The 56,090-nt window shown below is 59.6% G+C and carries 56 protein-coding genes and 1 pseudogene (2 of these 57 running past the window's edge); 41 read left to right on the top strand and 16 right to left on the bottom strand.

All coding sequences use genetic code 11. From position 1 onward, the window contains the following. On the top strand, nt 1-460 hold the end of the coding sequence (lpxD, locus tag GDIA_RS05255; protein WP_012553562.1) for a UDP-3-O-(3-hydroxymyristoyl)glucosamine N-acyltransferase. The gene continues 578 nt to the left of window position 1, outside the view; the window shows 460 of its 1,038 coding nt (coding positions 579-1,038); its start codon lies off the left edge, out of view; it ends in the stop codon at nt 458-460. Between the two features lie 276 nt (nt 461-736). After that, nucleotides 737-997 carry an acyltransferase family protein gene (locus GDIA_RS19885; protein WP_407635499.1) on the top strand — a complete coding sequence of 87 codons (261 nt, stop codon included), beginning with the start codon at nt 737-739 and terminating at the stop codon, nt 995-997. Nucleotides 998-1,077: 80 nt separating this feature from the next. Here GDIA_RS19885 and GDIA_RS18430 read toward each other — a convergent pair whose 3' ends face one another. The 3 genes from GDIA_RS18430 to GDIA_RS05245 all read right to left on the bottom strand — a co-directional run bounded on the left by GDIA_RS18430 (nt 1,078) and on the right by GDIA_RS05245 (nt 2,820). Continuing rightward, complete coding sequence (locus tag GDIA_RS18430) at nt 1,078-1,539, bottom strand: SAM-dependent methyltransferase (protein WP_081434705.1); 462 nt, start codon at nt 1,537-1,539, stop codon at nt 1,078-1,080. An 85-nt stretch (nt 1,540-1,624) separates the two neighbouring features. After that, nucleotides 1,625-2,257, bottom strand: coding sequence for a glutathione S-transferase family protein (locus GDIA_RS05250; RefSeq protein WP_012553561.1), 633 nt, complete (start codon nt 2,255-2,257; stop codon nt 1,625-1,627). Further along, a complete protein-coding gene (locus GDIA_RS05245) occupies nt 2,254-2,820 on the bottom strand; it encodes a hypothetical protein (protein WP_012553560.1) in 567 nt (188 codons plus the stop codon). Before GDIA_RS05245 ends, GDIA_RS05250 begins: the two co-directional genes overlap by 4 nt. A gap of 282 nt (nt 2,821-3,102) precedes the next feature. On the opposite strand from GDIA_RS05245, the gene GDIA_RS18425 reads away from it, so the two are divergent. Then, entirely contained in the window at nt 3,103-5,037 is a 1,935-nt protein-coding gene (locus tag GDIA_RS18425) for an ATP-binding protein (RefSeq protein WP_012553559.1), read from the top strand. A gap of 20 nt (nt 5,038-5,057) precedes the next feature. Here the strand turns inward: GDIA_RS18425 and GDIA_RS05240 are convergent, their stop codons facing one another. Then, the gene (locus GDIA_RS05240; RefSeq protein ID WP_012553558.1) at nt 5,058-6,794 is read right to left on the bottom strand and encodes a recombinase family protein; all 1,737 of its coding nucleotides are present in this window, start codon (nt 6,792-6,794) and stop codon (nt 5,058-5,060) included. Nucleotides 6,795-6,806: 12 nt separating this feature from the next. Then, nucleotides 6,807-7,001: a hypothetical protein gene (locus GDIA_RS18420; RefSeq protein WP_012553557.1), complete on the bottom strand. Its 195-nt coding sequence runs from the start codon at nt 6,999-7,001 to the stop codon at nt 6,807-6,809. 392 nt (nt 7,002-7,393) lie between these two features. Between GDIA_RS18420 and GDIA_RS05235 the strand changes: the two genes are divergently transcribed. Then, the gene (locus GDIA_RS05235) at nt 7,394-9,451 is read left to right on the top strand and encodes a ParB/RepB/Spo0J family partition protein (RefSeq protein ID WP_012553556.1); all 2,058 of its coding nucleotides are present in this window, start codon (nt 7,394-7,396) and stop codon (nt 9,449-9,451) included. Nucleotides 9,452-9,545: 94 nt separating this feature from the next. Here the strand turns inward: GDIA_RS05235 and GDIA_RS05230 are convergent, their stop codons facing one another. Further along, the gene (locus tag GDIA_RS05230; protein WP_012553555.1) at nt 9,546-10,268 is read right to left on the bottom strand and encodes a hypothetical protein; all 723 of its coding nucleotides are present in this window, start codon (nt 10,266-10,268) and stop codon (nt 9,546-9,548) included. 388 nt (nt 10,269-10,656) lie between these two features. Here GDIA_RS05230 and GDIA_RS05225 point away from each other — a divergent pair, with 388 nt between their 5' ends. The 3 genes from GDIA_RS05225 (at nt 10,657) to GDIA_RS05215 (ending at nt 13,842) form a co-directional block, all read left to right on the top strand. After that, nucleotides 10,657-11,064 carry a VOC family protein gene (locus GDIA_RS05225; RefSeq protein WP_012553554.1) on the top strand — a complete coding sequence of 136 codons (408 nt, stop codon included), beginning with the start codon at nt 10,657-10,659 and terminating at the stop codon, nt 11,062-11,064. A 241-nt stretch (nt 11,065-11,305) separates the two neighbouring features. Continuing rightward, nucleotides 11,306-12,592, top strand: coding sequence for an MFS transporter (locus GDIA_RS05220; RefSeq protein ID WP_012553553.1), 1,287 nt, complete (start codon nt 11,306-11,308; stop codon nt 12,590-12,592). After that, nucleotides 12,589-13,842 (top strand): arsenic transporter, encoded by a 1,254-nt coding sequence (locus GDIA_RS05215; protein WP_012553552.1) that lies wholly within the window; start codon nt 12,589-12,591, stop codon nt 13,840-13,842. Before GDIA_RS05220 ends, GDIA_RS05215 begins: the two co-directional genes overlap by 4 nt. A 216-nt stretch (nt 13,843-14,058) precedes the next feature. On the opposite strand, the gene GDIA_RS18415 is transcribed toward GDIA_RS05215, so the two are convergent. Beyond that, a complete protein-coding gene (locus tag GDIA_RS18415) occupies nt 14,059-15,435 on the bottom strand; it encodes an IS1182-like element ISGdi16 family transposase (protein WP_012553159.1) in 1,377 nt (458 codons plus the stop codon). Between the two features lie 322 nt (nt 15,436-15,757). After that, entirely contained in the window at nt 15,758-16,519 is a 762-nt protein-coding gene (locus tag GDIA_RS05205) for an SDR family NAD(P)-dependent oxidoreductase (RefSeq protein ID WP_012553551.1), read from the bottom strand. 100 nt (nt 16,520-16,619) lie between these two features. Between GDIA_RS05205 and GDIA_RS05200 the strand changes: the two genes are divergently transcribed. Beyond that, a complete protein-coding gene (locus GDIA_RS05200; RefSeq protein WP_012553550.1) occupies nt 16,620-17,519 on the top strand; it encodes a LysR family transcriptional regulator in 900 nt (299 codons plus the stop codon). A 20-nt stretch (nt 17,520-17,539) separates the two neighbouring features. Here the strand turns inward: GDIA_RS05200 and GDIA_RS05195 are convergent, their stop codons facing one another. Together GDIA_RS05195 and GDIA_RS05190 are read right to left on the bottom strand one after the other, a co-directional pair. After that, nucleotides 17,540-18,235, bottom strand: coding sequence for an NADPH-dependent F420 reductase (locus tag GDIA_RS05195; RefSeq protein ID WP_012553549.1), 696 nt, complete (start codon nt 18,233-18,235; stop codon nt 17,540-17,542). 170 nt (nt 18,236-18,405) lie between these two features. Then, nucleotides 18,406-18,987, bottom strand: a complete 582-nt coding sequence (locus tag GDIA_RS05190) for a TetR/AcrR family transcriptional regulator (protein WP_012553548.1) — start codon at nt 18,985-18,987, stop codon at nt 18,406-18,408. A gap of 121 nt (nt 18,988-19,108) precedes the next feature. Between GDIA_RS05190 and GDIA_RS05185 the strand changes: the two genes are divergently transcribed. From GDIA_RS05185 to GDIA_RS05160, 6 genes are all read left to right on the top strand, one after another. Next, on the top strand, nt 19,109-20,089 hold the full coding sequence (locus GDIA_RS05185; RefSeq protein WP_012553547.1) for an SDR family NAD(P)-dependent oxidoreductase: 981 nt from the start codon (nt 19,109-19,111) through the stop codon (nt 20,087-20,089). A gap of 111 nt (nt 20,090-20,200) precedes the next feature. Next, nucleotides 20,201-21,316 (top strand): metallophosphoesterase, encoded by a 1,116-nt coding sequence (locus GDIA_RS05180; RefSeq protein WP_012553546.1) that lies wholly within the window; start codon nt 20,201-20,203, stop codon nt 21,314-21,316. 297 nt (nt 21,317-21,613) lie between these two features. Further along, a complete protein-coding gene (locus GDIA_RS05175; protein ID WP_012553545.1) occupies nt 21,614-22,810 on the top strand; it encodes a hypothetical protein in 1,197 nt (398 codons plus the stop codon). An 83-nt stretch (nt 22,811-22,893) separates the two neighbouring features. Next, entirely contained in the window at nt 22,894-23,334 is a 441-nt protein-coding gene (locus GDIA_RS05170; RefSeq protein ID WP_012553544.1) for a hypothetical protein, read from the top strand. Further along, on the top strand, nt 23,321-24,367 hold the full coding sequence (locus GDIA_RS05165) for a DUF7146 domain-containing protein (RefSeq protein WP_012553543.1): 1,047 nt from the start codon (nt 23,321-23,323) through the stop codon (nt 24,365-24,367). The genes GDIA_RS05170 and GDIA_RS05165 overlap by 14 nt, the downstream gene beginning before the upstream one ends. A gap of 318 nt (nt 24,368-24,685) precedes the next feature. After that, nucleotides 24,686-25,615, top strand: coding sequence for a DUF2493 domain-containing protein (locus GDIA_RS05160; RefSeq protein WP_012553542.1), 930 nt, complete (start codon nt 24,686-24,688; stop codon nt 25,613-25,615). Between the two features lie 9 nt (nt 25,616-25,624). On the opposite strand, the gene GDIA_RS05155 is transcribed toward GDIA_RS05160, so the two are convergent. Continuing rightward, a complete protein-coding gene (locus GDIA_RS05155; protein ID WP_012553541.1) occupies nt 25,625-25,834 on the bottom strand; it encodes a hypothetical protein in 210 nt (69 codons plus the stop codon). 162 nt (nt 25,835-25,996) lie between these two features. On the opposite strand from GDIA_RS05155, the gene GDIA_RS05150 reads away from it, so the two are divergent. The 7 genes from GDIA_RS05150 (at nt 25,997) to GDIA_RS19505 (ending at nt 29,477) form a co-directional block, all read left to right on the top strand. Beyond that, on the top strand, nt 25,997-26,437 hold the full coding sequence (locus GDIA_RS05150; RefSeq protein ID WP_012553540.1) for a hypothetical protein: 441 nt from the start codon (nt 25,997-25,999) through the stop codon (nt 26,435-26,437). A gap of 594 nt (nt 26,438-27,031) precedes the next feature. Beyond that, nucleotides 27,032-27,358, top strand: coding sequence for a DUF736 domain-containing protein (locus tag GDIA_RS05145; RefSeq protein ID WP_012553539.1), 327 nt, complete (start codon nt 27,032-27,034; stop codon nt 27,356-27,358). A 342-nt stretch (nt 27,359-27,700) separates the two neighbouring features. Beyond that, nucleotides 27,701-27,853, top strand: coding sequence for a hypothetical protein (locus GDIA_RS19420; RefSeq protein WP_012553538.1), 153 nt, complete (start codon nt 27,701-27,703; stop codon nt 27,851-27,853). Between the two features lie 205 nt (nt 27,854-28,058). Next, a complete protein-coding gene (locus tag GDIA_RS05140; protein ID WP_457851910.1) occupies nt 28,059-28,286 on the top strand; it encodes an XRE family transcriptional regulator in 228 nt (75 codons plus the stop codon). A gap of 11 nt (nt 28,287-28,297) precedes the next feature. Next, complete coding sequence (locus tag GDIA_RS05135) at nt 28,298-28,576, top strand: DNA -binding domain-containing protein (RefSeq protein ID WP_012553536.1); 279 nt, start codon at nt 28,298-28,300, stop codon at nt 28,574-28,576. 135 nt (nt 28,577-28,711) lie between these two features. Then, nucleotides 28,712-29,011: a transcriptional regulator domain-containing protein gene (locus GDIA_RS19635; RefSeq protein ID WP_244455109.1), complete on the top strand. Its 300-nt coding sequence runs from the start codon at nt 28,712-28,714 to the stop codon at nt 29,009-29,011. 49 nt (nt 29,012-29,060) lie between these two features. After that, complete coding sequence (locus tag GDIA_RS19505) at nt 29,061-29,477, top strand: DUF2285 domain-containing protein (protein ID WP_012553534.1); 417 nt, start codon at nt 29,061-29,063, stop codon at nt 29,475-29,477. Nucleotides 29,478-29,617: 140 nt separating this feature from the next. Here GDIA_RS19505 and GDIA_RS05125 read toward each other — a convergent pair whose 3' ends face one another. Further along, nucleotides 29,618-30,214, bottom strand: a complete 597-nt coding sequence (locus GDIA_RS05125) for a hypothetical protein (RefSeq protein WP_157864147.1) — start codon at nt 30,212-30,214, stop codon at nt 29,618-29,620. Between the two features lie 377 nt (nt 30,215-30,591). Here GDIA_RS05125 and GDIA_RS05120 point away from each other — a divergent pair, with 377 nt between their 5' ends. From GDIA_RS05120 to GDIA_RS05065, 12 genes and pseudogenes are all read left to right on the top strand, one after another. After that, entirely contained in the window at nt 30,592-30,876 is a 285-nt protein-coding gene (locus GDIA_RS05120) for a helix-turn-helix transcriptional regulator (protein WP_012553533.1), read from the top strand. After that, entirely contained in the window at nt 30,876-31,931 is a 1,056-nt protein-coding gene (locus GDIA_RS05115; RefSeq protein ID WP_012553532.1) for a replication initiator protein A, read from the top strand. The genes GDIA_RS05120 and GDIA_RS05115 overlap by 1 nt, the downstream gene beginning before the upstream one ends. Beyond that, nucleotides 31,928-32,560, top strand: a pseudogene (parA, locus tag GDIA_RS05110) (ParA family partition ATPase); the annotation flags it as partial. The gene GDIA_RS05115 and the pseudogene parA, both read left to right, overlap by 4 nt. 194 nt (nt 32,561-32,754) lie before the next feature. Then, on the top strand, nt 32,755-32,997 hold the full coding sequence (locus tag GDIA_RS05105; protein ID WP_012553530.1) for a ribbon-helix-helix protein: 243 nt from the start codon (nt 32,755-32,757) through the stop codon (nt 32,995-32,997). Continuing rightward, nucleotides 32,994-33,491, top strand: a complete 498-nt coding sequence (locus GDIA_RS05100) for a DUF2840 domain-containing protein (protein WP_012553529.1) — start codon at nt 32,994-32,996, stop codon at nt 33,489-33,491. Before GDIA_RS05105 ends, GDIA_RS05100 begins: the two co-directional genes overlap by 4 nt. Further along, nucleotides 33,488-34,030, top strand: coding sequence for a S26 family signal peptidase (locus GDIA_RS05095; RefSeq protein WP_012553528.1), 543 nt, complete (start codon nt 33,488-33,490; stop codon nt 34,028-34,030). Before GDIA_RS05100 ends, GDIA_RS05095 begins: the two co-directional genes overlap by 4 nt. A 1-nt stretch (nt 34,031) precedes the next feature. Next, nucleotides 34,032-34,370, top strand: coding sequence for a DUF736 domain-containing protein (locus GDIA_RS05090; RefSeq protein WP_012553527.1), 339 nt, complete (start codon nt 34,032-34,034; stop codon nt 34,368-34,370). Next, nucleotides 34,357-35,058 carry a lytic transglycosylase domain-containing protein gene (locus GDIA_RS05085; protein ID WP_012553526.1) on the top strand — a complete coding sequence of 234 codons (702 nt, stop codon included), beginning with the start codon at nt 34,357-34,359 and terminating at the stop codon, nt 35,056-35,058. The genes GDIA_RS05090 and GDIA_RS05085 overlap by 14 nt, the downstream gene beginning before the upstream one ends. A gap of 191 nt (nt 35,059-35,249) precedes the next feature. Beyond that, a complete protein-coding gene (locus GDIA_RS05080) occupies nt 35,250-36,338 on the top strand; it encodes an IS110-like element ISGdi15 family transposase (RefSeq protein ID WP_012222184.1) in 1,089 nt (362 codons plus the stop codon). A 564-nt stretch (nt 36,339-36,902) separates the two neighbouring features. After that, nucleotides 36,903-38,657 carry a relaxase/mobilization nuclease domain-containing protein gene (locus tag GDIA_RS05075; protein WP_012553525.1) on the top strand — a complete coding sequence of 585 codons (1,755 nt, stop codon included), beginning with the start codon at nt 36,903-36,905 and terminating at the stop codon, nt 38,655-38,657. 84 nt (nt 38,658-38,741) lie between these two features. Then, complete coding sequence (locus tag GDIA_RS05070; protein ID WP_012553524.1) at nt 38,742-39,014, top strand: type II toxin-antitoxin system ParD family antitoxin; 273 nt, start codon at nt 38,742-38,744, stop codon at nt 39,012-39,014. Then, complete coding sequence (locus GDIA_RS05065) at nt 39,011-39,304, top strand: type II toxin-antitoxin system RelE/ParE family toxin (protein ID WP_012553523.1); 294 nt, start codon at nt 39,011-39,013, stop codon at nt 39,302-39,304. Before GDIA_RS05070 ends, GDIA_RS05065 begins: the two co-directional genes overlap by 4 nt. Before the next feature lie 86 nt (nt 39,305-39,390). Here the strand turns inward: GDIA_RS05065 and GDIA_RS19070 are convergent, their stop codons facing one another. Beyond that, nucleotides 39,391-39,711, bottom strand: coding sequence for a hypothetical protein (locus GDIA_RS19070; protein ID WP_157864145.1), 321 nt, complete (start codon nt 39,709-39,711; stop codon nt 39,391-39,393). Between GDIA_RS19070 and GDIA_RS05060 the strand changes: the two genes are divergently transcribed. From GDIA_RS05060 to GDIA_RS05030, 7 genes are all read left to right on the top strand, one after another. After that, nucleotides 39,710-41,692: a conjugal transfer protein TraG gene (locus GDIA_RS05060; protein ID WP_012553522.1), complete on the top strand. Its 1,983-nt coding sequence runs from the start codon at nt 39,710-39,712 to the stop codon at nt 41,690-41,692. The genes GDIA_RS19070 and GDIA_RS05060 overlap by 2 nt on opposite strands. Before the next feature lie 5 nt (nt 41,693-41,697). Continuing rightward, nucleotides 41,698-42,123 (top strand): CopG family transcriptional regulator, encoded by a 426-nt coding sequence (locus GDIA_RS05055; RefSeq protein WP_211205842.1) that lies wholly within the window; start codon nt 41,698-41,700, stop codon nt 42,121-42,123. A gap of 164 nt (nt 42,124-42,287) precedes the next feature. Further along, nucleotides 42,288-42,521, top strand: a complete 234-nt coding sequence (locus GDIA_RS18400) for a FitA-like ribbon-helix-helix domain-containing protein (protein WP_012553520.1) — start codon at nt 42,288-42,290, stop codon at nt 42,519-42,521. 2 nt (nt 42,522-42,523) lie between these two features. Further along, nucleotides 42,524-42,910 carry a type II toxin-antitoxin system VapC family toxin gene (locus tag GDIA_RS05045; RefSeq protein ID WP_012553519.1) on the top strand — a complete coding sequence of 129 codons (387 nt, stop codon included), beginning with the start codon at nt 42,524-42,526 and terminating at the stop codon, nt 42,908-42,910. Beyond that, nucleotides 42,910-46,392, top strand: coding sequence for a helicase-related protein (locus tag GDIA_RS05040; protein WP_012553518.1), 3,483 nt, complete (start codon nt 42,910-42,912; stop codon nt 46,390-46,392). The genes GDIA_RS05045 and GDIA_RS05040 overlap by 1 nt, the downstream gene beginning before the upstream one ends. A gap of 59 nt (nt 46,393-46,451) precedes the next feature. Continuing rightward, complete coding sequence (locus GDIA_RS05035) at nt 46,452-49,358, top strand: DUF1156 domain-containing protein (RefSeq protein WP_012553517.1); 2,907 nt, start codon at nt 46,452-46,454, stop codon at nt 49,356-49,358. Nucleotides 49,359-49,378: 20 nt separating this feature from the next. Further along, nucleotides 49,379-52,705 carry a DUF499 family protein gene (locus tag GDIA_RS05030; RefSeq protein ID WP_012553516.1) on the top strand — a complete coding sequence of 1,109 codons (3,327 nt, stop codon included), beginning with the start codon at nt 49,379-49,381 and terminating at the stop codon, nt 52,703-52,705. A 272-nt stretch (nt 52,706-52,977) separates the two neighbouring features. Here the strand turns inward: GDIA_RS05030 and GDIA_RS18395 are convergent, their stop codons facing one another. The 3 genes from GDIA_RS18395 to GDIA_RS05025 all read right to left on the bottom strand — a co-directional run bounded on the left by GDIA_RS18395 (nt 52,978) and on the right by GDIA_RS05025 (nt 55,205). Next, entirely contained in the window at nt 52,978-54,111 is a 1,134-nt protein-coding gene (locus GDIA_RS18395; RefSeq protein WP_012553515.1) for a hypothetical protein, read from the bottom strand. Next, the gene (locus tag GDIA_RS18390; RefSeq protein WP_012553514.1) at nt 54,108-54,629 is read right to left on the bottom strand and encodes a DUF4365 domain-containing protein; all 522 of its coding nucleotides are present in this window, start codon (nt 54,627-54,629) and stop codon (nt 54,108-54,110) included. Before GDIA_RS18390 ends, GDIA_RS18395 begins: the two co-directional genes overlap by 4 nt. A 306-nt stretch (nt 54,630-54,935) precedes the next feature. Next, a complete protein-coding gene (locus GDIA_RS05025) occupies nt 54,936-55,205 on the bottom strand; it encodes an HU family DNA-binding protein (protein ID WP_012553513.1) in 270 nt (89 codons plus the stop codon). A 213-nt stretch (nt 55,206-55,418) separates the two neighbouring features. Here GDIA_RS05025 and trbB point away from each other — a divergent pair, with 213 nt between their 5' ends. Next, nucleotides 55,419-56,090 carry the 5' portion of a P-type conjugative transfer ATPase TrbB gene (trbB, locus tag GDIA_RS05020; RefSeq protein WP_012553512.1) on the top strand. The gene runs 297 nt beyond the window's last position, so only the first 672 of its 969 coding nucleotides appear in the window; its start codon is at nt 55,419-55,421; its stop codon lies off the right edge, out of view.

The following is a 56,090-nucleotide window of genomic DNA, read 5'->3' as shown; positions in this document are numbered from 1 at the left end:
TGGCCAGGAGGGATTTGGTTTTACGATGACGGAGCATGGGTTTCTGACGACGCCGCAACTCGGTATCGTGGAGATCGGTAATGACGTGGAGATCGGCGCAAATACGACCATAGATCGCGGTGCGATGAGCAATACGGTGATCGGTGATGGCACGCGCATCGATAATCTTGTGCAGGTTGGCCACGGGGTGCGGATCGGGCGGTATTGCGCGATTTCTGGTCACGTCGGACTGTCCGGTTCTTGTGTGCTCGATGATTATGTCACGATCGGCGGCCAGGCCGGGCTTGCCGATCATGTGCATGTCGGGGCAAAAGCGCAGATTGGTGCGAAGGCTGGAGTGATGAGCGATATTGCGGCGGGAATGGCAGTCCTCGGCGCTCCAGCACAGCCAGTGAAGGAGTTCTTCCGAGAGGTCGCAATGTTGAGACGGCTCACGCGGCGTAATGGAAAGGTGGTATGAAGGCGCTCTGTTATTCAGTTTAAGGTAAGGACTCTTTTTAGCATTCAGAAGATGACTGAAGTTACCTGGCAGATGGTCGAAAAGGAAGTGTGGGCGTAGTGGTCGTAACGAGTCGCGATGCGGCGCAAGTCCTTGAGTTTTCCGGAGAGGTTCTCGATTCTGTGCCACTGTCCATAGCCACACAAATCCAGTTGAATACGAGAGATAACGGGCGTCAATCCGTTTCAGGCCAAGCCCTCAGCTTGGCCTATTTTCGTTAGCCATTCGATATGCTGCATGTCATGCACCATCACTCTAATGGGATTATTCACACGATTTGTTAAGCACAATCCTCGGCTCGTGAAGAATTTAGGACAAAATGCTTACGGGATTTATCTTGTCCATTATGTCTTCCTGATCTGGACGCAATGGGCGTTACTTCCACTCGAATGGAACGCCCTGATAAAGGCGACCATTGTCTTCATGACCGTTCTTTCGGTGAGTTGCGCTTTGACAAAAATTCTGAGGCAGAGCTCAGCCATTAGACGTGCATTGTAAACAAAAAGACCATTTCTGTAAATTTCTCATGATATTAAAGGGAGACATATATATGAATTTCTCTAGGTATTCCGTTGTGGTCACCAATATTGTGCCATCAGTTCTGATACCCATACTGGCTGGCGGACGTCTCCCCGAGGCAGGAATTCACGCATAACCGGCTTTACATCGATCACGGGTGTACCATCGATAGCGTCGAGGCCTTCGACTTCGAGGCGCGTTCCTTCAACGGTGAGGATTCTGCATACAGTCACCCCAAGTCTGTTGGGCCGGTTCTTGCCACGTTGTGCGAAAATTCCGGTTAATGGCCAATCCTGCCGCCCGCGAGGATGACGGGCACCGGTCTCGATCTTCTCTTGAGTGACTTTGTCGAAAAGAAAGATGATTTCCGCGTGACTGAAAGCGTCAAGACCGGCAAGTGCATCAGGTCCAAATTTCGCCGGGTCCAACTCTATGGTAGAGCGTGACTGCCCCCAATTATCGTCAGTCGGGTCTGTTCTGCCGCCGTGTACATATCCGATAGCTTCGATCATATATTGCATCGGTCTTTCCTTCTATTATCGCGTTGCCGCCTACCAGATGGGGGAATAGGCGGAGGAAATAGGTCGCAGAGATGGAGGCCTATAATCACGCTTGCGCTCCTGGCCGTTCGGCGACGCGCACGTACCAAGCTCGCAGGCCGATGGCTTCGTCCGGCAATTTCAGCTTCAGTCGGCTACGGGCAAAATCCAGGGTGACGAACGCGGTGATGTCGGCGATCGAGAAGGTGTCACCTGCGACATAAGGCACATTGTGCAGCCGGGCATCCAGATCGGTCATGAAGTCGGCCAGCCTCTGACGACCGCGCGCGGCAAGCTCGGGGATTTGCGCATAGCCGTGTGGTCCGACCAGAGCGCGCCCCGACAGTCCCGGCAGGCTGTTGCGCACGGCTTCCATCGCGGCAAGATAGCCGTCGATTTCTATACGCCGGTCCCACATGCCGATAATGGCGCGCTGTTCTGCCGTGTCACCCATCAGTGGAGGATCGGGATGCCGATCTTCCAGATAGCGGCAGATGACAGGTACCTCGCTGATCGTGGTGCCGTCATCTAGTTCCAGAACGGGAACGGTGCAGCAGGGGTTGAGGGCGCGGAACGTGGGGGCGAACTGCTCGCGCTTGGCAAGATCGACCGTACCGGTCGGTATCGTCAGCCCTTTCTCAGCGATGAAGAAGCGTACACGCCTTGGATTGGGGGCGGTGGGGTAATCATAAAGCTTCATGGCAATGCCGCCTGGTGCTGTTGACAGGACGAAGTTTCCGCCTGTTTCCGAATGGTCGCAAGCATGCGACGGCGGATCAGGCCGCTGACCGGGCGGATCAGATACCAATAGGGCATGAAGCGACGCGCGGCTCGGTCCGTGACACAAAGCACCCGGGTTTCCGTCACCAGACGATGGGTGCTTCTCGAAACCGGCTGGACGGTGAAGCCGAGCGTGAGCTTGCAGACGTCGTCATGGCGAGGGGCGAGAAAAGCTTCCGTCGAGGGGATGTCGCACAATCCGTAATCCGTCTGCCAGAATGTGCCGATGAGACCATAGACCAGTGCTGTGTCGCCCCGCCGCTCCAGCAGCGTGAAGTCGGAGAGGTCCAGATTCTGTTGCCGCGCGTGTCCGAACAGACGTGCGGGCATCTCTCGTAGGCGGATGGCGGCGCGGACCAGCGGATCGTTCTCGTTCCGCCAGGCGGTCACCGCGTTCATGATTCGACTGGCCGGGGCACAGATATCGATGCTGTGTCGTTCGTGGAAATTGAAGCGCGGTAGGAAACTGTCTAGTGGGTTCATAGCGCTTCTTTTCCTCGACGAGTGATGAGGTAAGGATTATATAGTTGAGGCTATGGTAGAATTCCTAGGTTACTAGGTCATCGCAAGGTTATAATAACATTTAAGTGAATATTCCCCCGCGCGGTGATGCTTTTTAAGCGTGAACGGTCTCAATGGCCTACAAGGCAAAATTTGCGTCCCGATGCAGATAATGATCTATTCCGATTGTCTACTTTGAGATGATATTCGCTGGGTGTTAGTGAAACGTATCTTGGATGAGTTTTGCGTTCGGGGGTAAAGCGATTGAAAAAAAGAACTTCAGACAATGGCGTCTTGTTTGATGATCGGTTTTTGGATCGCTATGCCGGACCAATTATTTCAGATACAAATGTTGCAATTGTGGAACTTGTTGCTAACGCTTGGGATGCTTATGCTACTCGCGTTGAGATTACATGGCCGGACCGTTCCAAAAATCAATTATTTTCCATATCTGACAATGGGAAAGGGATGACCTCCGAGCAATTCGAGCAGAGGTGGAACACACTCGACTATAATAAATATGACGTTGAAGGCAGAAAATCAAATCCACCGCTTGAGTTGAAAAACTTCGCACCGCGTGATCCTTATGGCCGAAATGGCCGTGGTAGGCATGCCGCATTTCGTTTTTCTGATCCATACCTCGTTACTTCTCGACGTGATGGAAACGAATGTACTTATGAAGTCAGGAGAGGAACACATCAGCCATTTGAAGTGAAGAAAATTAGAAGTAAAGAAATTGATGTTTCCAGTCATGGAACGGAAATCCGTGCAACATTGCCCTCTCAAGTATCTATGTCTGCCGCCGATGCGCGGGAAGTATTAGGAACTCGTTTTCTTGCGGATCCAAATTTTGAGGTATTCTTAAACGGAACGAAAATTACGTTCGAGGATATACCTCAGCATAGCATAAGGAAGATCGAGGTTGATGTGCCTCTATTTGGAACAGCAAATATAGTTGTCATAGATAGTGTAAAATCTGATAAGACAACAAAGCAGCATGGTATAGCGTGGAGAGTAAAGAAGAGGCTGGTAGGTGTTCCGGGTTGGGTTGATTTTGACCATGAACGTATACTGGATGGCCGTACTTCAGATGCGAAAAGGTATTTATTTATCGTCTTTGCCGATTTTTTGGATGATGCGGTAACTCCAGACTGGACGGCTTTTGATGCAGCATTTCCAGTATGGCAACAGACTAAACCATTGGTGCATAAAGCTATTAAAGACATCTTGTTGGAATTTACAGCGGAAAAGCGTCGAGAGGTAAAAGCTAGTGTCAAGGATGCGCACAATAAGACAGTAGCAGCGTTGCCTCCGGGGGGCCGTGAGCGTTGGACAAGATTTGTTGATGAGGTTGTAGACGCTTGTCCGTCGATTACAGCTGATGAAGTCGGTCAAGTAGCGGGTATCTTGGCTACATTGGAAGCATCGACGTCTAAATATGGGGTAATTACAAAACTTCATAGCTTTGTGTCTGATGATTTTGATGCGCTTGATGCAATTCTCAATGACTGGACTATTAGACTCGCTAAAGACGCTCTGGACGAAATTCAGACCCGTTTGAAGCTTATAGCGGAGCTAGATATCAAATTACGTGATCCCAAGATGTCTGAAGTAGGTGATTTACAGCCTTTGATTGATAAATCACTGTGGGTTTTTGGTCCTGAATATGAAAGTATTGAGTTTACCTCCAACAAGGGGATGACGGAGGTAGTTAGTAAAATATTTGGTGTGAAGCAGTCGATAAGCCAGCTTCGTCCTGACTATGTTATCGTTCCAGACGGTAGCGTTGGTTTATATGCACGTGATAGTTATGATGACGCTGGTGAAGTCATCGGATCTGGGCGGTTGGTGATCGCCGAAATCAAGCGTCCGGGAGTAGGGATCGGATCGGAACAAATTACCCAGCCATGGAACTACGTAAAGACGTTGAAAAGAGCTGGGCATGTTACTGACGCGACATCGATCACGTGCTTTGTTTTGGGTTCAAGCATTGATCCTGGAGAGCACGAAGTAGTAAAACGAGGTGAAAACGTGACCATAATCCCGATGACCTACAACGTATTCATTCGTCGTGCGCAAGCACGTATGCTCGGACTCCGTGATAAACTTGCGGATGCGCCTTTTCTTCGGGAGTTTTTGGAGGTGCCTGCGCCTGAGCAAGGCAGTTTAGATGTGGATAGTGCCGCGGCGGCAGGTTGATTATATCAAGAGGCGCTGGCTCAGATCGCAACAACTAATGAGTGTTGGTATCGGCTATACCGTGCCCCCGCAACCAACGACGCTTGCGAATGACCATTCGCCACATTTCGCCGGGATCGTAGTGTGCGGTTCCCCGCAACCAACGATACTTGCGATACGAACGCATCGAGAACGCCACTGTCCGGATGGGCCGTGGTGTTTTTCTTATGCGCCGCGAACTGCAGGATCGCCGCGAGATCACCGCGCAGGATGATTGCCAGTTCGCCTTCGGTCGGCTGGAGCGTGATCTGCGAGACGAGCGTGCGCAGGCGCTCGGCAGCCTCGGTCTTCGTCTCTTCTGCCTGAAGGCTTTCGTACAGGCTGGCAATCCGCTGCTGATAAATCTCCGCCATGTTCGGATGGAGAAGGGGAGGCGGCTCTTCGGTGTTGGCCAGACGCTCTGTCACTTCGGCCTTGCGTGCTTCCAACCGCTTCATGTCGTCGACGATTGCCTGGATTGGTCCACCAGCCTTGAGCGCGGTTAGAAGTTTTGCAAGTTCACGATCGATGCGGGGCAGTTCTGCCCGCATGGCGACAAGGTCCGCACCGTGTTCCATGCGCAGTCGGTTCACCTCGCGGGTGAACTCATTGCAGAATTCCTTGAACAGGTCCGGCTCCATGAGGTGCGTGCGCAGCCCGCTCAGCACTGATGCTTCCAGCGCGTCGCGGCGAATGTTCAGGCGGTTGTCGCAGGTGCCCTTGTTGCGTGCCGTTGAGCAGCCGAGCAGATCCTTCGAGATCATGCTGTAGCCACCGCCACAGCAGCCACAGCGGATCAGCCCGGCAAAGAGATGGCGGGGACGGCGCCGCTCACTGAGGGCTTCGTTTCCCCGTTCCGGCTGGTTGAAGGTTGTTTCGGCCTGGCGCGCCTTCACGGCGTCCCATAGATCCTGGTCGATGATCCGCAACTCCGGCACCTCCTGGATCACCCATTCGGATTCAGGATTGAGGCGCGAGACACGCTTGCCGGTATCGGGATCCTTCAGATAGCGCAGCCGGTTCCAGAGCAGACGGCCGACATACATCTCATTGTTGAGGATACCGGTGCCGCGTTCCCGATTGCCGTGAATGGTGGACGGCCCCCATTCGCGTCCCTGCGGACCCGGAACGCCGTCCCGGTTCAGTTCCATGGCGATTGTGCGCGAGGACTTGCCGCGGGTGTAATCGGTGAAGATCCGTCTGACCGTGCGGGCTTCTTCCTCGTTGATGGTGCGGTCGCCCCGGATGCGCTCGCCCTGGGCGTCGAACTGGCGCACCACATCATAGCCATAGGAATTGCCGCCGCCGGACTTGCCGTCCTCGACGCGTCCGCGCAGCCCTCGCCGGACCTTCTCGGCGAGATCCTTGAGGAACAGGGCATTCATCGTGCCCTTGAGCCCGATATGCAGGTGGGTGACATCGCCCTCGGACAGGGTGATGATCCGCACGCCGGCGAAGGTCATCCGCTTGAACAGGCCGGCGATATCTTCCTGATCGCGCGACAGCCGGTCCATGGCTTCGGCCAGTACGATGGTGAAGCGGCCACGCGTGGCATCCTGGATCAGTTCCTGTATGCCGGGGCGGAGCAGGGAGGCACCGGAGATCGCACGGTCGGTATAGCTGTCGACGATCGTCCAGCCCTGCTTCTCCGCGTGAAGCCGGCACAGGCGCAACTGATCCTCGATTGAGGCATCGCGCTGGTTCTCGGATGAGTAGCGGGCATACAGCGCGACTTTCACAATCCCATCTCCCTAGTCCTGGAGATCGCGTCGCCTCGCGGCCTCCCCTTCAGCGTTGACGAAATCCCGTGCGGCCTGACGGGCCAGAAGCCGGACCAGACTGACCAGCCGCGGATCGGCTCCACTGCGTAATGGTGTCACGTTGGCGTCCGGGGCGTCGAGAACGAGCCGCACCTTGCCCGCTATCGTATCGCGTTGGCGTGCCATCTTCCCGTCCTTTCTGCATGGACCTGTGAGTGGTTCTGACAGCACTGTGGAGGTCGAATGGAAGATGCGTGAACAGAAAAATACGTGGAAACAGGGAGATGGATCGCAGGAAGCGGGCTTCGGGATAGTCACGAACACGCGCGGCTATCATGGTCGGCACCATCACAAGATGGTGATGGCGCGACTATAATAGTCGTAGTTTGCCGTGGAACGCATCGACTCGCGGATGAACTGAGGCAGATATAGCTTCCGTAAAGCCGTGTCCGTGCGATTCCGTGGATATGATCTGGCGTCTGGTGGGGCCGGAAGAGAGGAAGAGGGAAGTGGGGTTTTCGTGACGGATTCAGGGGTGGGAGAGAGGCTTCCGCCCGTCCGTCACGGAGTGTTCCGCCATGGCGAGCGCCATCCAGAAAATCGCCCTCAATGTGTCCCGTGATATCCCTTTCAACAAACTGGTGCTGTCGCAGTCCAACGTGCGGCGTGTGAAGGCCGGCCTGTCGATCGAGGAACTGGCCCGCGATATCGAACGTCGTGGGCTGCTTCAGAGCCTGAACGTCCGGCCCATTCTTGACGATGCCGGTGTCGAGACCGGTACCTATGAGGTGCCGGCCGGCGGACGCAGGTTCCGCGCCCTTGAGCTGCTGGTGAAGCAGAAGAAGCTGGCGAAGACCGCCTCCGTACCTTGTGTCGTGCGCGAGGCCGGGTCAGCCATTCTCGCCGAGGAGGACTCCCTGGCCGAGAACGTCCAACGCGTGGCCCTGCATCCGCTGGACCAGTTTCGTGCCTTTCGCGACATGCTGGAGAAGGGCATGTCCGAGGACGAGATCGCTGCCGCGTTCTTCGTCGTGCCGACTGTGGTGAAACAGCGCCTGCGCCTGATGACCGTGTCCGACAAACTGCTCGATATTTACGAGCAGGATGGCATGAAGCTGGACCAGCTCATGGCCTTCTCGATCAGCGATGACCATGACAGGCAATTACAGGTCTGGGAGATCGTCTCCCAGAGCCACAACCGCGAGCCCTATCTGATCCGCCGCATGCTGACGGAGAAAACCGTGCGGGCATCAGATCGCCGCGTGCGCTTCGTCGGGCTGGAGGCTTATCTGGCGGCAGGTGGTTACATCATGCGTGACCTGTTCGAGGCTGACGATGGCGGCTGGCTGCAGGATCCGACCCTGCTCGACCGGTTGGTCATGAACAAGTTGCAGGAGGCGGCTGAACAGGTCCGCGCCGAAGGCTGGAAATGGGTCGAAACGGCCTTGTCCTTCCCCTGGGGGCACACACGGGACTTTGCGGAGATTGACGGGACGCCCGTCGTGCTTTCGGACGAAGAAGCGGCCCGTCTGACTGCGCTGCACAGCGAGCAGGAAGCCATTGAGGCGGAATACGCGCAGGAGGATGAATTCCCCGAAGAGATCGATACCCGGCTGGGGGAAATCGAACAGGCCATTGAGGCGCTGGAAGAACGCCCGGTGTCCTTCGATCCGGGGGACATGGCGCGGTCTGGCGTCTTCGTTAGCCTGGATACCGACGGCACTCTGCTGGTCGAACGGGGTTTCGTTCGGCCGGAAGATATGCCGGTCGAACCTGAAGTCGATCACGACGAATCAGACGGATATGACGACGCCATTGACCATCGCGGCGATGGCGACGATGCCGAAGGGAATGGGAGGGAAGGCGCACCCGACATCGAGCCCGAGGAGGAAGACGGGCTGAAGCCGCTTTCGGACCGCCTGCTGACCGAACTGACGGCGTGGCGGACACTGGCCCTGCGGGATGCTTTCGCGGCCAATCCGCACATCGCGCTGACGGAACTGCTGCACTCGCTGGTTCGCGACCTCTACTGGCAGGTCTCGGGTGTGGATTGCCTGGAAGCCTATGTTCGGGAAATCCCGCTGCCGGTTCATTCGCCTGACATGCCCGGCAGCCTGCCGGCCCACGCGCTGCGCCAGCGCAACGAGGGCTGGAAGCACGATCTGCCGGAAGATGAAGACGCACTATGGCAGTGGCTCGACGGGCTGGACGACACCAGCCGTCTGGCCCTGCTGGCGCATTGCCTGTCCTTCGGGGTCAACGCGCTGCATGAATCGTCCCATGGTCCGTCTCTGGCACGCAGCGTCAGGGAGAGGCTTGCGCGAGCTGGCCGTCTCGCCACGGCGCTCAGGCTCGACCTGGTCGAGGCGGGCTGGCAGCCAACAGTGGAGAACTATCTCGGCCGCGTCACCAGGGCTCGTATCCTTGAAGCCGTGCGTGGGGCGCGGGGTAACGAGGCCGCCGACCGCATCGCCCATATGAAGAAGGGCGACATGGCGCAGGCTGCCGAGCGGCTTCTGGACGGTTCGGGCTGGTTGCCAGAGGCACTGCGGACTAGGAACGTGGCGGGACGGAATGCAGGAGAAGCAGGAACGGCTGACATGTCCGACAACCCGGACGCGGTGGCGGCCGAGTGATGTCTGTCCATTGACTGGTATTGGCGGCTTCCGGTCTTCGGAAGTCGCCTTTTTTATGGGAACGGTTTCGCGCCCGAATGGCTGTCGACGCTGGTCAGTGACGGGTCAGCGGCTGCAGGTGTCGATCCGTCTCGAGTTTGAGGGCTGCTGGCCATAAGGGCGTTTTGGTATAGAAATCCCGCCTGTTGAGGCCGGTGCCGGTTCGGTGCTCGCTGAGCAGTCCTGCCCAGCACAGCGGACGCAGGACATGGACGTAAAGACTGGCGGTCAGCTTGAAATCCCGGTGACGGATCTCCTCCTCTTCACCCCCGTAGAGGACCGCACATAGCCGCTCTTCGGTGACGGCAACCTGGGCTTCGATATTGATGACGTTGAGAAAGATATCCCAGTTGCCGAACAGCGGCTCATCGCTTCGGGTGTAAGGACTGTGGTCGACGACAAACAGGAGGTGGGTTGTCAACAGCATCCAGAGCCGGGCTGGCTCCGATTGGAGCTTTCTCGCCAGGTCGGTCAGCCGCAGGGTGCCCTTGAAATGCCGTGCGAGCTTCGCGCTGAGCAGAACCTCATGCAGGATCACCAGCGGTGGGAAATCGTGTTCATTGAGGACTTTGTTGACGGCGTAGAGGTCTTCGACCGTATATCCGGGCCAGTCAAAGGCCTCGGCGGCCCACGCGACAAAATAGCGTTTCAACGCCTTGCTGGGCGTGAGGTCGATCGGGCCGTTTTCCTCAATATAGCCGATCGTCAGCTGCGCAGCCTTCAGGATGAGGGCATGCGACAGGGGGAGGTCGGTGTCGGGCGAACGAAACGGATTCATTACATAAACAATGAACCAGGTAGGCGCGAGTTGCCAGTCTGGCTTTGCGACGCAGGAACGATCTCTTTCCCGCGTCCTTCATTGTAATGTCGGCTATCGCCTCATATCGGTCATTTTTTGTTTTCCAATGGACGTCTCGTAAGCGGACATAGCTGAAGATGTCGCTTGACCGCTGATGCTGGCATCAGCAAAGTCGTGTTTGCCTAAAAAGACAGCGATACAGGTAGGGTGATAACCTGTGGTCTCTCCGGAGACAGTCACGCTTGAGCGAATAAACCCGCTCTTGGCCATGGCCGGACACGACGAGGATAGGCCTCGTCCGTGGTCGGTCGTCGCTGTCCAGATTGCGACCGGCTCGTGTCCGTCTCACCGACGGAAAGACACAGTCATGAAGCTGAACCATATCAATCTCTACAGCCAAGATACTGAGGCTGATCGCGTGATGTTCGAACAGTATTTCGGCCTGCGCACTCTCGTTGTACGTGGGATCAAGATGGCCATCATGGAGGACAATGATGGGCTGGTGCTGATCGTCAATCATTTCGACAACAAGCTCGAAGGCTTCGATTATCCCAGGCAATTCGACATCCTGCACATTGGTTTCATCCAGAAGTCTCGCAAGGACGTTGATGCTCTTTATGAGCGCCTAAGCGCCGATGGCTGGGAGGTGCAGGCTCCACGCAACGCGCATGGGGCGTGGTGCTTCTATTTTCGAGCGAAAGGGGGTTATTTTATCGAAGTGACGACATTAACGCCGGTTCGCCCCGAAGAAGCATATCGGAGAGCCCCATGTTAATGCTGGGCACGAGAGGCTCAGCAACCTGAACGACCCTTCTGATTTAGGATGCGGGATGAAGGAAATATTAGCATGCCTGTCGATTATATTAAATAACGGATAAATATTTTTATAGATTGATCCTTTTTGTGTTAAAAATACTTTATTATACGGGGCAAATGGCAATGAATATTCCAATAAACTCAACAAAAAGCAGAGGAAAAATAGTTTTGTAACTTATTCTTTCGAACGCAGTTAAGGCTTGCTGCTGAACGAAGAGAACGTGATGACCCAGCCTCGTACCGCCACAGTCGTTACTGATGAAACTCCTGCTATTCTGGGGTTCAATCGGGCCTTGCTCGCCTTAGGCGCTCTCAATTTCTTCATGGCGGACGTCCAGGCGGGGATAGGGCCCTTTCTGGGCGTTTTCCTTCAGCGTCACGGCTGGCAGACGGGACCGATCGGAACCGTCATGACTGTGGGTGGAGTTGCGGGAATGCTCGCCACCATTCCCGCAGGCGCGCTGATTGATCACACGACGAAAAAGCGGTTGCTCGTCATTGTGGCAGCGCTCTGCACGATTTCTGCTTCACTTCTTCTTCTAAGCTCGCAAGCCGTGCCCGTTGTGACGGTCAGTCAGCTTGCAACCGCTCTGGCCGGCGCTGGAATTGGCCCTCTGATGGCTGCCATAACCCTTGGTATCGTGCGCCAGAAAGGCTTCAACACACAGATCGGTCGTAACCAGGCCTGGAACCATGCCGGCAATATGGCCGGGGCCGGACTGTCCGGCTGGCTGGGATGGCAGTTTGGCCTCTCAGCGATTTTCTTTCTTGAAGTCGCCTTCGGTCTGTTCGCCATTTCTGCGGTGCTCCTGATCCCGGAAAAATCCATAGATCATAAAGCTGCACGCGGACTGGACGATGAACCCGTTCACGATGAGGGGACGGCGGAGGGATTACGACCCTTTCTGCGACACAAGCCTCTTCTCATTCTGGCGAGTTGTTTGTGTTTCTTCCATCTCGGAAATGCCGCGATGCTCCCGCTGTACGGCATGGCGGTCGTCAGTGCAGGCAAAGGTAATCCAGCCATGTTCACGGCGATGACCGTGATGGTCGCACAGGCTGTGATGATCGTCGTGAGCCTGCTGGCCATACGTTTCGTCAGGGACCGTGGTTACTGGTTCGTCCTGCTGATATCGTTTGCCGCCCTGCCGCTGCGTGGTTTGATTGCGGGAAGCTTCATCCAGCATTGGGGGGTGTGGCCGGTGCAGATCCTAGATGGGATCGGTGCGGGGCTTCAAAGTGTTGCCGTGCCGGGTCTGGTGGCCAGACTGCTGAACGGAACCGGACGGATCAATATCGGACAGGGCGTGGTCATGACGGCGCAGGGCATTGGAGCAAGCCTCTCCCCGGCTCTGGGAGGATGGCTTGCCGAAGATCTGGGATACGCCGTGGCGTTCTATACTCTGGGTTGCTTTGCAATCGTGTCACTGGGGCTCTGGATAGGCTCGGCATCGACCCTGCGATCTGCCGATCAGGTGTCGGCATGACCTTTCACCAGGAGGCGATCTGTACGATCGCTGTTCTGGCGACGGCCGGTGTTATTCTCCGACCGTTCCGGATCCCCGAGTGGGTATGGGCCGTCATGGGGGCCGCAGCTCTTGTGCTGGCGGGGCTGATCCCCCTCACCATGGCGGGGGCCGGTCTCGTGAAAGGCGGCGATGTCTATCTGTTTCTGATCGGCATGATGCTGCTCAGTGAAACGGCGCGTGCAAACGGGCTGTTCGACTGGATCGCGACCTGGGCCGTCAATCATGCCGCAGGTTCAACGGCAAAGCTGTTCACGCTGGTCTATCTGGCCGGTGTCGTGGTGACGACGTTCATGTCCAACGATGCGACGGCTGTTGTGCTGACACCGGCCGTGTTCGCAGCGGCAAAAAAAGCAAAAGCTGATCCCCTTCAGCTGTTGTTTGCCTGCGCACTCGTCGCCAATGCGGCAAGCTTTGTCCTGCCTGTCTCCAATCCGGCGAACCTGGTTCTGTATGACGGCGCACTCCCCGCGCTGGGATCATGGATGAGGTCGTTCGCGCTCCCGTCGCTCCTGGCGATCATGACGACCTATCTGGTTTTGCGCCTCATCGAACGGTCACACCTGCATCAGGACTGCGCCTCCCAGGTTGAAACAACTCCGTTAACCGTGGGCGGCAAAGCGGCTTTTGTCGGCATCGTCCTGACCGCGCTTCTGCTTGTCACAGTGTCTGCATGTGATCTGTCTCTCGGCTTACCAACAGCGCTCGCCGGTATTGGGACAGCATTAGGCGTCTCAGCGCTGGCACGACGATCGCCGATTGCGCTCATGAGGGATATTTCATGGGGCGTTCTCCCTCTGGTCGGCGGTCTGTTCGTTCTGGTAGCCGCCGTCGAGAGTACGGGAGTGGTCGGGGTGCTTGCCAACCTGCTTCAGCAAGCCGCCAACACCGATCCTGTCACTGCTGCCTGGGGGGCGGGCGCTCTTCTGGCGTTCATCTCCAACATCATGAACAACCTGCCTGCCGGATTGATTGCCAGTGAGACAGTTGCGCATACTCATGTATCGCGACAGGTAATTGATACCCTGTTGATCGGCGTGGATCTTGGCCCAAATCTTTCCGTGACGGGATCTCTGGCCACAATCCTCTGGTTGCAGGTGATCCGTCGAGAAGGCGAAGAGGTCGGGTTTCTACAATTTCTCAGGGTTGGCGCCGTGGCCATGCCCGTTGCGCTCTTCATGGCACTCGGCGCTCGGCTTTTGATCGGGTGACGGCCGCGGTGATCCTGTCGCTGCTCGCCTTGCCAGCGATCAGCCTGACGCTCCTGGCTGCGTTGCACATCGCATAATCTGTCAATCCCTCTCGACCATCGGCGAATAACGAGAAGTGTTGCGGACCATCCGCTTTCCCCCGATAGTGTTGAAAAACTCATGGTGAAGAGTGAAAGTGTTGCCAAGCCACTTCGACATAAGTGCAGCTTTCTTGCCTCAGGTGGATAAGGCAGGCACTCCGGGAGGTATCAGTTTCGCCATTTTGCGGAGATTTTGGGCAGCTGCGGCGAGATGGAACTCATCACGGGCGCCGTTTGGTCCTCTGAGCCTCAACCGATCGATCTTCAAAATGCGCTTGAGGTGAGCAAATAGCATTTCGACCTTCTTTCGTTCTCGTCTGGAGATAATATAGGCGTCGGTTAAAGCAATGTCGCGGGCCATATCACGAGCGCCTTCATGAATAGAGCGCAGAACCTTACGATTGGGCTGATTAGGGCAGCATTTTGGTTTGAGAGTGCATACGTCGCACGCCAGTTTCGACGAACGGTATCGAAGTAGGTTGTCGGGAGGGGCATTTGGTTGATCCGAGTTGATCTTGCGCCACTGCTGCTTCAGTTGCTGTCCTCCAGGACAGATGTAAAGATCGTGCACGTGGTCATATGTGAAATCTCGACGTTCGAAAGTCCCGTCCTGCCGGGCAGATTTGTCGAAGACCGGAATGTGAGGTTCTATGCCACGCTCATGAACCAGCCACGCAAGATTTTCTGCGGATCCATAAGCTGTATCCGCAGCAAGCCTTTCGGGCCATATTCCAAATGTTTCCTGCGTACGCTCTATCATTCTGCGTTGCGCCGTAACCTCGGCCTGCCGGATGGCTGTCGTGGTTTCTACATCCATGATGACAGCCGATTTAAGGTCAATGAGGTAATTTGTGCAGTAGGCATAATAAGCAAGGCCACCGCTTGCAGCGTTCCAACGTGCAGCAGGATCGACCGGAGAGATATATTTTGGTTGCACGGGCGTAGCAGACCCAAATGCAGCATCGTCCAGCACCGAGAAATACTCCCGCACAGCACGTTGGGCCACCTCGATCGGCAGTTTATCTGGGCTCGGAACACTGCGCTGCCGATTAGCGTCGGCCTTGATCGTACTGGCATCGACCGCAAAGCCTTCACCGCCCACCAGTCCCTTGGCGATGCACTGCCGGACGGTCATTTCGAACATTTGGCGAAGCAGATCACTCTCCCGGAAGCGTCCGTGCCGGTTTTTCGAGAATGTCGAATGATCAGGCACAGGGCCGTTGAGACCAAGACCACAGAACCACCGGTAGGCCAGGTTAAGATGGACTTCTTCACATAGCCGTCGCTCGGATCGAATACCCATCACGTAGCCAACGATTAACATCCTGATGATCAGCTCGGGATCGATTGAAGGCCGCCCCGTGCCGCTGTAAAATGGGCGAAGATGCTCACGCAGGCCGTCCAGATCGACAAAGCGATCAATTGAACGCAAAAGGTGGCCAGCTGGCACATGATCTTCAAGACGGAACTCGTAGAACAGTGCCTCCTGTATTTTCGTTCGATCACCCATCATTTGCAGGTTCCTCCTGCGAAGAGTGAATCAGTGCTTCACTCTCAAAGCAAGCGCGACTTTTTCAACACTATCCCCCCTGATCCGCCTGTCTGCTCCTGTATTACTGAGCAGACAGGCGGTAGTCGCCTTCTTTCCGGTCATGCAGGGAACTCGTGGTGTTTCCTGAAAGCGGTCACCCGTCACAGGTCACGACAATATTGCCCATCCACAAATATTCCGACTATGGAAAGCCCTACAACGCAGCAGCGACCACAATATCGGGAAGCATTTTCGCAGCCGATCACCAGTTTACGACAGACGTCCTGAAGCTGGCGGTTCGCGTTCAGATGGCCTGCCCGCCGGAAACTTCGATCCGTTGCGCGTTAACCCACCGATTGTCCTCGGACAGCAGCGAGGCGATCATCGGGCCGATATCATCTGGCAATCCCGGACGCCCGAGCGCGGTCGCTTCCGCGATGTGCCGCGCCACGTCCGGATTGTCCCGCACGACACCGCCTGAAAAATCCGTCTGGATGGCGCCGGGTGCGACCGTATTGACAGCGATGCGCCGCGAGCCGAGTTCCTTGGCCATGTAACGTGTCATGACTTCCACCGCACCTTTCACGGAGGCATAAGCAATACGCCCGGGATAGATGATACGTGTCAAACCGGAAGAAATATTCACGATCCGACCGCCATCCGCGATCAATGGCAGCAACGTCTGTGTCAGGAAGAACGGGCCTTTGACGTGAACACGATAAGCAGCGTCGAAATCCTCCTCCGTCACTTCACCGAACAGACCACTATGCGACGTGCCTGCCATGTTGACCAGATAGTCGAAACGCTCAGCACCCCACTCGCCCAGCACGCGTCGAAGTTCGTTGGCAAAGGCCGGGAAGGCTGACGTCTCGGCAGTGTCGAGTTGCAGCGCCACGGCACGGGCTCCACTGCGTTCGACATTGGCAACAACCGCGTCCGCCGCAGCCCTGTTGGCATGATAGGTGAAGATCGATGAAATACCGCGTCGGGCAAGCGCCTCGACGGTCGAACGCCCGAGGCCACGGCTTCCGCCGGTAACGAGGGCAATGGTTTTGACTTCAGGCATGGAACTCTCCGTTTGGTGGGAACCCATATTGATCATTCCATCGCCCGTTCGATAAGATCGCTCTTTCCGACAGCATTGTTTTGCGTCATGGAATAATCCTATGGACAGGCTCGCCACGCTCGATCTTTTCATCCGCATTGTTGATCGCGGCAGCTTCAGCGCCGCAGCAGCCGCCTGCGGTGTTTCGCGGCCAGTCGCGACCGCTGCGATCAAGGCGCTGGAGAGCAGGCTTGGTGTCCGCTTGCTGCAACGTTCGACACGCCACGTCCGGCCCACGGAGGAGGGGATCGCCTATTACCGGCGGTGCATTGCGATTCTGGCCGACCTTGAGGACGCGGATCGGAACGCGGGTGGCACCGTTTCCGGCGTGCTGCGGGTGGACATGGTCGGTTATCTGGCGCGCACGGTCCTGCTGCCGGCGCTGCCCAACTTCCTCGCGCGGCATCCGGCCCTGACCGTTCATCTCGGAGAGGGTGAGCGGTTTGTCGATCTGATCTGCGAAGGTGTGGATTGCGTCGTGCGGGCCGGTGCGCTTGCCGACAGCGACATGGTGGCCCGGCCTGTGGGAGTGATGCAAGAAGTCACCGTGGCCAGCCCGGACTATCTGGCGCGGCATGGAATGCCCGCGACACCGGAGGACCTGGAAGGCCATCAGATGATCGGTTTCGTATCGTCGCGCACCGGCCAGCCCCTGCCGCTGGAGTTCACGCGCGGAGACGAGGTGATCGAGGTGATGCTGCCGACGCGGTTGTTGGTCAGTGGCGCTGAAACCAGTGCCGCGGCCGCGCGGCAAGGGCTCGGCCTCGTGCAGGCACCACGTTACCGCTTCATTGATGATCTCGCGAATGGCACGCTGATCGAGGTTCTGGCCGATTTCCCACCGACACCCACACCGCTCTCCGTGCTTTATCCAGGCAGTAGGCAACTTTCTCCACGTGTGCGTGTCTTCGTCGACTGGCTGGTGGAGTTTATCGGGCCGAGGCTTCACCCGGGCAAGTGAAGCCTGCCGAATAAACAGTATCAGGCTGGTGCTTCGAAGCTGCCGGGGCTGTGATCGGTTGCGGTCCATTGCGCCGTGCGTTCAGGGCTGGCAGAAGCCAGCGCCTTCGCAACACCCGTTGCGTCCAGATCCGCGCAATAGACCGGCGTTCCCGGCTGCTGGCGCCAGGATTCCGCTAGAGGCCCGGCATCGACAGGATCAAATCCGACGTCATCGACCAGTGTCATGACGGTTTGCTTCGCGGACACATCGTCCCCCGCGACCGGCAGGGCGATGCGGTTCGCCGTGCCCTTTGGGGTTCCATTTTCCAAGAGGTGCCTGGCGTAGATGTTGTTGAAGACCTTGATGACCTGGCGACCGATCTGTTCCGAGACCCAGACGCTTTCCGCCTTGCCTGCTTCGATGGCGGAGATGCGACCGTCCCGTTCGCGGGGGTAATAGTTCCCGGTATCGACGATCACCACATCCGCCGGAACATGTTCGAACGGCTTGTGACCCAGGGCCGGAATGTTCTTCTCGGGAATGGTGACGACAATCAGGTTCACGTCTTTGACCGCGTCCGCGACGGTAACGGCTTTCGCGCCGGTTTCCCGCGCCAGTTCGGTTAGCGTCTGCGGGCCGCGTGAGTTGGCGACTTTCACCTCATGACCACAGACCGTAAATCTGCGGACCAGTGTGCCTCCAATCTGGCCTGCCCCGATAATGCCGATCTTCATGCCATTATTCCCCTGTTTTCAAGTGCTCCTTTCGATATGGGGTGCTTTCGGACCGGAACCAGCCCGACCCACGTCCTGTATTTCAGATAGGCGGCTCCGCCTACTTCTCAGACATCGCGCAACAAAAGAGTGACGTCGCAAAGCGGACAAAGTTGTGGCGCGTGCGTCTTTTAAGATACCGATGACCGCGAGCCCGCGATGAGAATATCGACGAGGCGTTTCGCACTGTTCTCCCAGCCTGTATCAGCCGAAAAATTCGAGACCCCCGCCAGAGCACGGAGCAGATCCAGGGGCTCGATGTCGGCGCGGAACTCACCGGCTGCGATGGCAGCGGATACAAGGCTGTTAACCGCGGCTTTGAGAACGTCGCCGGAATGCGCATAGAGGGCCTCTGTCCCCCCGACCAACCCGTTGAGAGCGGGGGCGATGACCTGCTTGGCAGCGATGTAATCCACAAACAGTCTCATCCATGCGCGAAGCGCCTCCACCGGCGGATGTTGCGTAGCCAAAACAGGAGCCGCTTCGGCAAGGCGATCCAGTTCAGCGCGATAGACTGCCTCGATAAGAGCGTCGCGGCTGGGAAAGTGACGATAGAGCGTGCCGATGCCCACAGCTGCGCGGCGCGCGACCTCATCCAAAGCGATGTCGACTTCACCCATCGTAAACGCGGCTTTGGCCACTGCCAGAAGGTGCTCTCTATTGCGCCGACCGTCGCTGCGCGGTCGACGGCGAGGCTTTTTCACGTCGGTCACCGGCCCCTCCTTGCTAAACGGAGTTATCCTCCGTATATATCAAACGGAGCGATGCTCCACATAGAGCCAATGTTGCCATATCGGCAAGAAGTGCCCGCACCGTTCCAAGGGAGTTCTACCCATGACTCAGATCTTTGACGCGACGTCGAGGACCGACGATGTTCTCTCCGGCGTATCCCTGAAGGGCAAGCGCGTTCTCGTGACCGGCGTTTCCGCCGGACTGGGTATTGAAACGGCCCGGACACTGGCAGGTCATGGCGCGCATGTCGTGGGCGCGGCACGCGATCTTGCAAAAGCGGAACGCGCAACCGATCAGGTTCGCGTGGCCGCGTCGCAAGGAGGCGGAGCGTTCGAACTCATCGCGCTCGACCTTGCGGATCTAGCAAGTGTGCGCGCCTGCGCCGACCGTCTGAATGCGCAAGGCACGCCCTTCGACCTGATCATCGCCAATGCGGGCGTGATGGCGACTCCATTCGGGCATACCAAGGATGGGTTCGAGACGCAGTTCGGCACCAACCATCTGGGACATTTCGTTCTGGTCAACCGAATTGCCGGACTACTGCGCGACGGCGCGCGACTGGTCAATGTGTCCTCGGCTGGACATCGCTTCGCCGATGTCGATCTCGACGATCCGAATTTCGAGCAGACGCCTTACGTGCCGTTCGTGGCTTATGGACGTTCCAAGACTGCCAATATTCTCTTCGCCGTGGCCTTCGATGCGCGGCATCGTGCAAGGGGCATACGCGCTACGGCGGTTCACCCGGGTGGGATCAAGACGGAACTGGCGCGGCACATGGCACCCGGGGAGATCGAAGCCATGGTGAAGCAGGTCAACGAACAGGCTGCTGCCGAGGGCCAGAAGCCGTTCCAGTTCAAGAGCATTCCGCAGGGGGCTGCAACCTCGGTCTGGGCCGGCGTCGTGGCCGAAGCCGACATGGTAGGCGCTCATTACTGCGAGGATTGCCACGTCAGCGATGTTGTACCGAACGACCTGCCGATCAGTCTGGTCAACGCAGGGGTGCGCGCCTACGCTCTCGATCCGGCACACGCCGAAGCCCTGTGGACAAAAAGCGAGGAGATGGTCGGCGAACGCTTCGCCTGACACGATCGCGCGAACAGTGCTTCGATACAGGGCAAGCTCGCAGATTGGCTCAGGGCGCCAACGGACAACACACGCCGGCGGGTCCATCTATCCATGAGGATATTCATACTGGTGCGCGTCATTGTTTTCGGTTTGCTCCTGTCGATCGTGATCCTGAATTGGTTGTGGCCGCTCCCCCTTCCGATCACCGTGAAACTCCTGGTGTCCGTTTTCGTCATCGTGGCGTCGCAATACCAGTTCTGGAGCCGCCTCTCTTCAGGCTCGGTGTTCGCGCCTGAATTTCCGCGACCTCTCATCATCCTGGTCAACTGGGCGATCGGCACGATCCTGTTTCTCACACTGCTTCAACTCGCGCTCGATCTCGGCGCACTGATTGTCGCGCTGGTCGCGTGGCAGCCAATTCGTATCGGCACGGACGCCCGTGTCGCGGTGGGTGGACTGGCCGGGCTGCTTGCCGCCATCGGCGTTGCCAACGCGCTGCGGGTGCCCCTCGTCAGGGACGTGACTGTCGCCATACGCGGATTGTCCCCGCAGTTCGACGGATATCGACTGCTCCAGTTGAGCGATCTGCATATCACGCGGCTCTTCTCCGCGAGATGGGTCGCTCGTGTCGTGGAGCGGGCGAACGCGGCGAGCGCCGATCTGATTGTCGTGACGGGGGATTTCATCGACGGGTCGGTAGAGATGCGCCGTGCCGACGTCGCACCGCTCGCAGCCCTGCACGCGCCCGATGGCTTACTGGCCGCTCCGGGCAACCATGAATATTTCTTCGATTATGCGGCCTGGATGCGTCACCTGTCGGTACTGGGTTTCGATATGCTGGAAAACCACCACAAGGTTATAACGCGCGAAACCGCTCATCTGGTGATCGCGGGTGTAACGGATCGCTCGGCATTCCGATACGGTGAGATGGAACCGGATATCGACATCGCTCTGGCTGGCGCGCCGACACATGCACCGGTCGTGCTGCTCGATCATCAACCCGGAGACGCCCGAACCGCCGCGGTGCGTGGGGTCGCGCTTCAGTTATCGGGTCATACGCATGGTGGGATGATCCGTGGCCTCGACCGGCTCGTCGCTCGTGGCAATAACGGCTTTGTCTCCGGCCGCTATCAGGTGGGCGGCATGACGCTGTATGTCAGTAACGGGACCGGCCTATGGCCAGGCTTCGCGCTCCGACTGGGCGTGCCAGCCGAAATCACACGGTTTCATCTGCGGGCGGGATAGGGGGCGAGACTGGCTTACAATGTCTTTTCGGAGCCGGACCATTTTTGCGTCCGCAAGAGTCTTATATGCAGTTGAGCGTACGGCAGGAAATATCCAACGATCGCTCAAAAGCGGACCTTCCGTTCACCCCCCAATCGCAGTCGTGATTTCCGATAGGTGACGGGAGCGCCGTGTTCCGGGATGAGGGGCTGGGTGTTTCCGTGGTCGGATGGGATCCCGCGTGGGAAGTGGTGATCGGAGGAAGAGGGCGGCTTCGCCTTTTTGTGCCGAATAACCGGCATAAGAGGAGAGTTTCCCATGACCACCATACTGTCCCCCGCGTCCAGTGGTGCCACTTCCGGCGGCTTCCGTATCGACCCATCGCGCGGCGAACGGAACACCCGCGTCTCGTCCGAATGGTTCTCCCGCCCTGATGATGAGCGCTACCTGTCCCTGTCCGACCTGCATGCCGCCACACTTGCCCGTGCCGAGCGCGCCACCGCCCGTACGGTGGAAAGCCGCGCCATCCGTGTGGAAGCATCGCGCGACAATGCCGAACGCCTCACCCTGACTGTGCCGGGGCAGCATGAGTCGATTGCGCCCACGCATTGGTCGTTCGGCCAGATGTGCAGCCTGGTCGGCGCGCCGTCTTCGTATCTTCGAAACCTTCCGGCGCCGCTGGCGGCGATCAATCTCCAGCACGGCCTGCTGTCACACCGGGCCGAACTGATCAAAACACTGGAGACCGAAGACGGCCGCGTCGAACTGCGCGCGGTCACCGGGCCAGATTACGGCCGCATCTGGGACCACGAACTGGTCGGCGCGGTGCGGAAGATCGCCGGCGATGGCACAGGCGATACCAACTGGAAGGTGCCGGGCGTCATCGACTGGGCTACCATGACCCATAATCCGTATGTGGATATCACGAAGGAAACCACGACGCTCTACGCATCCGATCGCGATGTTTTTCTGTTCCTCGTGGACGATACACACCCGATTGAGGCCGGACGCCTGCCCAATGGCGACCCCGATCTCTATTTCCGGGGCTTCTATGCGTGGAATTCTGAAGTCGGCAGCAAGAGCCTAGGCATTGCGTCATTCTACCTGCGCGGAGTGTGTCAAAACAGGATGTTGTGGGGCGTCGAAAATTTCGAACAGATCACGATCCGGCATAGCAAGTTTGCTGCCTCGCGTTTCGTGCATCAGGCCACGCCAGCGCTACGGAATTTCGCCACGGCCAGCCCGGCGTCGTTCGTTTCCGGCATTCAGGCATCCCGGCGGGCACTGGTCGCGAAAACAGACGAGGATCGCGAAAGTTTCCTGCGTCGTCGCGGGTTCTCGAAACCGGAAACCGCGAAGATCATCGAAACGGTGCTGCACGAAGAGGGCCGCAAGCCCGAGAGCGTATTTGATTTCGTGCAGGGGATAACGGCGCTGGCCCGGACGAAGGCCAATCAGGACACGCGACTGGATCTGGAAGAAAAGGCCCGCAGGCTGATGGAACGGGCTTCCTGAAAACCGACTGCACGCTTTTACGCCAATACGTTTTTACGAGCCCGGCCCCTGCGCCGGGCTTTTTCGTTTCGGGAGTTTTTCCGATGCCTGATTTCTTCACGCATTTTTCCTGCGTGCTCGACGTGGGCACGGTGGACAATGCCGCAAAGGCGCTCGACCTCTACAATGAATTCATAGACGAACTGGCGGCGGAAGATCCACCCTCTGACGGTTTTGTCCTGTCGATCGTGCCCGAATATGGTGGCACGAAACTCTGGATGCACGACGAGCAGACCGGCGATCCGCAGCAGGTGGTGGAATTCGTGCTACGCTGTGCGCGAACATTCCGGCTGCGGGGCCGATGGGGATTTCAGTGGGTCAATACGGCCTCACGTCCCCGGATCGGCGCCTTCAGCGGCGGTGCGCATCTGCTTGACCTTGGCAGGCGCAAGACGATTTCATGGATGACCACCGATCGCTGGCTGGCGATTGCCCTGGACGGAGGCAATCCCGACACAGGAGGGCAGGGTGATGACCGGACATGATGCGGGCGATCTCGCCCGCCGTCTGGCGGAGAACGCGGAGGCGGTGTGTCGGCGGTATCTGTCCGCCGGTCGCCGTCACGGCAATTACTGGCTGGTCGGTGATGTGCGCAACACCCCCGGCCGGTCGCTGTTCGTCCGGCTGCATGACACCGCCAATGGGAGGGCCGGAAAATGGACTGATGCGGAGTCTGCCGAACATGGCGATCTGCTGGATGTGATCCGCGAAAGCCTCGGTCTGCTGGATTTCCGCGACGTGACAGATGAAGCGCGCGCCTTCCTCAGCCTGCCTCGCCCTGATTCGGTGCCGCCGTCACAGGACCGGCCTGCCCGTGAGCGTGGTTCCGCCAGTTCTTCCGAAGCGGCGCGTCGGCTCTGGGCCATGTCCGGGCCGATCGCGGGTACGCAAGTAGAAGCGTATCTCCGCAGACGCGACATTACGCTTTTGCACGGAACGGGAGCCCTGCGCTTCCATCCGCGCTGCTTTTATCGTCCGGACGAGCACAGTCCGACCGAGACCTGGCCTGCGATGATCGCCGCCGTTACAGACCTCGACGGGACCGTGACCGGCGTGCATCGCACCTGGCTGGCGGCGGACGGGCGCAGCAAGGCCCCGGTCGATCATCCGCGCCGTGCCCTGGGCGGTCTTCTCGGCCATGCCGTGCGCTTCGGGGTGGCATCCGACGTGCTCGCCGCCGGGGAAGGCATCGAGACGGTGCTGTCGCTGCGGCAGGTTCTGCCCGATCTGCCGCTCGCAGCCTGCCTGTCCTCGGCGCATCTTGCCGCCATGGCGTTTCCGCCCACCCTGCGCCGCCTTTACGTGCTGCGCGATGACGATCCGGCCGGGGATCAGGCGCTGGCGACGCTGCATGTCCGCGCGGATGACGCCGGGATTGAACTGATCGGCCTGTCGCCACGACTGGGCGATTTCAACGATGATCTCCGGGCGCTCGGACGCGGCGCGCTGCGGGCGATCCTGCATCCGCAACTCGCTCCCTCGGACGTGGCGCGGTTCCTCCAGCCCGTCGCGCACTGAGTCGGGCCGGGAAGGGGGGGAGAGTCATCGTCTTTCCCGTGTGGTGCGGGGCTGCCCTGTATCCGGATGGGGCGCGCCCCGGCCTTTCTGGAGGGGAGCGGGCGTCAGCCGGGCCGGGCCTTCAATGGCGGGGACGGCTATTTTCCGTCGCGCCCCTTTGGGGGCGCTTTACATCGCGAGGCAAAATAGCCGTCCCCCTGCCATCCTTCGCTGCGCTGCGGCCGCGCAAGCGCGCGGTTCCGGCCCGTCCCTGGTCTGCCGCTATCCGCCCCCGGAAAGGCCGCGAAGGGCGCGGCCGGTATTCCGGAGGACAGCCCCATGACCCGCGTCACAGATGATTTCGAGCCCGCACACGCCACCTCTTCCACCGCCCATGTGCTGGCGGAACTCCAGATGTATGGCTACCGTCCTTTCGAGGACGAGCCGGACCCGAGGCCGCTGCCCGAAGCTCCGCGCATCGGGGGTGCTGTGGCCGACATCTTCGACGCCATTGCCGCGACCCTGACTGACACACGGCTGGAACCCGATCTCGAAACCCTGCTCTGGTCCACGGTCAACATCTTCCATCGCATGGTCGGCCAGGTGGAGCGTGAGCTTGACCGCAACGAGCAGGCGCAGAAGAACAGTCAGAAAGAACAGGACGGCAGCGAGATCCGGTCGGTGGAACTGGAGCGGCTGATTGCCGAAGGGCTGACCCTGATAGAGCGCCGTAACGCCTACGAGATCTTCCGCGACGAGGCGCAGGAGCAGTTCGAGCGCCTGACGATGAGCGCGTGGCGTCAGAAGGCGGGTTCGCTGGTCTCCCGTCGCACCATGACGGCCTCCATGATCGATAGCCGGGACTTTCTCAACGCCCGCCGCAAGGCCGAGGGGGAATTGCTGGTGCCGCCCGGCCCTAAGGTAGTCGTGACCGGCGGTCTCGATTTCGACGACCATATCCTGATCTGGGACCGGCTCGACAAGGTGCGGGCCAAGCATCCCGACATGGTGCTGCTGCACGGCGGCTCGCCCAAAGGCGCGGAGTTCATCGCCTCGCGCTGGGCCGACCACCGCGACATCGTGCAGATTGCCTTCAAGCCGGACTGGTCCAGGCACCGCAAGGCAGCGCCCTTCCGCCGCAACGATGCGATGCTGGACACAATGCCGATTGGCGTCATCGTCTTTCCCGGAACTGGCATCCAGGAGAATCTCGCCGACAAAGCGAAAAAGCTCGGTATTCCGGTCCTGCGGTTCGGAGGCGGTGCGTGAGCACCGTCTTCAGTCCGGGTCGCCCGTAACCGCGATCCGCGCGGCACGGGCATAGAAGGCCAGTTCGGTATCACCGGGAACCAGCAGGTCGAGCAGGCCTTTCATGTCCTGCATGTCCGAATAGGATTGAAACGGCCCTGGTTGCCATTCGATCGCCAGCACTGCAATGGCGAGTGCTTTTTTGACCAGATGCAGTTCCTGTCCTGTGATTTCCGCCATGAGGTTGTCTCCCTGAACAGCTCCACGATGCACGCTCTTGTGCCGGACGCCAGCATGATTTTCATTCCGTCGACAGACCATTTTCGCTATGATGGGGGCGCGCCGTGGTGGTGGTGGCAGGCGCGACCGTCAGATCATGTCATCTCTACGGGAGCCGCCACCATGGTGATTTTCGCACCGTTCCTGATCGTCGCCGGCATCGGATTTTTCTGCTGGCTCATCTTCACGCTCGCGGTCTTCGCCTTGCCGTTTGCCGGTGGGCTGTATGCTGGGCTCTGGGCGTTCCATACCGGCGCCGGAGTAATCGGCGGCCTTATCGTGGGCGTCATGGCGGGCATTGCGACTTTCACGCTCGGCCAGATTGCACTCGCCTGCGCACCGTGGATCTGGCTGCGAGGGCTGATCGTCCTGCTCTATACGGTGCCCGCCGTCATTGCCGGTTATAGCGCCACCCACGGCCTCGCCCAGATGATGATGCCGTCCGCCGTCTGGCAGCTCTTCTTTTCGGTGATCGGCGCGATCGCGGTCGGCATCACCGCGTTCGTCCGCTTTACCGGCATGGCCCCGCCCGAACCGGCCAGCGGAAGCATCGCGCGGGTCTGACGGTCGGCACGGCAGCCCGTGAGTAGGTCTGGATCAGGCATCGGCCTGTCTTTCCTCGTCATCGAGAGGCGGGGAACGAGGAACGGCGAAGCGCGGATGGAACGCTCTGACCCTGATACGGCTCGCCTGTTGAAGGATCCGGACTGGCGCTCTGATTGTCCGCAGGCCGATCGCAACGGGGAAAGCCGGGTATGTCCTGCGAGGCGCTGTCCCGGAACGGGCCGGTTGGATGGGTTGGTATGGAGGGAAGATGACGCCGTCATTCTGGTTGCCGCCGGACCTCGTGTGCTGTGCCGGTCGCCATGGTCTCCGTGATGTGTGTTCTGTCGGGCCGCGCACGCATACGGCCTCTGAAAATGGCTGATCTAGCCGAAGGCCGGCTGCGCCTCGATCGGCTATGGCGCAACAGCGGGCCATAATTTTCTTCCCCTGACGGCTGCGCCGTCATTCCTCACGAAGCAAGAAAATTCCGTCTCGCCGTCCTCCGCTGCGCTTTGGTCCCTGCGGGATGCGCCGCCGCTCGCCTCCGTCTGTCCGATCGCCATCGAGGCCGCAATGGTGCGGGCTCGATAACAGAGATCACGGAGCAGTATAATGGCCACCATCGGCACCTTCAAGAAAGTCGGCAACGGGTATAACGGCGAGATCGTCACCCTCTCGCTTCAGACCCCCAACGTCCGCATCGCCCCCGAGACTACGCGCGCGAACGAGAACGCCCCCAGCCACCGCGTCTTCGTCGGCAGGGTGGAGATCGGGGCGGCCTGGTCCCGGCGCTCCAACGAGGGGCGCGACTATTTGAGCCTCAAGCTGGACGACCCCAGCTTCAACGCCCCGATCTTCGCCAATCTCTTCGATGACGAGGACGGCGAGGGCTACAGCCTGATCTGGTCCCGCCCCAACGGCCGTCGCAACGGCGACTGAGACCCCCGCGATCCCCCGCCCGGCCGGTCCGGGCGGGGCCTTCGTGGTGGTGGCCGGAATGGAAGAACGGGCGTGGCTTATTGCTCGCGATCCGGTCCGCCTGTCTTCGGGTGGGGCAGGGGGAAGAGGGCTTCCCTCAGTCTTTCCATTGTACCATGCCCGGCGTGAACCGCCTCAAGGACGCGCGGTCCCCCCAATTTTGCCCGAGCCGACCTGTCGGCCGTCCCGAACAAAATCGGCTCCCCCGCGCGCCGGCAAGCCGGTCGCCTGCGGCGATCCCTGACCCGGTTCACGCGTGCATGAGGCGGTGTCCTGTCTTCGAAAAACGAAAGGAGCAGGACGATGACCACGCACCACGACCAGATCCAGATGCTGCGCGCCGAACTGACCAGCTTTCACCTGAGCCACCGGGAGCGCAAACAGATCGAGCGCGAACTGAAGCAGGCATGCGCGCAATTCGCGGCCAGACACCACGACGACGAGCCCCCCGCGTAAGGCGGGGGTTTTCGTTTGATCGCGCACGCCGCCAATCCACCGACTCTCTTCCGGCATCATGCTGAAAGAACGATGTTGAATCTTCAATATACGACTATTATAGTCGTATTTCTGGTGTGCATGCCCCGTGTGTCGGATGTGATCATGGATGATCACTGGCCGACAGGTAAGGGCGGCACGGGCACTCCTGAGCTGGACACAGGAGATGCTTGCTGAAAAGGCCCTCGTAGCACTGACCGCGCTCAAGCGCCTTGAATCCGAACGCGGTCTCGGCGTCCATGAGGGCACGACCGACCAGGTTCGCCGCGCGCTGGAAGCGGCGGGCATCCTGTTCATCGAGTCCGGACAAGGACGCGGCGTCATGTTTCTTCACGAGACTTCCGGTAGCGAAACGCGGCAGGCTAAAGTGCGTCGCGTTCGTTCTCCGACCTGATCGGCTCCATCATGCAGAAGCCCCCGCTCGATCCGCCCGTCGCCGACAGCGCTCCGGAGGCGTCCTGTCTCACCGGCTATGACGAACAGCATCTGATCACCTATCTCCGCCTGCTGGACGCCGAGGCCGATGGCGCTGACTGGCGCGAGGTCGCCCGGATCGTGCTCCATCGTGACCCGGCGGCCGATCCCGAGGGCGTCCATCGCTGCTGGCACAGTCATCTGGCGCGGGCGCACTGGATGACCGGGCATGGCTACCGGCATCTCCTGCGCGGCGGCGCACCTCACTAAAACACCCGGAAATCGTTGCGTGATCCGCAAGACCTGTTGCATGACCGGGGCGTAGCGGGCAGCGGGACGGTCTGGCATACTCTCGCGAGCAAGTGCTTGCCCTGTTCCCACCCGTTACGCATCGGAGACGACGCCATGAGCCGCGCCAACTGGCGGTCGGCGGGCGCGTACGAGGGCCTGCGGTCGCTCGACGCCCCTGCCTTTGCCTTGCAGTTTGTCAGTCGCAATCGGGACTTTGTCCGCGATCGTGCCACCCTTCAGCGCGCTGTGCGCCGGTCCGCGTTGTCCACGTCAGACGCCGAAGCCTTCGCCCGGCGCTGGGGGTTGCGATTTCGAGAGTGTCCGCACGGTCCTCGATCCGCGTACCGCCCTCTGGACTGTTGCGGTATCGCCGGCCGTGATTGCGGTTGTCCCCCTGCCGACAGCACTGGCTGACGCGGCGCATCGTCCGCTCTCCCTCGCCCGGACAGGACTACCGCCCGATATGGCGGGAGAAGTGCTGCTTGAGCAGGGGGAGACGATCCTGCGCCTGTACGTCCTGCCGCCTGACGGGGCTCAGGTCGGCGTGTTGCTGCCGTTTGACGCATTGTTCGAGGTACGCGTCCAGGCCGCCTTGCGGTTCTGGCGCGCCCTCAACGGACGCCCACCTGGTCGCGATCCGGTCCGTCTGTCATCTGATCGCATCAGCAGGCTGATCCTGGCGCTCCGTACGCTTGACGGCCTGGACGGCGGGACCTCGCAGCGCGAGATCGCTGGCGTTCTGTTCGGTCGGGAGGTTTCCGCTGGGGACTGGCTTTCGCACGATCTGCATTTCCGCATGAAACGGCTGGTGCGTTTTGCACGGGGCCTGAGCGATGGGGGATACCGCCGGCTGCTACTGCACCCATTTCGAGGGCGTTGATAGGCTGCGAACCACAGATAGCTCCATATTGATGTGCGTTTAACATAAAAACAGAAAGACTGAACTTGCACGGCAATGCAAGTTCAGTTGTATTTCTATATTTTTCGAGAATACTTTCTCAAAAAGTTATTTATTTTTCATCAATTTAAAGGCCCGATGATAGATAGCCAATCATTTTTAGGCCCGACGTCCACCCAATAACCCTCCAAATCTATGCTGCCGCCGAGATCAAGAGCTGCTGCAACCATGTGCTTGCCCGGAATTGTGTTCCGCGCAAATGCAGGCATGAACGTTTCAAATTCAAGACCACCGGCTTGCTCAAGTTCTTCTGCAGAAGGAATTCGGTTCAATCGAACTTGGACCCGACCATTCGCCTTTCTTTGATCGCCCTGAAACCCCACGAGGATCTCGGCAGACGACCTTCCCGCCATACTGATGATGCATTCTTGGAATACGCCTTCAGCGATAGATGCTCCAAAATCGCCTAAACGTTTGCGGAAGCGATCATCTTGGACGGTCACAACGAGACGCTCGACGCTCGTCAATGCTTGCAGCAAAGCTGCACGACTGTTGAAGCCGAGACCACTCGCAATGGCTTCGTCCAATTGGTTCATTTTTATGCAAGTAAAGTCGGGTAATGCGTAGCGCACATCCCTCATGAACTCACGGCTACAGATTGCGACACTGGGGGTGGCGTCAAAAAAGGACATTTCTTCACCTTCCTGGATATTTGGCACGAGGTCCGGACATTACGCTCTCGAGCCATCCACAAAGGCACTCGAAAAAGACTAATAGGGAGAAAATCCTCCCACCAAGGCTTCGACCGTCCAGCAAGTCAGGGCCTCAGAACCCCTCCTCAGATACCTACATCGCATGCGAGATTTCTGTCCAGCTATTTTAAGGCCGCCGCACATGGGAGTTTAGGATGTGGAGTTCGCGATCAGGCAGAGTAGTTCCCGTTCCTAGCGACAGTATTGCTATCTTTTGCTTGTCTAGGAGCGATCTCATGCCTCTGCGAGATCGGTCCTAGTTCCAAACATGGCCGCTCCGCCACGCTGATCCCTGCTGGCCGCATTTGTCCTGCGGCCTCTGACAGCGATCACGGAGCTTCCTCATGTCCGCCAATTACAGCGACCTGCCGCCGCGCTATCTGCGCACGCCCGACGCCTCGCGCTTCGTCGGACTGTCCATTCGCACCCTGGAAAAACACCGGATCTACGGCACCGGCCCGCGCTACTCGAAGCTCGGCGGCCGCGTGGTCTACCGGGTCGATGAATTGCAGGCCTGGGTCGAGAGCGGGGCACGCGCCCACACCTCGGACACCACCGCCGGCACCGTGTCGGCGGCCGCGCGGCAAAGCCCGCTGATTCCGCCGACATCACGCGGGAGCCGTCGCTGATGTCCCCGACGGGCAGAACGCGCTCCGAGCGCGAGCAACTGGAACTCTTCCACGCTATCGCGGGAGATTTCGCGCCTCGCGATGCGCAGGATCTGATGGCGTTTCCGTTCTTCAGCCTCGCCAAATCCCCTCGCATGGTCCCGATCGATTATCGGACCCCCGATGTCACGATCCGCGTCGAGGCGTCCGCCGAACATGGCATGGCCACGATCTGGGATGCCGACGTGCTGATCTGGGCCGCCAGCCATCTCGTTGCCGCGCGCGACGCCGGTCGGCGCACGTCGCGGCTGATGATGGCCAGCCCGCGCGAGATCCTGACCTTCATCGGTCGGGGCGACAGCGCGCGGGACTATGAGCGGCTGGAAGCAGCCTTCGATCGGCTGCAATCCACCACGATCAAGACCTCGCTGCGGCAGACCGGCAAGGGGCAACTGCACCGCTTTTCCTGGATCAACGAATGGAAGCGACATACCGCGCGGGAAGGCCGCACCCGCGTGATCGAACTGATCCTGCCCGACTGGTTCTACCAGGCGGTGCTCGATGACGCGCTCGTTCTGACCATCGATCCGGCCTATTTTAACCTCACCGGCGGTCTGGAGCGCTGGCTATATCGCATCGTGCGCAAGCATGGTGGTCGTCAGCGCGCGGGCTGGGCCTTCGGCCTTCGCCATCTCTACGAAAAATCCGCCAGCCTTTCCCCCTATCGCCGCTTTGCCTTCGAACTGCGCGAGATGGCGAAACGGCAGCCCTTTGCCGGCTATCGGCTGTCGGTGCGCCCCGACCGCAACGGCAATGACTCGCTGGCCTTTGCACCTGTCAAACTATCCACAGGCGCCTGTGGACAAGCTGTGAATTCATCCGTGCTATCAGTTGTGGATTTATCCGTGCCATCACTGCCACCGCATCCGTGCTATCGTTTGCGGAAAACGCCGAATCACAACATTGAATCAAGTGGTTATGACGCCCTTAACTTAGAATCTAACTTAAAAGAGTCTAACTTTAAGGATGTTGGCCCCCCCGCCGATCCGTGGATAAGCCCCGGAGAGGGGTCATGATCGTGGCTTTCCTCAACCAGAAAGGAGGAGTCGGCAAGACGACGCTGGCGCTGCATCTCGCGGGCCAATGGGCTCGGGAAGGCCGGCGCGTGACGGTCATCGACGCCGACCCGCAGGGCTCGGCGCTGGACTGGTCGGCACAACGGGCGAGGGAGGGACTGCCCCGGCTGTTCGGCGTGATCGGGCTGGCACGCGACACGCTGCACCACGAGGCGCCGGAACTGGCTCAGGAAGTGGATAACGTCGTCATCGACGGTCCGCCGCGCGTTGCGGCGCTGCTGCGCTCCGCTCTGCTGGCCGCCGACCTGGTGCTGATCCCGGCCCAGCCCTCGCCGTTCGACGGCTGGGCCTCGGTCGAGATGCTGCGGCTGCTGGAGGACGCGCGCTTCTTCCGTCCCGGCCTGCTGGCCCGCTTCGTGCTGAACCGCTGCGCCGCGCGCACGGTCATCGCTCGCGAAACCCGGCTGGCACTGGTGGGGCATGAGCCAGCAGTACTCACGGCACGGATCGGCCAGCGTGTTGCCTTCGCCGACGCTGCGCGCACCGGCCGCCTGGTGTGCGATCTTCGTCCCCAAGGGATAGCCGCCCGCGAAATCGCCGCTCTGACGGCTGAGATCAGGGGGCTGGTATCATGGACACTGCTGACCTGCGACAGCGCGCCCCTGATGCCCTGGCGCGGCCCCTACGACATGATCCTGGTCGATCTACCCTATGGTGGCGATACGTCGCTCGCCTGGGACCGGCGCCTGGCGGACTGGTCGGCGAAGGCGCGCGTTACCCTGAAACCGTACAGCCAGTTTCTGATCGGCGAAGGAATTGCGCCATGACGGAACGCCGCACGCCGCCCGGTTTCGCCGCGCGTCCCGCCGATCCTGAACGCTGGGTCAGGACGCCGGAGACGCCTGCGCCCCCCAACCGCTTTACCGCCCGGCTGACCATCGACGTCACGCCGGCACTGCGCGGACGGCTCAAGGTCGCGGCGTTCCAGCGCGGCATCACGGTTGCCGACATGCTGCGCGCCCTGCTGGCCCGAGAGTTTCCCGACAACCCAGGAGACACGCCATGAACGCTACGCACGAGGCGGCATCCGGTCGTCCCGCCGACACCCTCGCTCATGTCGAACTGACCTGGATCGAGAAGCGCATCGAGCACTGGATCCGCTTCGGCTCTGTCGCCCATGAGCAGATTCTCGATCGTCGTAGGCGGATACTGAGCTTTCCGCCGGACACCGTGTTCGCCTTCCTGCGGTGGGCGGCGAACGATTACGGCACGGTGGTGTCCTGCATCGACATCGTGCGCGTCATCCGCCCCGGCGAGCCGTATCAGATGGTGCCGTTCGTGCGTCCCGGTGGCGAGAGCCTGCTGCGCCAGAGCGGCTGGCCGAAGGTCCGGCTGGTGCTGGAAGCGATCGATTGTATCGAAGCCATCGGCATCGACCCCGTTGATGTGGCACCCGAGCATTGGCGGCATCTGCACAACCGGATGCTTTCCGGGCAGGCGTCACGTTCCTACACGCGCGACCGCCATCAGGCCTGGCTGCGCCGGAGGGCGGTGTCATGATGCGCTTCGGCTGGTTCTTCACCACCTATTTCGCAATCCTCGGTGCCGGCACGTCAATGGTGATCCATCCGGCTCCCCGGCTGATCTGGAACGCCACTGCCAGCACGCCGGTCGGGCTGTATCGCCTGCAATCGGTAAGCCCCCTGCATGTCGGCGATCTGATCGCGATCCGCCCGCCCACCGACATCGCCGGAATGCTGGCGCGCGGTGGCTATCTGCCGCTCGGTGTGCCGTTGCTCAAGCCGGTCGCGGCACTGGCGGGGCAATTGGTCTGTCGCACTGGTGCTGCCGTCACGGTCGACGGGAAGATGCTCGGCGATGCGCTGGCCCGCGATCATCGCGGCCGTCCGCTGCCGGTCTGGCAAGGCTGTCGGCATGTCCTGCCCGGTCAGGTCTTCGTCATGAATCCGGCAGTCCCGACCAGTCTTGACGGCCGCTATTTCGGCATCCTGCCGGTCGACACCGTGCTCGGTCGAGCCCAGCCGCTGTGGCTCGTGCCGTCACCGATTTCTCCCAACTCCAAGCAGAAACGAGGCTGACATGGCCCAGATCGGCACTTTCACGCGCACGGCTGACGGCTTTGCCGGTCGCCTGCGCACGCTCGCCCTCGACGTCGAACTGACGATCGTGCCGGCGGCATCGTCGGACGCCGAGCATGCGCCCGACTATCGCGTCCATCTCGGTGACGCCGACGCCGGACCTGAGATTGGCGCTGGCTGGAAACGCACCGGTGAGAAGGCGGGCACCTACCTCTCGCTCGTTCTCGACGACCCCATGCTGGCGCAGCCGATCCGCGCCAACCTGTTCCAGTCCGACCGTCAGGGCCGTGCCTTCCATCTGGTCTGGAGTCGCCCGGTGAAGCGCGATGACCGGCGGTAAATTGAGGCTCCGGCTGCTCGGTGTCGTGCTTCCGGCCGTCGTTTCATTGACGGTGCCGACGCATAATGCGGTTGCCGATCCCTACGCCGACATGATCGCGGAAGCAGCCACACGCGCGCAGATTCCGGCGTCATGGATTGCTGCCGTGCTGCACGCCGAGAGCAGAGGCGATGCGCGGGCGGTGTCATCGGCGGGTGCGATGGGGCTCATGCAGGTGATGCCCGGCACATGGTCCAGCCTGCGCACATCGCTCGGCCTTGGCGACGATCCGTTCGACCCGCACGATAATATTCTGGCAGGAGCGACCTATCTGCGCTGGATGCGGGATCGCTACGGCGAGGCCGGGTTTCTCGCCGCCTATAATGCCGGTCCCGCGCGCTATGACGAGCATCTGGCGACCGGCCGGCCGCTGCCTGCCGAGACGCGGAACTACGTCGCGTCGGTCAGCGCGCGGCTGGCCCTGCCGCTTGCCGATGACATCGCAATCAGTGCTTCGGCGGCACCATCCTGGCAGGGCTCTTCCCTCTTCCCGGCGTCATTCCTGCGCATAGGAAATGCCCACCGGCATGTCGGGAGCGCGCACGATCCGGTGCATGCCGATGGCGATCGCCCGAGCGACTGGACGGCACTCGCCCCGCAATCGGTGGGGCTGTTCATCGCGTCAGGGCATGGGGAGGCGAACCGATGACCGCCGTTCAGGTCCATCGGGCGCTGGCGGGCTGTGGGTGCCTCGGGGATGGGGTGCTGGGGGGAGGCTGGCAACGGAGGAAAGGACTGCCAGCCGTAATCGGGCCTGAGCGGTCGTCGTCGATTGGCGGTCTCCCGGGCCGGAAAGAAGGTAGAGTTGCCGCGGTGAAACAGCAGCGCGGGAGGCGTGCGATGGAATTCTTTTGCGGTCTCGATGTGTCGATCGACGAAACGGCGGTCTGTGTGGTGGACGAGCAGGGCACCGTGCATCTGGAAACGACGGTGGCCACGGACCCGGCTGCGCTCAGGGATGCCGTGAAGCCGTTCCTGCCGCGCCTGCGCCGTATGGGTCACGAGGCAGGTTCCCTGTCGCCCTGGCTGCATCCGGAGATGCTGGCGCTGGGCCTGCCGGCGGTCTGCCTGGAGACGAAACACGTGCGGGCGGCGATGTCGGCGCAGCGCAACAAGACCGACAAGGCGGACGCGCTGGGGATCGCGCATATCGTGCGCACCGGCTGGTTCCGGACGGCCCATATCAAGAGCGAAGCAAGCTATCGGCTGCGTCTGATCCTGACCCAGCGCAGCACGCTCAAGCGCAAATTCATGGATCTCGAGAATACGATCCGCCATTCGCTCAAGGCGTTCGGTATCCGCCTGGGCACGGTCTCGCGGGCGCGCTTCGACACCGCCGTTCGCGAGGCCGTGGCGCAGGACGCGCTGACCCGCGATCTCATGGAGGCGATGCTGCGGGCGAAGGCCGTGCTCTGGGAAGAATATACCCGGCTGCACAAGCTGGTGGTGCGGATCGTCGCGGGTGACGAGGTGTGCCGGCGGTTCATGGCCATTCCGGGGGTGGGGCCGGTGACCGCGCTTGGCGTGATGACGGCGATCGACGATCCGTCGCGCTTCCGGCGCTCGCGCGACGTCGCGGCGTATTTCGGCCTGACGTCGCGGCGCTGGCAGTCGGGTACCAGCATCGATGTGCAGGGACGCATCAGCAAGGCCGGCGATCCGGAGGTGCGGCGGTCCCTCTATGAAGCGGCGTCGGTCCTGCTGACGCGTTTCAAGGGGCGCGACAAGCTGCGGACCTGGGGCCTGGAACTGGCGAAACGGTCCTGCCATCGCAAGGCGGCGGTCGCCGTGGCGCGCAAGATGGCCGTGATCATGCATGCCATGTGGCTCGACGGAACGGTCTATGACGGCGGTCCGGCCGTCGATCCCGAAGAGCGGGCCCGTCATATCGCTTGCAAGAACCGCAAATTGCCGCGGGCGCTCGCGTGAGTGTCCAGCTGCAAAGGAATGTTCCGCCGCGTGTCGGGATGACCGCGGCGTTCTGAACAGGGAGATCCGCCAAGGCGGATGGGGAAGGGTGCAGTCGAGGACGACGGGAAGCACGATATCTTGCCTGGAGCACGCGCAGGTGAACGCCTCGTGGGACTCCGCTCGAGTGCCTGTGATGCTGCCCCGTGAATCCGATGGCAAAATGCGCCACGACGAAAGGCCGGCCGCCCATCCACGGATGGGGCGGCATATCAGTCGTCGCTGAGCGCGGAAGAGTGCACGGCGTGCCACGAACCCTCAGTCAGGGCCGAGATGCCAGTCCAGGAGCAGAACTGTGATCGTGAAAGGAAGCTAAAGGAAAACGAAGAATGAAAAACTTGACCAAAAAACCCGCCCGATTAAGAGGGCAAGGTAAAAGCAGCGCCCGTCCGGGGCTGCATGTGGTTGGTTTGATTGGGGAGTTTGTCCTCTCACCACCAGCCGCCTGCGGCTGTCCATGCAGTTTTCCTAATCTTTTCAAGGCCCCGGGCGCCGTCAGGCGCACATCGAAGCAGGGAGCGGGACATGGCGACGTGCGATGACAACCTGACCGTCCGGCCCGGACGTATCCAGCATGGCAACCAGGGCGCACGACCGAAATCCTTCGTTGGCGAGGTCATGCGTGCCGCGAAGAAGGCCGGTCATACCGGCACCCGGTTCGGTGCGAAGGGCAGGGGAGGCGGTGGCGGTTCTCGTTTCGGGCGCGGCCGACGCGCGGCCCTGTCCATGCGGCTGCGAAGCAATGCCCGTCGGGTCGTGGTCAAGGCGCGGGTGGTCCGCCAGCAGGGCACGCGGTTTCGGTCCGCGCCTCTTGCCCGGCACATCGCCTATCTCAGACGCGAGGGCGTGACCCGCGATGGGGCCAAGGCCCATCTGTTCGATGCCGGTTCCGACGAAGTGGACAGCAAGGCCTTCGCGGAACGCTGCGAAGACGACCGGCACCATTTCCGCTTCATCGTCTCCCCAGAGGACGCAGCGCGGATGGAGGATTTGCGGGGCTTCGCGCGGGAACTGATGCAGGACATGGAGCGCGACCTCGGCACGAAGCTGGACTGGGTCGGGGTCGACCACTGGAACACCGACAATCCGCACGTCCATATCCTGGTGCGCGGGGTGGCCGATGACGGCAAGGATCTGGTGATCAGCCGCGCCTATATCAGCCAGGGGCTGCGCGACCGCGCCGCCGAACGGGTGACGCTGGAGCTTGGCCCGCGCAGCGAACGGGAAATACGCACCGCCCTGGACACCGAGATTGGCGCCGACCGCTGGACCAGTCTCGATCGCGCGTTGCAGGATCTCAGCGACGAGGGCGGCGGCATCGTCGATCTCCGTCCCGGCGCGGGTGCAGAAGATCCGGAACTGCGCCGCCTGCTGGTCGGAAGGGCGACCAAGCTGGAAGGGCTTGGCCTCGCCGAACGGGTCGGGGTGGCGCGCTGGACCCTCAAGCCGGGGCTGGAGGCGACCCTGCGTGATCTCTCCATCCGGGGCGACATCATCAGGACCATGCACCGCGCCATGTCCGACGGCGGGGCGGAACCCGATGTTGCGGGTTTCGCGATCCACGGCGAGACATTGGCCGATCCGGTCATCGGGCGGCTGGTCGAGCGCGGGCTGGATGATGAACTCAAGGGTTCGGGCTACGCGGTGATTGCGGGGACCGACGGACGGACGCATCATGTCCGCTTCCCCGATCTGGACCTGACCGGCGATGCCAGGACCGGTGCGATCGTTGAGACCCGGAGCTGGGAGGATGCCAAAGGCACGCAGTGTCTGTCGCTCGCCGCGCGTTCAGATTTCACGCTGGCCGAGCAGGTGACAGCACCTGGCGCAACCTGGCTCGATCGCCAGTTGCTCGCCAAGGATCCAGCCTTGGCCAATGCGGGTTTCGGCTCGGAGGTCCGTGAAGCGATGGTGCAGCGGATTGACCATCTGGCGTCGGAGGGGCTGGCCCGGCGGCAGAGTGAGCGCGTGGTGTTCGCGCCCGACCTGATCGGCACCCTGCGCCAGCGCGATCTCGATCAGGCGGCGGCGAGGCTTGCGGCGCAGACCGGGTTGGAGCACCGCCCCGCGAAGGAAGGCGAGATCGTCTCGGGGGTCTATCGCCAGCGGGTCGTTCTATCCTCGGGACGGTTCGCGATGGTCGATGACGGGCTGGGCTTCCAGCTTGTGCCGTGGCGGCCAGCGTTGGAGCAGAAGCTCGGACGGCAGGTTTCCGGCACCCTGTCGCCGGGCGGGACGGTGGACTGGAATTTCGGTCGCAAGCGCGGGCTCGGGATTTGACGTCGGGTGGCCTGCGAGTTTCGGCTGACAAAGCGGCTGCTTCATAAGTATGATGAAGTATGCTCACTTGGGAGGAGCCGCTTCATGTCCACGATCGAACGTATGACCATCACCGTGCCGTCCGAGATGGCGGCGATCCTGCGCCAGTCCGTCGACGGTGGCGAATACGCCTCGACCAGCGAGGTGGTGCGCGAGGCGTTGCGCGAATGGATGCGCCGACGTGATACCGACCGTCGTGATCTCGATGCCCTGCGGGAAGCGATCAGGATAGGCGACGAAAGCGGGTCGAGCATCCCGGCCGAGACCGTCTTCGCCGAATTGCGGGACGCGATTGCCCGGCGCCGTTCGCAGGGATGAAGCGGCTCGGCTTTGCTCCCGCCGCGCGTGCCGACCTTCTGGAGATCGCGCTTTACATCGCCGAAGACAATCCCGAGCGGGCCATGAGCTTCGTTGCCGAACTGGAAGCGAAGGCAGCCACCGCGGCACAGCATCCGGAGAGCTTTCCGGCGCGCGATGAGATGAGCCCCGGATTGAGGGTCATTGTTCACGGCCGCTATCTGCTGTTCTTCCGTGAACTGGTCGATGAGGTACGCATCGTCCGCGTGCTTCATGGCGCACGGGATCTGCCGCAGATATTTGACTCGTAGAGTCAGGGCCGTGGGATTACGCGCAGCGGTTGTCAATGACGATGAACTTCGACGCCCTCACAACGATCAGAATGCGGGTGCGATCCTCAAACGGAGGCATCTTTATCGTAACGGGTTCTTTCCCACATACGACGACAAGGCAATCGGGGTTTCCCTGCATGGCAAGGCGAAATAAGGCGCCACCGATCCGTTATCCAGCCAATCATCAAGACGAGCGGACGCTTGTCGGATTGCTGGAGCAGGGCGAGCGAAGCGGCGTCAGCAAACGCACGATTCTCGATATTCTTGCCGCCGTGAAGGTCGTCCGGAAACCGTCCGTTTATTATCCGCTCCCGTCCGGCGAACCAAAGCGCTTCAATTAGGTCTTGAGTATCGGGAAATCGAGCCGTTTGGTCGGTTCCTGTCATGAACCAGACCAAGATCCTCTGGGGATCGGTGTGTGCGGTAAGCACCGTGATCCTCGCCTTTACCTGGGCCGCGACGCAGTGGACTGCCTGGCGGCTCGGCTTCCAGCCGCAGCTTGGCGCGCCGTGGGTCACGCTGCTCGGCTGGCCGGTTTATTACCCGCCGGAGTTCTTCTGGTGGTGGTTCGCCTACGACGCCTACGCTCCGGACATCTTCACGATGGGCGGGTATATCGCGGCGGCAGGCGGTGTGGCCGCCGTCATCATCGCGATCACGATGTCCGTCTGGCGCGCTCGTGAGAAGAAACGCGCCACCACCTATGGCTCGGCGCATTGGGCCGATCCGCGTGAGATCCGTCGGGCGGGACTGCTCGCCCCCGATGGGGTGGTGCTGGGCCGCTCGGCCGATGTCTATCTCCGCCATGACGGGCCGGAACATGTGCTGTGCTTTGCACCGACCCGCTCGGGCAAGGGCGTCGGGCTGGTGGTGCCGACGCTGCTGACGTGGCCGGGCTCCGCCATCGTCCATGACATCAAGGGAGAGAACTGGACGCTGACCGCCGGCTGGCGCTCGCGCTTCGGCCGGGTGCTGCTATTCGATCCGACTAATCTGGCCAGCGCCGCCTACAATCCGCTGCTGGAAGTCCGGCGCGGTGAGCGGGAGGTCCGCGACGTGCAGAATATTGCAGACGTGCTGGTCGATCCCGAAGGCGCCCTGGAGAAGCGGAACCACTGGGAAAAGACCAGCCATGCGCTGCTGGTCGGCACGATCCTGCATGTCCTCTATGCCGAGGAGGACAAGACCTTGGCCGGGGTAGCCAATTTCCTCTCCGACCCGAAACGCGCCATCGAGACCACGCTACGCGCCATGATGACCACGCCGCATCTCGGGGCGAAGGGCGTGCATCCGGTCGTTGCCAGTTCGGCGCGCGAACTGCTCAACAAGAGCGACAATGAACGCTCCGGCGTGCTGTCCACCGCCATGTCGTTTCTCGGCCTGTATCGCGATCCGGTCGTGGCGCATGTGACGCGGCGCTGCGACTGGCGCATCCGCGATCTTGTCGCCGGCAGCCATCCGGCCACACTCTATCTGGTGGTCCCGCCTTCGGACATCAGCCGCACCAAGCCGCTGGTAAGGCTCGTACTGAACCAGATTGGCCGCCGACTGACGGAGGAACTGGAGGCGAAACGACGCCATCGGCTGCTGCTGATGCTCGATGAATTCCCGGCGCTCGGGCGGCTGGATTTCTTCGAGAGTGCGCTGGCCTTCATGGCGGGCTACGGTATCAAGAGCTTCCTGATTGGCCAGAGCCTGAACCAGATCGAGAAAGCGTATGGGCAGAACAATTCTATCCTCGACAACTGCCATGTCCGGGTCAGCTTCGCCACAAATGATGAGCGGACCGCCAAGCGCGTATCGGATGCGCTCGGCACCGCGACCGAGATCCGGGATGCGAAAAACTATGCCGGGCATCGGCTGTCGCCGTGGCTCGGGCATCTGATGGTGACACGCCATGAGACCGCGCGGCCTTTGCTCACGCCCGGCGAAATCATGCAGCTTTCCCCAGACGAGGAACTGGTGCTGGTCTCGGGTTGTCCGCCGGTCCGGGCGCGCAAGGCGCGGTATTTCGAAGATGCAGAATTGGCCGCGCGCATCCTCCCGCCACCCCGGTTCGAGCCACCGCCATCTCCCGAAGGAACGCCGCCCATCAGGCCGCAGCCGCCAGGGGACTGGGCTGATGTGGTCCAGCCGCTTCCTGCCGGGAATGCGGATGATGATCCCGCCAATGCCGGCATCCGCCGTGAGCCGGAACTGCCGGAACAGGAAGAGGTGGTGCAGGCACCGAGGAAGCCGGTGCATGAATTTGATCCGCCGGAGGATGAACCCGAGGACGATGCGAAGCGGGCACAGACCTTGCGGTGCGGTGAGCGGGGTCTCGCGCGTCAGGTTTCGCTCGATCCTGGCGATCGGATGGGGCTATGACTGCTATGCGAATCAAGCACACGATCCGGCTGCCGCCCGATCTCAGCACAAAATTAGCCGATTACGCTGCCCGCAAGAAAGTGCCGCAGGCGCTGATCGTGGAGACGGCGCTGGCATCGTTTCTGTCGCCGGACGGCCCGGAACGATTGGAGGCGGCGTTGGCCCGGCGGCTGGACCGGATGACACGACAGTTGGAGCGCATGGAGCGGCGGGTGACGATCTCCAATGAATCGCTCGCCGTGTTCGTGCGGTTCTGGCTGACCAGCACTCCCCCACTGCCCGATGCAGCCCTTGCTGCGGCACAAAGCAAGGGGCGGGAGCGGTATGACGGGTTTATCGAGGCAGTCGGGCGTAAGCTTGCCAGAGGGAAAACATTGGAGGATGAGGTTCGGCTGGACATTGGGGCCCTTGCGGAAGGGCTGGATACCTGACTCGGTAGATCATCGCCGGTTTAACATACGAAGAAATTGATAGGGACGTGTGAACGGTCTCCGAGTGCGCCGATCGACTAGGCTATCCAATCTCGATTGATCCCTTTGCATTTTAAGTCAAGAGGGACTAGCTTCCAAAATGGTTCCATTATGGAGGCGAAAAGATGAATCTTTCGATCAAGAACACCCCGGAAGACCTTGTCCAGAAGCTCCGGATGCGTGCTGAACGCCATCATCGGTCTCTTCAGGGTGAGCTTATGGCCATCATCGAAGCCGCCGTAGCCCATGAACCAGAACAATCGGTGTTCGGCGTCCTTGCTGAAATCCGGATGATGGGAGTCGCCACCCCCTCAGAATCGACAGAGATGGTGCGTCATGATCGTGATGCTCGCGCGTAAAAATGAGCATTATAAAAGTGATTGATACGTCGGTTGTCGCAGCGCTCCTTTTCGGGGAGCCGGAAGGTGAAGAGGCTGCGGCGCTTATGAATGACTGCAAACTCGCAGCGCCTCCGTTGCTACAGTTTGAACTGGCGAATGTCTGCCTGATCAAGTGTCGCCGACATCCTGAACAGCGTGATAAACTGCTTTCAGCGTTCAATTTACGAAAGCAACTCGGGATCCGAGAAATCGCAGTGAATCAGGGTGAGGTCGTTCTGGTTGCCGAAAAGACCGGACTGACCGCCTACGACGCAAGTTATCTCTGGCTAGCCCGCGTTCTGGATGCAGAGATTGTCACTTTTGACCGCAAGCTTCGCGAAGCCACAGCAATGGCCGGAACGCGCTGATGGAGTTCGGACAACTCCAGCCAAGCGCTCATGTTCGTGGCCTTGATACTGGCGGAATAGCTGAAATCATTCAGGTGCGAAGTTTCGGACCTGATGCGCTCAATCTTGTTTTTCGGGTCAATGGAAAAATCGGCGAACGGCTGCTGTATCGAGGCGATGAGATTCCGTTCGAGCTTGTCCAGCCTGGTCGAGCCTATGCGTTCGATGCGGACGGTGCACTCCTGCGCCTTGTGTCGGAAGCGTGGCGTCTGCGTCTTGCACATCTGTTTGACCCCTATCTCGCGATTACGCTGTCACGTATTGAAGCGCTCCCGCACCAGATCACTGCCGTTTATGGCGCGATGCTGCCGCGCCAGCCGCTGCGCTTCCTGCTTGCTGACGATCCGGGCGCTGGCAAGACCGTCATGGCGGGCCTGCTGATCAAGGAACTGCTGATCCGGGGGGATATGGAACGCTGCCTGATTGTTGCGCCGGGCAGTCTGGTCGAGCAATGGCAGGAAGAACTCGCGGAAAAGTTTGCCCTCTCGTTTGATCTTCTGACCCGTGATCAGGTTGAAAACTCTGTCACGGGAAATCCTTTTGCCGAGCGTAACCGTTTTATTCTTCGCCTCGACATGGCGGCTCGTTCTGATGCCCTTCAGGCACGTCTGAAAGCCGCGCCTGAGTGGGATCTCGTGATCTGTGACGAAGCACACCGCATGTCCGCTTCCTATTTCGGCGGGGAGGTAAAAGAGACAAGACGCTACAAACTCGGAAAGCTTCTCGGAGCACACACACGCAATCTGCTTCTGATGTCGGCAACGCCCCACAATGGCAAGGAAGCCGACTTCCAGCTTTTCATGGGTCTTCTGGACTCCGACCGATTCGAAGGACGCTTTCGCGAAGGCGTGCGGAAAGCGGACGTCTCGGACATGATGCGTCGTCTGACGAAGGAAGAGCTGTTCCGCTTTGATGGCACGCCACTTTTCCCCGAGCGTCGCGCCTACACCGTTGCCTACGAACTCTCTCCGGCTGAAGCTGATCTTTATCAGGCCGTTACCTCTTACGTTCGCGAGGAAATGAACCGTGCCGACAGGATCGGAGACGGTCAAAGGCAGGGCAATGTCGGTTTTGCTCTCCAGATTCTTCAGAGACGCCTGGCCTCATCCGCCGCTGCAATACACCGCTCGCTGGAGCGACGCCGTAAACGGTTGGAAGCGCGGCTCCGTGAGGAACGGCTCCATCGGGACAGCATCCTGCGCCACCACACACCGTCAGATGATCTCGACGATCTGGATGAGGCGACGGCAACCGAAGCGGAAGATATGGAGGACACGATCGCCGATCGGGCCACCGCTGCGGCTACAGTTGCGGAACTTGAAGCCGAAATTCTGATTCTGCGTGACATTGAAGAGCAGGCTCTGCGTCTCAAGCTGTCCGGCGAGGACACGAAATGGCGCCAGCTTGAGGCCATATTAGATGATCCGATTATGGTTGATTCCCATACCGGTGCCCGACGCAAGATTCTGATCTTTACCGAACCCAAGGACACGCTGGAATATCTCCGTGACAGGATAGCCGCCCGTACTGGAGAACCTGACTCCGTTGTCGTAATTCATGGCGGGATCACACGCGAGGCAAGACGTGCAGCCGTGGCTGCCTTCAATTCTGATCCGGCGGTGCGGGTCATGATCGCCAACGATGCTGCCGGTGAAGGCGTCAATCTCCAGCGTGGCGCTCATCTGATGGTCAATTATGACCTGCCTTGGAATCCCAACCGGATTGAGCAACGGTTTGGACGCATCCATCGTATCGGTCAGACAGAAATCTGCCACTTATGGAACCTCTGTGCTGTCAATACACGCGAGGGCGAAGTCTATCAGCGTCTTCTCGACAAGCTGGAAGAAGCCCGGGCCGCGCTTGGTGGCAAGGTGTACGACGTACTGGGTGACCTCTTCGAGGGCAACGCCTTGCGCGATCTTCTGGTTGAGGCAGTCCGTTACGGGGACCGGCCGGAAATCCGCGCACGTCTGTTCCAGTCGGTGGAAAACGCTGTCGATGTGGACGCCATCAACAGGCTTGTCGAAGAACGCAAACTCACGTCCGAGGGTATGGCCGCAACCTCAGTCGCCGCGATCCGCGACCAGATGGAGCGGGCCGAGGCCATGCGCCTGCAGCCCCATTTTGTCGGCGCTTTCTTTCGTGAGGCTTTTTCCCTTCTCGGCGGCAGGATGTCTGAACGCGAGGCCGGTCGTTTTGAAGTCATGCGTGTCCCCTCCGCTCTCAAGCACCGCGACCGCCTTATTGGGCGAGGTGACCCGGTTCTGGATCGTTATGCACGGGTTGTGTTCGATAAATGCCTGATCGCAGGTCGTCCACAGGCCGAATTGCTCGCTCCCGGGCATCCACTCTTCGAGGCCACTCTCGACCTTACGTTGGAACGCTTCCGTCCACTCCTTCAACAGGGCGCAATCCTCATTGATGAGGCCGATGAAAGCGTAGAGCCGCGCCTCTTGGCCTATCTCGAACATGCCATTCGCGATGGGCGCTCCACGCCATCCGGCGAGCCGCGCGTGATCTCCCAGCGCCTGCAGTTTGTCTATCTGGGTGAGGATGGCTCGGCGCAGGATGGTGGCCCGGCGCCCTATCTGGACACGCGCCCAGCGACCGAGGCCGAACGTGCGGCTCTCAGCGAGATCGCACAGGCTTCCTGGCTTTCGGGCCAGGTGGAAGAACGCGCCATCACCTATGCCATAGCCCATCTCGTACCAGCCCATTTGCAGGAAGTGCGGACGCGCCGCCTGCCGGAAATCAACAAGATCGAGCATGAGGTGCGCGCCCGCCTGACACGCGAAATCAACTACTGGGATGCCCGTGCAGCCCGCCTGCGCGAAGAGGAACGGGCTGGCAAGGATCAGCGCATCAACGCCTCCAATGCGGAGGCGACAGCCCAGCGCCTGACAGACCGTCTCTATAAACGGCAGACGGAGCTGGATCGGGAACGTCAGATCAGCCCGCTTTCTCCGGTCCTCCGGGGGGCTGCCCTGATTATCCCCCGTGGCCTGCTGGAGCAGCGAAATGCGCTTCCGGTCACGCCGATGGCGTTCTCGGAAGACCCGATCGCCCGTGCCGAGATCGAACGTTATGCGATGCTGGCCGTGATTACAGCCGAGCGCGCACTCGGAAACGATCCGCGTGATGTGTCAGCCGAGAAAAAAGGCTGGGACATTGAAAGTCGGGATGGAACAACCGGCCACCTCCGGTTCATTGAGGTCAAGGGCCGTCATGCTGACGGAACCCATATCATCGTGACCAAAAACGAACTACTCGCCTCGCTCAACAGCCCGGACGCCTACATCCTTGCCGTGGTGCGTGTGGAAAGCGGCTTTGCCCATGCACCAGTGTATGTCCGCCGCTTCTGCCACCGTGAGCCCGGCTTCGGAGAGACCGCTGTCGTGTTCGATATAGACGATCTTCTGGGACAGGGCGCACCGCCCTCCTGACGTTGCCCGCCTTTCCGTCTATCATTCCCTGTTTCCTGTGTACGTAAAGAAAGTTTCCCATGTCCACCTCGACCCGGCCCAACCCGACTATTCGACGCAAGCTGATCGAGGTGTCGCTCCCGCTGGATGAGATCAACGCCGCTAGCGCCAAGGAAAAGTCCATCCGGCATGGCCATCCATCCACGTTGCATCTGTGGTGGGCGCGTCGGCCACTTGCCGCCTGTCGCGCCGTGCTGTTCGCGCAACTGGTGGACGATCCTTCCGCATGGCCCGACCGCTTTCCGACAGAGGAGGCGCAGGAAGCCGAACGCAACCGGCTCCACGACGTCATCCGGGCGATGGTTCCGTGGGATGCAAGCGGGAACGAGACGATCCTGAATGCCGCTCGCTGGGAAATCGCCCGTTCTGTTGCATGGAACATCGGGGAGGAACCGCCTCCTCGCGAAAACGGTGAGGCCATCCTTCGCTACCTTCAGGAAAAGGCCCCACCCGTCTATGACCCGTTCTCCGGCGGTGGTTCCATCCCGCTGGAAGCGCAACGCCTCGGCCTGCGTGCCTATGGCTCGGACCTTAACCCAGTCGCCGTTCTGATCGGCAAGGCACTCGTCGAGATACCACCCAAATTCGCGGGGCAGGCCCCCGTCAATCCCGATGCGAGAGCAGAGGCTGCTCGTGGTGGGGCATGGCAGGGACGCGGCGCACAGGGACTAGCCGAAGATGTGCGCTATTACGGCAAATGGATGCGCGACGAGGCGGAAATGCGCATTGGCCATCTCTACCCGAAAGCGGCGCTGCCCGATGGATCGGAAGCGACTGTTATCGCCTGGCTCTGGGCGCGAACGGTCCGCAGTCCTGACCCGGCGGCAAAAGGCGCAATGGTGCCCTTGGTCTCTTCCTTCATGCTGTCCACCAAAGAAGGAAAGAAGGCGTGGGCGGAGATCGTTCATGACGCAAATGCGTCTGACGGCTGGCGCTTTGTGGTCCGGACGGGGGAACTATCGAAAGATGATGAAATACAGCTGAAGAATGGAACAAAGACAGGTCGTGGTGCAAATTTTCTCTGTGCTTTAACCGGTGCGGCAATTAGCGGAGATTGGATCAAGGCTGAAGGTGTTGCAGGCCGTCTTGGAGAGCGTTTGATGGCTGTTGTTGCAGAAGGTAAACGCACTCGTCTCTACTTATCTCCGAGGAATTCAGACGAGCTTGTAGCGAAGTCTGCTATCCCAAAATGGTTGCCAGAGGGAGAAATTGCTAACGATCCACGTGCATTATGGGTAATTTCTTATGGCCTAAAGACTTTCGCATCGCTCTTTACACCACGTCAACTTGTGGCGCTAACCACATTCTCCGATCTCGTCGCCGAAGCACGCGAGAAAGTGCTGCAGCACGCCATCGCCGCCGGTCGTTCAACTGCCTCAACTCCACTTCATGAAGGCGGCACAGGAGCGACCGCCTATGCGGATGCTGTGGCGACGTATCTGGCATTGGGTGTAAGTAAAATAGCCGACTACTCATCCACAATTGTTCTTTGGAGTTCCTCTCGAGATCAAGCTAAGTCTACTTTTGCTCGACAGGCATTGCCCATGGCATGGGACTTTGCAGAGGTTAACGCTTTTGCTGAAGCAGCGGGGGACTTCTCTGTGTCGATTGCCGGCATCTCCCGAACATTGGGAGACCTTCCCGCGATGTCCGGGGGAGTAGTTTATAATATAAACGCTGCTACAAATTCATTTCCCGTTCGTCCTGTTCTGATCTCCACTGATCCGCCGTACTATGACAACATCGGCTACGCTGACCTTTCTGATTTTTTTTATACTTGGTTGAGACATTCTCTGGCGGACGAATGGCCCGGTTTGTTCCGACGCCTTGTTACGCCCAAAAGAGAAGAGCTTATTGCGACCCCATATCGACACGGCGGAAAAGAGGGGGCTGAAGCATTCTTTATGGCTGGCATGAAAGATGCTTTGGCCTCGATACGGGAGGCATCAGTCAAGACAGAACCTCTGACAATCTACTACGCGTTTAAACAGTCAGAGATTGAGCAGGAAGGAGTTACTTCAGCGGGATGGGCTTCTTTCTTGCAGGCTGTCGTCGATACCGGTTTATTGATTGACGGTACATGGCCAGTGAGAACGGAAAGGGGCGCAAGAACAATTGCTAGTGGGACAAATGCGCTTGCCTCCTCTATCGTGCTTGTCTGTCGGACACGTTCAGATAGATCCGGCGTTATCACCCGTTCTGACTTCCTTCGAGCGTTGCGTAGAGAACTCCCCGCAGCCCGTGAGCGCCTGCGCGATGATGGCGTCTCGCCAGTCGATATGCCGCAGTCCATCATCGGTCCCGGAATGGGTGTCTTCACCCGATACGCCAGCGTGCTGGAAGACGACGACAGCGTCATGAGCGTGCGTACGGCCCTGGCGCTCATCAACCGCGTCTGGGAAGAAATAGAGAACGCGCTGGACGCGGATTTCGATCCCGAGACGCAGGTGGCCCTGGCCTGGTACGCTTCGCATGGTTTCGACACGCGACCTTCCGGCGAACTCATCACACTGGCCAATGCCAAGAATATCTCATTGTCTTCACTCTTCCAGTCCGAGGTGTTTCTTGACCGGCGCGGCAAGGCGCAACTGACGCCGCGTGAAAACCTTCCAGCAGGCTGGTCACCACAGACAGACGGAACGCTGACTGTCTGGGAGTGTGTTCAGCACGTTGCCCGCACGCTGGAGGCCAAAGAAGGTGGTCAGGAGGCAGCAGCCCGTCTCGTCGCAGGCATGGGCGGAAAGACAGAAGCCGCACGAGCGCTGGCCTATCGCCTCTTCCAGATCGCCACGGACAAGGGATGGTCCGCCGAGGCACTGGTTTATAACGCGCTGGCCGATGAATGGCCGACCCTTGAGAGGCTGGCGTCGGAAATCCCCAATCCTGTTGCATCACCCGTGGCGGAAGAAACGCCACGTCTGCTTTGAACCGTGTGAAGGAGGACATCATGTCTGACGAACAGAAAGAAACCCTGCTTCGCGTTCAGAACGGGCTTTATCACCTGCAGCGTGGCCTTTACCCCTTCATCGAGCAGCACATGGCGAACAGGCATGGCGCGAAATGGCTGCATTATGCCAGCCGCGCCGCCGGTTCTGGCCCGAATGACGGGCTGGATGCGTACGGGCTGGTCAAGACCATGCTGGATAACTGGCGTGAAGTGTTTGACGAGGCTTTTCCATTCCGTGAGAAGCACAATGCACGCCGCTATGCGTCCGCTGCCCTGATGGCACGGAATGCCGTCTCGCATAATGTCGGCTCTCTCCCAGATAGCGATGCACTCAGTTACCTGGATCAGATTCTGCGCCTTCTGAAAGTCACGCAGGCCCCGTCCGAGGATGTTGAAGCTGTGCAGAAGCTCTATGATGAGCAACGCCGTTCCGGGATTGTGCCGGAAACCACTCCTGCGCAGGCTTCCGCATCGGCTCCGGTCCCGGCTAACGCGGAAATAGCCTTTCCCGCTCCGGCTGAGGGCAAGCGTCTTACACCGTGGGTCGATGTAGCGCTCCCTCATCCGGATGTATTGGCCAACCGCTTCCGCCAGTCTGAATTCGCCGCCGACCTGGGCGCTGTCGATGCGGGAGACGCTGCGGAGATCAGCGAGGATTATGCGACGCCGCTTGGGTTTTTCCGCATCACGTTCATGACGGAGGGTCTGCGCCGTGTGCTGTTCTCCGTGATGCAGCGTCTCGCGGGACAGGGCGGCGATCCGGTCATCGGACTTCAGACAAGCTTCGGTGGCGGCAAGACGCACACAATGCTGGCGATCTACCATCTCGCAAGGGCACTGGCTGAAGGACATAAGCCGGAAGATCTGGCCGGGATCGGAGAAATTGCCGAACCCCTGCGTGGTGTTGTGTGGCCGAAACCGGCGCGGGCGGTATTTGTCGGCTCGTCGAAGGGACCGGATGTTCCGCTGACACGCGGCAAGGAACCTGTCATCCGTACGCTCTGGGGATACCTCGCCTGGCGTCTTGCCGGAGAAGCCGGTCTGGCTCTCATGCGGGAAGCCGAAGCCGCCTGGACCAATCCCGGAGCCGATCTGCTTGTCGATCTGTTCCGCCTGAGCGGCCCATCTGTCATTCTGATTGATGAACTCACCATGTTTGCCCGGCAGTTACCTGACGGGCGTTTCGAGGCTCTGCTGTCCTTCATTCAGTCTCTGACGGAAGCGGCTGCCCGCACCCGCGATATTGTGGTCGTGGGGTCGTTGCCGGAGAGCCGAGCCGAAGCTGGCGGAGAAAAAGGAGCTGCCGCCCTGCTGCGGCTGGAGAAGGTATTCGGACGCGTTCAGAGTGCCTGGCTACCGGCATCAGGCGACGAGACGTACGAGATCGTACGGCGACGTCTGTTTCAGCCCCTGGATTCTGAAGGGGAAAAGGTGCGGGACGCCACGGTTGCAGCCTTCGCGCGAATGTATCGGGAGAACAAGGCTGAATTTCCGCCAGAGGTTCATGAGGCCCGTTATGCTGACCTTCTAAAGCTTGCTTATCCCATTCATCCGGAATTATTCGGCAGACTGTCCCGCAACTGGGCGACGCTGGAGAAATTCCAGAGAACGCGTGGTGTTCTCCAGTTCATGGCGGGCGTGATCGGCGTTCTGTGGAAGGAGCGCACGCCTGATCCACTGATCACCCCGGCTCGCGTCCCGGTCGGACATGAGCGGGTTCGTGTCAGCGTGCTCTATCCTCTTGATCCTGCCTTTGGTGCTGTCGTGGACGCGGAAGTGGATGGAGAGGGCTCATTGTCTTCCCGTATGGAGGCCAATCCACAGCGACGGATCACCCAGGCACGTGCGGCGACACGCGTCGCCCGCTCAATCTTCATGTGTTCAGCACCTACGGTCGGGTTGCCGAACGCGGGAGTCTCCGGCCCTTCAATCCGGCTTGCCTGTGCTGAACCGGGAGATCAGCTTGCTGTCTTCGGCGAAGCGCTGCGGGAGCTTTCTGAACGGGCAACGTATCTATACGACGAGGCCGGCCGCTACTGGTTCGCGACACAGCCAACACTGAACCGGCTGGCTGATGATCGGGCAAAGACGCTGCCCGCGTATGAGGTAGATGATTGGATTGTAAGCCGACTGCGGGAGGATACGAAACGCAAGGAGCATTTCGCGCGCGTGTATACCGCGCCAGATGAGCCGAGTGCGATGGACGAGACGCGGGATATGTCTCTCGTCGTATTAGGGCCGGCTTATGGTCATCTGGGACGAAGCATTACAGAATCCGCCGCAGTCGTGGCTGTGCAGGACGCGCTTCTGCGATGCAGAACGACACAGCGGCGCTTTCGAAATACGCTGATCTTCGTCGCTCCTGACGAAAACGAGCTCTCTAAGGCCCGCGACGTCGCGGCGAGAGCAATGGCGTGGCAGTCCATTGTTGACGATAAGGTTGTCACCGCACAGCTTACAGGTGCGCAGAGAGAAGATGCTGCATCAAAGTCAAAACAGTACAGGGAAGCGACGGAACGTGCGATCCGCACAGCGTGGTGTCACGTCTTCTATCCGATCAGCAGCGACGTTGCGGGACAGGCGTTCAAACTCGAACAGCAGGTTCTTGCTAACCGGGGTGACAAGCCAGTCGCCGTCGCGGTCTATGACCGGCTGAAGCCTGGTGGTGAAGGGATCATCAAGGAAAAACTTGGCGCTGAGAATTTCCGTGTCGTGCTGCAGGGCATCTGGCCTGACGACCGATCTTGGCTTTCCGTCGCCGAAATCATCGACTGGTTCGCGACCTTCGTCTATCTGCCGAAATTGCGTGATGGTGTCGTGCTGGAACAGGCCATTGCGGATTCAGTATCTCGAATGGGAGCGGCATTCGGTTTCGCAGATCGGTGGGATGAGGAGAAGAAACGGTTCATAAACCTTGTGTTTGAAAGAACCTTGACCGTCCCGGCTCGGGATGGCGTGCTTGTTCGTGCCGAGGAAGCACGGCAGCAGAACGACGCCGAACTTCCCTCGCCGAGTTCTTTGCCTGCGCCGAATTCAGACGGCAAGCCGTCAACAATTTCTGGGACTGGGCATACCACGTCGGCTCCTAAGCAAACGCGACCTACGAGGTTTTATGGAAGTGTCACGCTGGATACACTTCGGACGGTGAGGAACGTCGAAACGATACTGACGTCAGTCGTTGCTGAATTACAGCGCACACCGGGAGTGCGTGTTACGTTGACGCTGGACGTTGAAGCCGAAAGCGATGATGGCTTTGACCCTGAAGATATCAGCGTCGTTCGTGACAATACTATACAACTCAAATTCAAATCCATGGGGTTTGAATAAGGTGGGCCAGACCATTCGGTCATAGATAATCTCAATGGCATTATCTTGTGGGCTGGGAGTACATTTGTGCTGAATGGTCGGATGCAGTTTGGAAAGTGAAAAACTGGTGGAAAACTAATTTCAAGAGCCATCGCGTTGTTGATACCAATTCAACCTCGCTCGAACTCACCGAGTGCGCTCTCTTCTTCGGAACCAGACCGAGATCCGTGCATTCTGGATGAAAACTGGCGTGAGTTCGAGTGAAGCAAAATTGGTATGAGATTATACTGCTATTAAAATGTCATAACTTTGAAATTCCCAACCTGATCAAGGCGCCATGAACGGCCAACACGAACTAGCATCCCAGATGCGGACACAGGCTTTCCGGACCTGTGAGCCTCGACTGCCTCAGCGTAGTCAGCGTTTGGGAGCATGACCTTTACGTGCAGCAGTGTATTGTCATCACTTGCCCAATTGATCTCTATTTCTTTGGGCGCAGTATCTTCCGATAGGTCGGCAGGATTACCGTCCGTTTCCACTCTTCGAACACGACCAAAAACCTGCACGAGGCGGGGTTTTTCATCGACGCGCATGGACTTGGCCGCTACCCTTAAAAGTTCAATATTCTTATATTCGATGAAGAATATCGACTTAGATGTAATGCGCTTCGACCGCCACTCCGGCGAGAGATTTATTCCAATGACCATTTTTGAAACGTCTGTTTCCTCGATCATATCTGCCATCGCATCGCACATGTTGGCGCTAAAACCGTCCTGACATTCTGCAATAACGCTTGGGTTCTGCGTCTCAACTGCTTCTTCATAGGCAGCAAGACCCAGTGTAATGCGTTCAACGATACGTCGACCTAGAGGCAAATTGTCACTTATAATATCTAGCGTTGGCATTTCATTTAGGCCAACGAAGGATTCAATCAAAAATCCAAAGCTTCCCCTGAACGTATGTCCGAACCGGCATTGTTCAGCATACTCCATTGCTTCCTTTCGAGTCCGTTTGAAATGCCGTTCCCCCGTCAGTTCTGTGGTGGCAGACGACGCAAGGAATCCCCGCATTTGATTGATATACTGTGATGCGGTTCTTAATTGAATCGTATCATTTAGAACGTACTCGTTCGGGATCTTGCTTGTAATCTGATCATATGACAGCGATTTTATATCATTGCTAACATCAGAAATCTCGCGGTCGTAAAATTCAGAAATAGTTTTTAGGGCAAAGAAGACCTCTTTCCTTTTTATTTCTTTACTTGCCCGCTTTTTAAAAAATATTTCTACGGTGTCAGGCGCATCGTCCTTAAAGAACACTCTATTGAACTTATGGCCGAAATCACCCGCGCTCCACCCCACATGTTGAAGATAGCGCATAATCAACCGAGGTTCGATGTCGAACTGAGGATCGTCAATGTCAGTCATGACGCTGCCCTCGCTTTCCGCTCACGTTCGTTGGCCAACAGTCCAATCAGAGCATCTGGTGTAAGGACATTTGTACGGTCGATCAAAATTTTTTTAGTTGACCCCTCGTGGGCGACAGGGTCTCCAGATAGGACAGTGTAATAGCAACAACGTTGCATCCTAATATATTCTTCACATACCTCGACCCATTTGGCCGGATCGTCTGGAACACAGAGTAAAATCAGAACAGCGCCAATTCCTTCAGGATCCCGGGTAACTAAATCGTTATAGGTCTTGGTCTCGATGTTGTAGGCCACTTGTTTCGCTTCATGGCTCCAGCTTTTTGTGCATTTGAGCTGAAAATCAACTGGGAATCCGGATTCTACCCTCCGTTTTCCGCGAATTATTACGGGACGAAAGGTTCCATCAAATCCATAGTCGAATTCTCGACCAACGTGCAGATTTACACCAGCAGAACCCGCTATGGCATGAATAAAAGATCGACTCAGGCTCTCCTGTACATGCTGCTGAGTTATCATCTCTTTTCGCCACTGCTCCGTTCGACTGCACATGCAATTTATAAACGGCTTTTAGGATAATGGTCCATCCACACGGACATGCCTGCCAGACTGCACGCTTCACACCGTCCTCTTACTGCCTCCTTGACCTCAGGATGGACAGTCGACTTGCTGTTTGACGCGGCGGATGGGTTTTGAAACAGTTGTGGCCGTTATCTGCAATGGAAGTCGTCGCGCTCTATGTTCAACATAAGGTTGAAGCCGTCAGTCTCCTGCTGTGAACCCCAAATTATCATCGGGCAGCCACTGAATGGGGCATCCAATTGATCAGATCGTCTTCTTCAGAACCGGACTAGCCTTGAAGCGCACGGTCTTGCCCGCCTTGACCTTCACCGGTTCCCCGGTGCGGGGATTGAGCGCCTTACGCGCCTTGGTCTTGTGGACGGAAAACGTCCCGAAAGACGGCAGCGTGAACCCGCCCTCGTGCTTCAGCTCGGCGACAATGGCCCCGACCAGGTCGTCGGCGGCCTTGGCGGCGGCCACGCCCGTGCAGGCGAGGGAGTCCTGAAGAACGGCGGCAATGAAGGCTTTGCTCATGCGGGCGCAGGTCCGTGTCGTGATCGATTCCGCAAACGGTAGCAGCGCCCTTTCGCCCCGTCACCGCTCAAACGGCGACACACCCCTATGCAAGTTCTTCCATCCCAGCGCCCTACGGCTCCAGAGACTTGTTGCGCTGGCGTGACCATGCCTCTTTCTAATCAACCCCGCTGATCCACTGCCTCCCTCGGGAGGTCAAACGCGGGGTTCCCGGTGTCCGTTGCTCCTTTCCGCTCTGAAGCCGTCGCCCGAGGCACGCGCATGCTGCGCACCGCCCTCGGCCTGGCCATCGCCGGGCATCTCGACGATCCGTCAATCGTCGAAGTGATGCTCAATCCCGACGGCCGGTTGTGGATCGACCGGCTGGCCGGCGGGATGGAAGACACCGGCACCCGGATCACACCCGCCGACGCCGAGCGGATCGTCCGTCTTGTCGCCCATCATGTCGGGGTCGAGGTCCATCCCGCCAGCCCCCGCGTCTCCGCCGAACTGCCCGGAAGTGGGGAGCGGTTCGAGGGGCTGGTGCCCCCGGTGGTAGCGGCGCCCTGCTTTGCGATCCGACGCCCCGCGGTCGCGGTGTTCTCGCTCGACGATTATGTGGCCGCCGGCATCATGACCGCCGCACAGGCCGCGTTTCTGCGTCGCGCGGTGATGGAGCGGCAAAACATCCTCGTCGCAGGCGGCACCTCCACCGGCAAGACCACCCTGGTCAACGCCCTGCTGGCTGAGATCGCGCAAACCGGTGATCGAGTGGTGCTGATCGAGGATACGCGCGAACTGCAATGCGCGGCGCCCAATCTGGTCGCTTTGTGCACCAGGGACGGCGCCGCCTCACTCTCCGATCTGGTGCGCTCCTCGCTGCGGCTGCGTCCGGACCGGATCCCG

This window comes from Gluconacetobacter diazotrophicus PA1 5 (assembly GCF_000021325.1).
GTDB lineage: Bacteria > Pseudomonadota > Alphaproteobacteria > Acetobacterales > Acetobacteraceae > Gluconacetobacter > Gluconacetobacter diazotrophicus.
The sequence above is the reverse complement of the archived record's forward strand: the minus strand, read 5'-3'. Positions and strand labels throughout refer to the sequence as shown.

Excerpts from the sequence above, each read along its gene's own strand:
- GDIA_RS19885 (WP_407635499.1), top strand. The coding sequence starts at position 737 with ATGTCATGCACCATCACTCTAATGGGATTATTCACACGATTTGTTAAG.
- GDIA_RS18430 (WP_081434705.1), bottom strand. The coding sequence starts at position 1,539 with ATGCAATATATGATCGAAGCTATCGGATATGTACACGGCGGCAGAACA.
- GDIA_RS05250 (WP_012553561.1), bottom strand. The coding sequence starts at position 2,257 with ATGAAGCTTTATGATTACCCCACCGCCCCCAATCCAAGGCGTGTACGC.
- GDIA_RS05245 (WP_012553560.1), bottom strand. The coding sequence starts at position 2,820 with ATGAACCCACTAGACAGTTTCCTACCGCGCTTCAATTTCCACGAACGA.
- GDIA_RS18420 (WP_012553557.1), bottom strand. The coding sequence starts at position 7,001 with ATGGCACGCCAACGCGATACGATAGCGGGCAAGGTGCGGCTCGTTCTC.
- GDIA_RS05235 (WP_012553556.1), top strand. The coding sequence starts at position 7,394 with ATGGCGAGCGCCATCCAGAAAATCGCCCTCAATGTGTCCCGTGATATC.
- GDIA_RS05230 (WP_012553555.1), bottom strand. The coding sequence starts at position 10,268 with ATGAATCCGTTTCGTTCGCCCGACACCGACCTCCCCCTGTCGCATGCC.
- GDIA_RS05225 (WP_012553554.1), top strand. The coding sequence starts at position 10,657 with ATGAAGCTGAACCATATCAATCTCTACAGCCAAGATACTGAGGCTGAT.
- GDIA_RS05215 (WP_012553552.1), top strand. The coding sequence starts at position 12,589 with ATGACCTTTCACCAGGAGGCGATCTGTACGATCGCTGTTCTGGCGACG.
- GDIA_RS18415 (WP_012553159.1), bottom strand. The coding sequence starts at position 15,435 with ATGATGGGTGATCGAACGAAAATACAGGAGGCACTGTTCTACGAGTTC.
- GDIA_RS05205 (WP_012553551.1), bottom strand. The coding sequence starts at position 16,519 with ATGCCTGAAGTCAAAACCATTGCCCTCGTTACCGGCGGAAGCCGTGGC.
- GDIA_RS05200 (WP_012553550.1), top strand. The coding sequence starts at position 16,620 with ATGGACAGGCTCGCCACGCTCGATCTTTTCATCCGCATTGTTGATCGC.
- GDIA_RS05195 (WP_012553549.1), bottom strand. The coding sequence starts at position 18,235 with ATGAAGATCGGCATTATCGGGGCAGGCCAGATTGGAGGCACACTGGTC.
- GDIA_RS05185 (WP_012553547.1), top strand. The coding sequence starts at position 19,109 with ATGACTCAGATCTTTGACGCGACGTCGAGGACCGACGATGTTCTCTCC.
- GDIA_RS05175 (WP_012553545.1), top strand. The coding sequence starts at position 21,614 with ATGACCACCATACTGTCCCCCGCGTCCAGTGGTGCCACTTCCGGCGGC.
- GDIA_RS05170 (WP_012553544.1), top strand. The coding sequence starts at position 22,894 with ATGCCTGATTTCTTCACGCATTTTTCCTGCGTGCTCGACGTGGGCACG.
- GDIA_RS05165 (WP_012553543.1), top strand. The coding sequence starts at position 23,321 with ATGACCGGACATGATGCGGGCGATCTCGCCCGCCGTCTGGCGGAGAAC.
- GDIA_RS05160 (WP_012553542.1), top strand. The coding sequence starts at position 24,686 with ATGACCCGCGTCACAGATGATTTCGAGCCCGCACACGCCACCTCTTCC.
- GDIA_RS05155 (WP_012553541.1), bottom strand. The coding sequence starts at position 25,834 with ATGGCGGAAATCACAGGACAGGAACTGCATCTGGTCAAAAAAGCACTC.
- GDIA_RS05150 (WP_012553540.1), top strand. The coding sequence starts at position 25,997 with ATGGTGATTTTCGCACCGTTCCTGATCGTCGCCGGCATCGGATTTTTC.
- GDIA_RS05145 (WP_012553539.1), top strand. The coding sequence starts at position 27,032 with ATGGCCACCATCGGCACCTTCAAGAAAGTCGGCAACGGGTATAACGGC.
- GDIA_RS19420 (WP_012553538.1), top strand. The coding sequence starts at position 27,701 with ATGACCACGCACCACGACCAGATCCAGATGCTGCGCGCCGAACTGACC.
- GDIA_RS05140 (WP_457851910.1), top strand. The coding sequence starts at position 28,059 with ATGCTTGCTGAAAAGGCCCTCGTAGCACTGACCGCGCTCAAGCGCCTT.
- GDIA_RS05135 (WP_012553536.1), top strand. The coding sequence starts at position 28,298 with ATGCAGAAGCCCCCGCTCGATCCGCCCGTCGCCGACAGCGCTCCGGAG.
- GDIA_RS19635 (WP_244455109.1), top strand. The coding sequence starts at position 28,712 with ATGAGCCGCGCCAACTGGCGGTCGGCGGGCGCGTACGAGGGCCTGCGG.
- GDIA_RS19505 (WP_012553534.1), top strand. The coding sequence starts at position 29,061 with ATGGCGGGAGAAGTGCTGCTTGAGCAGGGGGAGACGATCCTGCGCCTG.
- GDIA_RS05120 (WP_012553533.1), top strand. The coding sequence starts at position 30,592 with ATGTCCGCCAATTACAGCGACCTGCCGCCGCGCTATCTGCGCACGCCC.
- GDIA_RS05115 (WP_012553532.1), top strand. The coding sequence starts at position 30,876 with ATGTCCCCGACGGGCAGAACGCGCTCCGAGCGCGAGCAACTGGAACTC.
- GDIA_RS05105 (WP_012553530.1), top strand. The coding sequence starts at position 32,755 with ATGACGGAACGCCGCACGCCGCCCGGTTTCGCCGCGCGTCCCGCCGAT.
- GDIA_RS05100 (WP_012553529.1), top strand. The coding sequence starts at position 32,994 with ATGAACGCTACGCACGAGGCGGCATCCGGTCGTCCCGCCGACACCCTC.
- GDIA_RS05095 (WP_012553528.1), top strand. The coding sequence starts at position 33,488 with ATGATGCGCTTCGGCTGGTTCTTCACCACCTATTTCGCAATCCTCGGT.
- GDIA_RS05090 (WP_012553527.1), top strand. The coding sequence starts at position 34,032 with ATGGCCCAGATCGGCACTTTCACGCGCACGGCTGACGGCTTTGCCGGT.
- GDIA_RS05085 (WP_012553526.1), top strand. The coding sequence starts at position 34,357 with ATGACCGGCGGTAAATTGAGGCTCCGGCTGCTCGGTGTCGTGCTTCCG.
- GDIA_RS05080 (WP_012222184.1), top strand. The coding sequence starts at position 35,250 with ATGGAATTCTTTTGCGGTCTCGATGTGTCGATCGACGAAACGGCGGTC.
- GDIA_RS05075 (WP_012553525.1), top strand. The coding sequence starts at position 36,903 with ATGGCGACGTGCGATGACAACCTGACCGTCCGGCCCGGACGTATCCAG.
- GDIA_RS05070 (WP_012553524.1), top strand. The coding sequence starts at position 38,742 with ATGTCCACGATCGAACGTATGACCATCACCGTGCCGTCCGAGATGGCG.
- GDIA_RS05065 (WP_012553523.1), top strand. The coding sequence starts at position 39,011 with ATGAAGCGGCTCGGCTTTGCTCCCGCCGCGCGTGCCGACCTTCTGGAG.
- GDIA_RS05060 (WP_012553522.1), top strand. The coding sequence starts at position 39,710 with ATGAACCAGACCAAGATCCTCTGGGGATCGGTGTGTGCGGTAAGCACC.
- GDIA_RS19070 (WP_157864145.1), bottom strand. The coding sequence starts at position 39,711 with ATGACAGGAACCGACCAAACGGCTCGATTTCCCGATACTCAAGACCTA.
- GDIA_RS05055 (WP_211205842.1), top strand. The coding sequence starts at position 41,698 with ATGCGAATCAAGCACACGATCCGGCTGCCGCCCGATCTCAGCACAAAA.
- GDIA_RS18400 (WP_012553520.1), top strand. The coding sequence starts at position 42,288 with ATGAATCTTTCGATCAAGAACACCCCGGAAGACCTTGTCCAGAAGCTC.
- GDIA_RS05045 (WP_012553519.1), top strand. The coding sequence starts at position 42,524 with ATGAGCATTATAAAAGTGATTGATACGTCGGTTGTCGCAGCGCTCCTT.
- GDIA_RS05040 (WP_012553518.1), top strand. The coding sequence starts at position 42,910 with ATGGAGTTCGGACAACTCCAGCCAAGCGCTCATGTTCGTGGCCTTGAT.
- GDIA_RS05035 (WP_012553517.1), top strand. The coding sequence starts at position 46,452 with ATGTCCACCTCGACCCGGCCCAACCCGACTATTCGACGCAAGCTGATC.
- GDIA_RS05030 (WP_012553516.1), top strand. The coding sequence starts at position 49,379 with ATGTCTGACGAACAGAAAGAAACCCTGCTTCGCGTTCAGAACGGGCTT.
- GDIA_RS18395 (WP_012553515.1), bottom strand. The coding sequence starts at position 54,111 with ATGACTGACATTGACGATCCTCAGTTCGACATCGAACCTCGGTTGATT.
- GDIA_RS18390 (WP_012553514.1), bottom strand. The coding sequence starts at position 54,629 with ATGATAACTCAGCAGCATGTACAGGAGAGCCTGAGTCGATCTTTTATT.
- GDIA_RS05025 (WP_012553513.1), bottom strand. The coding sequence starts at position 55,205 with ATGAGCAAAGCCTTCATTGCCGCCGTTCTTCAGGACTCCCTCGCCTGC.